The following is a 57,671-nucleotide window of genomic DNA, read 5'->3' on the forward strand; positions in this document are numbered from 1 at the left end:
TGCGTCATTGCGATCGAGCTGTGCCCTAACACTTCCTGCACAACTCGAATATCCGCCCCATTTCTCAACAGAAGCGTGGCAACAGTGTGGCGCACCATGTGTGGCGTCAACCGCACTTTGATGCCGGCTTCGGTGGCAAGACCGGCGAGCACCCGAGCCACGCCTTGGGTGGACAAAGGCCCCCCAGTCGAGTTCACAAAGAGTGAATCGTGCCCGAGACTCATCTTCCGTCGATTCGGTAGATACCTGCCAAGTGCTGCCAAGGATCTTTGATCTGTGAGAAAAGCCATACGATGCCTGCCCCCTTTGCCTTTGACATGGATGCTCCGCTCGTCCTCGTTCCAATCCACAATGCTCAGTGTCGCCAGCTCCCCAACTCGCATTCCCGTCGCAAACAGGACTTCCAGGGCTGCAAGATTCCTGCTGGCAAGGAACTGTGCATCTCTTGGCGCAGAGATGGCAGCTATGGGGCCAGACACCCGCAGCCAGGCTGCCTGAAGGAGGCGCGTGGCATCAGCAATGGGGATATTGCGGGGTAGCTTTTGCTCCTTGGCAAGATCGAGCCGAATCCTCCAGAGCGGTGAGCTGCCTAGTGTTCCCTTTCGGACCCAGTACCCGAAGAAGACCTTCAACGTAGCGAACTTGCGCCGGACGGACTCAGCAGCATACCCGTCAGCCACCAGCAGTCGCGCCCACTCCTCCAGTGCCTCGGCCCGAATCGCTTCGAGGGACGCCTCTTTGTCGAAATGCGACTGGAACTGCCTTAGGTCAGTGGTGTAAGCAACCTTGGTTTTGTCGCTCCGCTTACAGGTCGAAAAATATCCTTCGACAAACTGGATGGCTGCGTCTTTGATTATCATGTCGTCTTTCTCCTTGGTTCTAGTAGGGATGGCCTCGGGTAGTACGCCATGCCAATGGAGCTATCGACGTGTAGGCATGCTTGCATGAGGGGGAGGATGCGCCGAGTTTAGAGTAGTCCCGGGCTCTGGCGAGTGAGTGCCTCGCCGCTCAACTTATAGATTTGCGCGGCGACAATGCGCGGCGACGACCGCTGGCACTTCACACCACACGCTGCTAGAATTTGGCAGTATTGGATGCCGCCCGCGCTTCATTCGGTGGGCGGCTGGTATAGATAACTGAGAATTATCAATGCGGACTACGTCCAGCGGCGTGCCAGAATGGTTCGGAAGGCGAGTACGAGTCGCGGAGGCACTTCAACCGGCTGTCGGCGTCGTACTTGTCGCCAACATCCAGGGAAGAACTGAACCATTTGGTGACTATGAAGGTGACTCGGTCATCTCCGAGTTCTTGACAAATCGCGAGTTGGATCAGTTCATTGGTTCATTCGAGGACGCGGGCATTTACTGCGAGGTTGTGATCGATGAGGAGGGTTTTCTAAACTGGCTCGCCGACGGAGTGTCCTCTTTCCCTCGACGCGTGGCCCTAGTCTACAACCTCGCCCAGAATGGGACAGGTCCGGCAAGATTATCGTTGGTGCCCGGCCTCTGCCGACTTCGTGGCCTTCCACTGATAGATTCCGATGCTTACGCCGTTTCTCTTGCACGACACAAGTTCCATTCCTGTGCCATTCTAAGGCACTTCGGGCTACCAGTGGCCAACTCATGGCTCTTCACGTCCCGCGGTTGGCTGCCCGATAGGCCGCCGCAAGGATTGCGTGTCATCGCTAAGCCGACCTACGAATCAGCAAGCATCGGCATCGATGCGACAAGCACGTTCTCTGTTGATGCCTCATCAGACAAATACCTAGCTGAGCGAGCGCGGATCTATCGGCAACCGCTCACGGTCCAGGAATTCATAAATGGATTTGAGGTTGAAGTTCCCGTGTTTGATGCGGACGGACCGCAATCGATCATGGCGGTCGGAATCGCGGCCAGCGGGATTCGCCGTCTCGACAGTGCCATTCTGAGGTACGACGACGTCAGAGTCGATGGATATACCTTCTACGACTTCGCCGAGCAAGCTCCATCGGCGGCCATCCGTGCCATGGCGATTGCTGGTCAAGCCTTCCATGGTCTCGGTTTGTCCGGTGTTGGAAGGATAGACTTCCGAATCACTGATAACGGTGAGCCTTTCATCATCGAGGTGGCCTGCAAGCCACATCTGACAGACCATAGTAGCTTTATGTGCGCTGTTCACAATGTTCACGGCACACAAGCGGACATGATGAAGTTTATAGTTGGGGCAGCCGCCTTGCGACATGGAATTTGCGGCTAATCTGTTGACCAGAATTGAATGTCGCTGAAAAGCAGGGAACGTCCGTAAAAGCGCCATTGGGGACCGATGGCACTATGATGCGTAAGAAAAGCGTCAAGGTCTTGAAGGTTCGCCCAAGACCATGACTCCACTGCTTTGCGCATCAAAGCGTGGCGCGCCTCAATGGTTCTTTGTAACGCTGGATAAAAATGGCCGAGAGAAGTGGAAAGTTCTATGAATGTTTGTCTGGCATATGCAATATCGCCGGTCAATGCACGACAGATCGCAAGATTGTTACAAATGAAATAGCGATGATAATGGTCTACATCTTCCATAGAGACCACTCGCTGATAGACGGTTTCGAGTGCATCAATGGCCGCGGCAACATGACCAGAGGCCATCAGATAAACACCACGGTTATTCTCCATCAAAAGCTGATCAGCCGACTCCCCTCCGCTGGCTATCTGCTTCATTGTACTCTCTGCTGTCGTTGCATCCATTTCCCCGGTAAGGTAAGCAGCCAAGACGAAGTTGTTTGAAGGAATTTCAAGTACGGGCCAATGAAACTGTGGATAGTCGCGAACTAACACGTCAAGTTCCTGGGACCTGCGACGCGCCTCGTGAAACCGACCATTCGCAAGAAGGTTTGCAACGAGGTTCGAAAGCGCATAATAGTATTGGAGCGGATGTCGCGGTGGGCCGCTTATGTCTGGTCGTCCAAAATACGCCAATGCGCTTTCAATACGAAGTGTCGCCGTTGGCAAGTGATGCAGGCTCTCTGAGCGCAATCGTAGAGCATTGAGCCCAAACAAGGCCCAAGGATCAACATTTCTATGCGACCAATAGTATGACGTCAGATCTGCCTCCAGATTACGCGCGTCTTCGAGACGACCAACTTGCACCAAGGCTATCATTAATGCCTGAGAAATTCGGGACCACAATTCTCCTTCTTGCGACTTCAGAACTTGCCAACGCTGCAGTATCTCGACGGCCCTCAAGTGATCTGCCGAGCGGTGGCTCTTCAGTAGGATTTGGGCTTCGAGGTAGTCACGTTCCGCCACGAGGATGGCTGGGAGGAACGGCTCGACTCCGTCGAGGATCGATAGTGCGGTCGCTAGTTGTCGGGCGTCGTAGGCATCGTACGCATCAAACATTGCCCGAAGAAACAATCGCATTTCGGCCCACCCCGCTAGTCGCGAAATGCTTTCGCAATGCGGTTGAAGACGGCGAGCACGACGAGCCGAGAGTGCTGCCATGGTGTAACATGTTAAGGCGTCTTCGGCCTTGCTAGCGAGCACAAGGTGGTGTAGTCGATACTCGTACTCTCCTGGCCGCATCACCTGAAGACATTGAGCAAACTTACTGTGGTAGCTAGGATGATCTGGCGTGCCGGCCCTATGAAAATACCTGTGAAGTGCGTTACTTCTGAATCTTACGGTGTCTCCAATTGCCTTCAGGAGATGTTGGGAATCAGCGAGCCGGAGTTCGGCGATCAATCGCTCCTGTGGATGGCCGGTCAGGCACCGTAGATCTTCAAACCAGATGGTCTCGCCAACTACAGCGGCAATCATTAGCAATTCGGCGAGATCTGAAGTCGATCCTATCGTTGATTGTACCCGCCGATCCATGATGTGGTCGTATAGGGAGTCAAGGTCTGATGGTAATTCTCCAGGGCCCGTATTGCGAAGATGATCACCAATATCAGCCAAAAGATCGAGGCGTCCATCAGTAATACTGTAGAGTCTGTCCAACTCATCAGATGAGAGGGCCGGCAGGCCGAGAGCATTAGCAGCGAGCGGCAATCGTGCCTTATCAACGGCCTTAATCGGGCACTCTTTGAGTGGCAAACTGCCTGCGAGCGATCTAACTTGCAGAGCATCGCCGGGCTGAACACCTACCAGAAACAATGCACTAGATATGGCTGAATATGTCGCATCAAGTCGCCGGGACATGATGAGCCTGAGCAAACTCATGGAGGAGTCATCCCATGACTCTACATTATCGATTGCCACAAGAAGTCGATCGTTCCGGCCGGCATTCTCAATCACAAACAGAAGATCCTGCTCCTGCTCGCTGAGGACAATCGACTCACGTGCGAGTTTCTTCTTTCTGTAGTTGAGCAGTTCCTCGACGAGGTAGCTGGTGACTGAACCCAACATTGGGACAGCTTTGCTGCTGTGAGCTAATCCGGTCTTCAGCGCAGCTATACGGGCAAGCTGCGGCGCGCCAGGTTCAGCGAGGGAGATCCACGGAAACAGCCTCCGATCCTTGGCGAACGATTCCCCCTTGGCTAAGAGCGCCACACCACCGCAAGCTTGCCATGCCGCTGAGGCCTTTTCAATGCACCAAGAGACCCCTGTACCACGCTCGCCAACGAGAAGTACGACCTCCTTCGTTCTACTCTTGTAGCACTCCCGCACTTGCTCAATGGCCAACTGTTGACCTGTAACCTGGGCTAGGCTCAACGTATTCATTTAGTCACTGCGACGGGGTCTTCGGGACCGATAATTCTCAGTTATCTATACTGGCCGGCGCTCAAGAGGGGGCGGACCATCTTCGCGGGGGTGTAGTCTCTCCTTAGACGAAACGTCAATACGCAAACGCGATGCTTGACAGGACTTATATGCTGCCGTACTGTTTAACAGAGATAGTCCAGTTCATCTACGAAGCGAAAATTATTATGAATACCACTAATGCCAATAGTTGTTCTTTTATCTCTACCAATATTCACCGGTCTTGCCGTGGTACTGTATGAGCGCATTACGCTCAGATCGGGTCTAACCATTGGCCAGTACATCGTGCTTAGCAATCTGATGTACCTAATCCCGGTACTCATCTGGTGCTTTGTAAAGGGCGAACTTACCGCCTCGTCTTTGAGGGTGCCGTGGACTGCATACTGGAAGGAACTGTCTGCCTATTCATTGCTGAGCATTCTGGTTTCCGTCTGCTGGTGGTATAGCAGTCGCTTGGCAGGTGTGACGCTCAGCAGTGCCTTTGAGTCGTCATATCCGATATTCGTCCTCATGTTTTCGGTATTGTGGAACAACCAGCCGGTGACTGTCCGAGAGGTGGCATCCATCCTAGTGATCGCACTCGGCCTGGTCCTCCTGCGAACTGCCTAAGCGAAAAGTGCTATCTGTGCGCGCGTCCATATCAGGTAGCCTTGATCAAGCGGAATGGTGTGGCTCCGAAATCTACATTTGCCCAAGAGAGCTTCGGGATTCACGCCGCGTGGCGACGCTTTCAGCAGGCAACCTAACATCGGCGGTCTCGCGGTGCCCGGCGGGCGCGCAGAGGTTATTCTCATCATAGAATGAGGAGTGCCGGATTGAGACCCGGACGGTCTCTCTCCATCCCCCTAGGCAGTACGCATAGATAAGCGGAGAATTGGCTGTGTCCGAATGCGAGGATGTTCCCACGAGCTGATTGCCTACCCCCCGCGACCACTCGGGTACGCACGAATACAGTCTTAGGGTTGGTTGCCGCTTCGCAATGTTTACTTCTTTTTCGGTGGCTTGTGATCCGGGCTCTGGGTCAATGCTGACCCAGCCAGTTTCTTGATCTCAGCTGTTGTGAGAGTGCTGGGGGCGCGTAGACCCTGAGCGGCGATGATCGCTATCGTCTTGCCAGTTTTCTCGTTCTTGGCCATGTGATGATACCTCAGCCAGATCATAGCGCAATATCTCTCTACTTGTTTACAGCAATTGCGAGGGCAGCAGGTTACTCACCAGCTCGCATCGACGTCTTCGTGAGCTTCTAATTGATGCTCATGGTTGTCTGCCGCTTCAGCCGCAACGCCTTTCCACTCTCGGCCGCGGAGGCGGCCTCCTGAGATGCGCGTTGGCGGGAAAATCCACTTAGCTAGCAGGCCTTGCACAGCCTGTGCGCCAGAAGGGGTATGCTCAGGTTTATTGGTGCTCAACTCTAGCCTTGAGACAATCCTTCAAGCGAACGGGCGCCATTGCGTTGTTGCGCCGCAAACACACGAGTCAAGATAGGACGGATCTGTGAATACAGCAGCTATTCTGATAGAAAATCTCATTCAGGGTTTCCAAACATTCGCATGGATAGCGCTGGTGGCATGTTCATTGTGCGATGTTAGGTTAGACCTCGCTATCTATAAAGAATACTTAACACCCATTTCATTCGTTGCGCTCATTGCATTCTACTGGCTCGGGATCATTGTCGATACCATGTACTATCACCTATTTATCCAGGGACATGAGGCTCGGTGGGCGAAATCCCAGATCAACGAAAATGGACTCACTCTTTCCACGATGGTGTTCAAATGTATTCTTGCCAACAGCGATCTAGCCAGATTGTTGCTAGAGCGACAGGCTCATCTTCGTCTGTTGCGCGTATCGTTGGTGAATTCTGTATTTGTCACTATCTCCATAGTGATGTCTTTAAATGTGGGGCCTTCACGCCATGCATGGTGGGTCACACTCTACGTAGTGATCGGTGGAGCAGTCATTTTTCTATCCCTCTGTTACACGTGGCGCAGCCTCTATAGGTACTACGTTGCGATAGTACAGACTAGTTATGTCTTAATTACAACAGCGCCGCATGCATGAGCCTGAAACCCTAGTGCCCAAACCACATTAAAGCGCTTCACTTTTGGCGCGGTGGGGGTGGAGGAACGCCTCCCTGCCTCAGGCTGGTCGCTGAAGGGGATTGCCCTCCGGAGGCCATGACACCACAACAGTCGAATTCATTGCGACCTCCGGGCGTTCTAGGGCAATTCTCATCTTAATTATGAGGACTACCGGATTGCGACCCTGACGGTCTATCCCCCGGTTCGCATGTCGGTAGCCCGCATAGACAAGACGAAAAACCGCCTCAAATGCCAGGCGGCCATAACATCATGTAGCTGTTGTGGCACGGTCAAGATAGATTCCAGCAGATTGACGATCCCGCAGTGCCCAGCATTGAGGGGTGCGTGGGGTTAATGTTGTCCCTCGATCGGCGGTCGGCCCTCTGTCATTCCGCCATTGTGGCGGAATGACAGAGGCGCGCCCTTGTAGGGGTAGAGATTTTGATCCGCGCTGGAATCTGGAATGGGACTTCGGATTCCGACTGGGTAGGATTCTCGCCGATAGGAATTCGCCCAACGATCTTGGCGTGGGTGCCGCGGAACTCGACTCGCTGGACCACTGTCCTCAGAAACTCCCGCCATTGATCGGTAGTGAATTCTCGGAGGTTCGTTGCCGCCTCCGCACAGTAGTCCACCACGGCTCCTCCCACTTGTTCAGGGGAGATGTTTGGATTTCTGCTCAGTTCGGCTTGCTGGGTGACAAAAGCATCACGCTCGGCTTTGAGTGACTCAAGCTGCTGTCCGAGTTGAGCAGGCGAAATGACTCCCGTTCGGTATGCCTCAAGGATCCGGCCCTCTTCTCGGGTCAAGCGTTCCATTTCTCGACTCGCCTTCGCGGCCATGGCCCGTTGTTGTTCTTGCTCTTCAGCCTTCAGGTCTTCCATCTGGCGAAGCGGTTCCAGGATTGTATCGGGCGAGAGCATTACCTGCGAAACTGCTTTCTGAACTGCAGCATCCAGCAGGGATTCCCGAACGGTCCGAACCAACCCGCAACGTGCGCTACAGCGGTAGTAAAATTTCCCATGGTTTGGATCGCCCACGAACCTCTTTCCGCAGCCGCCACATTGCACGAGGCCCTTGAGTAGGTAGACATGCTTTTCGTTTCGAGGTGAAAAGGTGGCATTGCGGTCAAGCTGTCGCTGGACCCTCTCCCATCGCCCGCGCGGAACGATCCGAAGTGACTCGGACAGTTCAAGCGGTAGCCATTCGGTCCGTGGACGCTGCCGCACGCTAGACTTTGTGCGCTTACGGTAGCGAGCGCTGGACTGCGGATGCTTCGGCTCGCATCCCTGGAACTTGTTGTAATGCCAGACGCCAGCGTACATTTCACTCCGCAGGATGCGCAGCAGGCTGGATTTGGCCCATTTGGCAGCACCCTTCCGCGGCGGGATACCCAGCTCATTGAGGCGCTTCACGACGCGACGGGCGGATAGCCCCTCCCGATCCACCCACTCGAAGATGCGCCGGACTACCGCAGCCTCCATGGAATTGAGTTCCAGGATTCCGGCACTGCCCGTCCTCCTGTTCATAAGGATATAGTGGAAGCCGTAGGCGGTATTCGAACCTAAGTACTGCTTGCGGCCTTCCACCTTGTGTCGGCGCCCTCTGCGAGTTCGATCGGAGATGAGCTCGCGCTCGAACTCGGCGAAACTTCCAAGGATGTTCACCATCAGGTTCGATGTCGGGCTCGTGTCGGTGGGCAGTTTGCGAAAGATGACTTTGCTTCCCTTGCGTTCGAGGTCGCGCTTGATCACACCCAAATGGGCGACATCCCTAGCCAAGCGGTCTACATCATTGATCAGAACCGCGTCGAACAGTCCTTTCTGGGCATCGTCGCGCAGTCGGTCCAATTCGGGCCTCTCCATCACGCCACCGCTCCAGCCGTCGTCCTTGTATGTGCCGATGATCGGCCAGTTCTGCGCGTTGGCGAATCTCTCAAGTTCGGCTACCTGAGAGTCGATAGTCTGCCCCTCGCGCTGCTCCTCCGTGGACACTCGGACATAGAGTGCCGCTCGCATTGTGGGTTTTAGGATGTCTGGCATGTGGGCTATGGATGATGGTTATCTTGGGGTCGTCTACACAATAGCTCTTCGTCGCCCTTTGTCAAATCCGCACCTGTGGATAACGGGACTCGCCGGTTGAACAGCATGGCGACCGCCTTAAGCAAGGCGTGGGGGTCCGGATCGGGAGAGGTTTCCCAGGACACCGTGATTGATTTGGATGCGGGTGGTTTCTTCATAGCAAGAATCTGAGATGTCAGCATAGGAGTTCTGGGGACTGCCGCAAAGACGGGAAAATCTGAATGGTACTCCCGTAATGGCGGTGGACGCCGTCCAGGTTTTCCCGTCTTTCCACTTCGCGGCAGCAGCGCCATCATGCACCGATGATGGCCGATCTCCTACTCCAATTCGTTATTGAAGTGCTTCGTTCTCTTCTGGCTGAGGAGCTTTCCTCGCGTGTCCGCCGGCGTGCAGCCAAGTACATGATGCGTCGGCGCACCCGACATCGTTCCGGACTGGGCTGGCGCGAACAGCTACGGCACCGCCGCCGTCCGCTTCACAGGTTGCGCACAGAGGATCCCGAAAACCTGTAGTTTTCCACAAGTTTTCCCGCCTTTCGCATTTTCTCCAAATTGCTACAGTGACCTCAAAGCAATGCAGTCATGGCATCACAACCACCAAAACCAAATAGCTTAGTGATCTATCGAAGGAGGATGGGTTTCAGTCAGAAGCAGGTTGCCCGGCTCTTGGGGCATCGAGACACATCCATGGTTTCGCACTATGAGCATGGCCGTGCGGCTCCTCCGCTGCGCGTGGCCTTGGCGCTGGAAATCGTCCTCCGGGTGCCGGTCGCATTCTTGTTCCCCGGCATTTACGACGATCTCAAACGCCGCATTCGCAGCATGGAGGACGAACTGGCCGGTCCCGGCCAGGGCCAACTCTTCTGACTATTAGCATCGCCAGCGTATGAATTCTATCCTCGCGAGGTTTGAGGTAACTCCTCGCACTACATTCAGGCCCAAGACAGCAACCGAGCTGTTCGCCCTCCGGCTCGCCAGCCGCCTCAATGACACCGACGCCAGCGGCCACTACCTAGGTCTACTGGAGCGGTTTTCAGAGGCCGAGTTGCTCGCTGCCTACCGCCGCACCACCAAACCCGGTCTCCACGGAGATGTGGGGCGACGATATCAAACGGAACTCAGGCACAGCCAGGGAAGCGGCCCCCTCGACAAGGATTTGAAGCTGATTGCGGTGCGAGTGGAGCGGCGATCGGTGGCTGTGGCCGTGCTCTATGGCGACCGCCTCGAGTACGTGCAGGTGCGCCAGTTATCGTCCGTGAAGGACAAGGCCCTGGGCAGTGCAGTCTCTTTCGTTGAATGGGTATGCGATCAGTTCCGGCTGGATTCGGCGGCCCTTGAATCTATCTCCATTGAAGATGAAATTCAGCGCAAGGCAATATCCACAGCTATCACCCAAGTGTTCCGCGACCGCCTGATACCCATCTGGGAGATTCCCAAGGTCGACTTGTTGACCGCCTATGGCCATCCACGCCTCAAGTCGCGAAAGGAATTACGTGCGGTGATCACCGGCATCTGGCCGTCATTGGAAGGCACGAACAGCAAGGTCTTGATCCAGGATGCGGTGGCCTTGGGCCTCTATGTCCAGACCGAGCGCCTCTTCATCATTAACTAGTCCAAACTCATGATTGGCCCCCTCCCATACATCGGCGGCAAGAACCGCCTTGCGACCAGAATCATTTCGCTCCTGCCTGAGCACACGACGTACGTCGAACCGTTTGCCGGTGGTGCCCAGGTCCTCTTCCACAAGCCACCTTCGAACGTCGAGGTCCTCAATGACCTCGACTTCGATATCGTGAACTTCTTTCGGGTGTGCCAGTGGCATTACGAGGAGTTGGTCCGGTACCTGCGGTACTGCCTGGCCAGCCGAAAGCTACACGAACTGCATTTGACCGCGAATCCCAGTACGCTGACCGATATCCAGCGCGCGGGACGGTTCTTCTACCTTCAGAAGAACTCCTTCGGCGGCTTGGTGGTCAAGCAGAAGTTCCACTATGGAGTGACTCAGCCGTCGAACTACAACCCAGAGCGGATCCCGGAGATCATCGAGCAGGCCCACAGGCGGCTTGCGCGGGTGCAGATCGAGTCATTGCCGTACGAGCAGATTCTCCTGAAGTACGACCGTCCGACGACCTTCTTCTACCTGGACCCGCCGTACTGGGAGCGTCGGCTATATCGGCACAACTTCACCGAGGTCGACTTCATTGGGCTGGAGAGACATCTACACGAGGTCAAGGGCAAGTTCTTGTTGTCGCTGGATGATCATCCCGAGGTTCGGAAGCTATTCCAGCATTGGCACTTGATGCCGGTAGACATCGCCTATACGGCTCAACGCGATGTCGGTAAACGATTCGCCGAATTGTTCATCACGAATTTCGCCGAGTGAAGGCTGCATACTTAAAGGAGAGGTCCACGAACGTGCCCGAGGTTGGCGCCAGGCAAGGCGGTGCTCCGGAGGCCGTCAAGAGTGTGTCCCGTTTCGGAAGCTCTTTTGCCTGGCTGCTCAGGCGGGAAGTTCCAGCCGACCGTATTGCGGCGCTGTTCGCGACCAAACCCGGCACAGTCCGCGTGGCGGCCCATCGCTGGCGTCAACAGTCGTTGACTGGAGAGCTGACGTGGCCAGCAATCCACGAGCGACCAACAGAGACCGAGCGGCGGCGATTGGGCATTCGTCCGGGAATTGATGAGGTCGTACCCACGCGCAGGCGACGAATTGCTTTGGAGGCACTCGAATCCCGCGTCGACAGCATCGATTCACGTCACCGCGCGGACTATCACTTTCTGGACGGTGCCAAGGAGCTTCGGACTCTACTTCCACTGGTCGGATATTCCGCTGACATCAGGCGAATTCACCTCGCCGCGCTCATTCATCAGCACATCGCCTGGTTCTTCGTTCACAGCGGTCGTTGCCGCTCGGCTATGGAACATGCCGGACTGGCCCGAGACCTGTGGCGCGCCGCCTACAATGAATCTCACCATCAACTCTACGCCGACGATTTCGTTCGCAGTGCGTTGATAGCCTCGCAGGCGGCTCTGCTGAGGCGCTGGCCTGAGGATGCACTGAGACTCCTCGATGTAGCCGGGGAAGCCGCTCGACAGAGCGGAGCGTCCATCGGCTCCGATCACTATCGTCAGCGGGGAGTTGCCTACTTTCAGATGCACCTTGACGACCGTGCGCGATCATTCTTCGAGAGTGCCACGGAAGCAATGGACCGCATGCAGGAGGCGACAAAACCAGCCAGCCTCTTGATGACGGGCTCCCGGCACACCAGTTTGCTCGGAACGCCCAATTGGGATTCGGCCCAAGAGACCATTGCTCAAGTCAGAGGTGAGTTTGGAACCACCAGCCTGGAATGCTCAATGAGCTTGCACTGGGCGACTGCTTGCGCCTTCTCCACCGATAGTCGAGCGGTGAAGGCCGCCGCCAACCATATGCTACATGCTCAACTGGCACCCGCGTCGGATTTCGGCCATCAGCAGACAATCTCGAAACTCCTGTCGATCACTCTGGATTTGGGCCTCGATGATCGTTTGCAGAAGGCGTGGGCCCGACGGGCGCTGTACGAAAACACTGCCTGCGAACTTTAGAATATTCTTCTCCCTGATCGTTACAAAAACGCGAGGGGGTGCCTCTCCTCAAGTGCATTCCGCGGCCTCATCCTGGGGCTGCGATGGAAGAGACCAACTTCGACATCCTACGATTCCGGCGCTGTTCGGACCTTTACGGCAATCCGGTCAGTGTGACCATCGGAAGGCGCAACGGCAAGACGGAGGCCTTTCTCAGGCCGCTCTCAGAAGATCCATCTCCAGCGCCGGAGCCGCAGGGGTTCGAAGACAACCCGAAATACTACGTCAACCTCAACCCGGTTGAGCGCCGAACCTTCCGAAAAATCCTGCTTGGTCAGTCCGTGGCCAATATCGCAAAGGAAGAGGGCATCAAGCGCTCATCCGTCTACGCCCGCATTTGCGGCAACAGCAAAGGTCAGGGCGGCATGATCGCCAAGAACTTCTGGGTGCTGCTCTGGTGGCGTCTACGCCAGAAAACATAAAGCAAAGAACTATGAGCAACTTCATCGAACAATCCATTGTCCAGGCTTGGAATCGGCTGCGAGGCTCTGGGCACGACACCGCGTCAGCCGGTCTTCAGGTCGGCCGCATGATCGTCGACGGACAGTTGACTAGTCGGCAATTAGCCATCCCGCACACCAAGCGTGCAGAGCACATCGCCATCCTCGGCAAGACCGGCAGCGGGAAATCCATGTTGCTACGTCACTTTGCCGGTCAGGATATCCGCGCGGGCCGGGGATTCGTGTTCTTTGATTTGCACGGTGACGCGACACCGATTCTCCTTCGGCTGATTGCCGAACAGGAGCGCAAGCAGCACCGGGACCTGAGCGAGAAGCTTATCGTCATTGAACCTGCCGACCGTGAGTACTCGGTTGGGCTCAACGTCATCGACCAGAGTGCGGGACAAAACTCCTTCGTGCAAATCGCTGAGTTTGCGGAGGTTCTCAAACAGCGCTGGCAGCTGGCAGCATTTGGCGCGCGCACGGAGGAGCTTCTCCGCAATGCGCTCCACGTCCTCGCTGACAACCGGATGTCCTTGCTTGAGCTGGCACCGTTGCTCACCAGCGGACCCTTTCGCGCTACCTGCCTGCGGCGAGTACAGAACTCCGAGGTCAAAGACTACTTCGCCCTTCGATACGACCGTGCCAGCGAGGCGATGCAGGCCGCGTGGCGCGACGCGATTCTCAATAAGGTGTCGGCGTTCACCGCCGACCCGCACTTCCGCCACATCCTCGGACAGGTTGGATCCACCTTCTCGCTCGGAGCGGCAATCGATTCCGGGTACTGGATCATCCTCAATTTGGACAAGGGGCGACTCGGAGAACAGGCGGCAACGCTCGGAAGTCTTTTCCTGACCCGCCTGAAGAACGCCCTCTTTGCTCGCCGTTCCCGCAACCTCATTACCCTCTACTGTGACGAGATCCAGAACCTCATCGTTTTCGACAGCGGTCTGGAAGCCCTGCTGTCGGAGGCCAGGAAGTTCGGCGTTTCGATCGTCAGTGCCAATCAGTTCACGGATCAGTACCCGCCCGCCATGCGATCGGCGCTGGCCGCCGTCGGCAGCCATGTCTACTTTCAGCTCTCGTCCAGCGACGCCGAAAAGGTGGCTAGCACGCTCGATGGCGGGCGGACCCTGGCCCAGGAACTGAAGAATCTGTCCCAGCGTCATCTGGTGCTCAAGTCAGGCAGTAGCCGCTTCGTGCGCGCGGCCGTTCCGACCATCGCCCAACCGGAGGACGACGCGAGCGAATTGCTTCAGCGATGCCTGCGGCGCTGGGCTAGAAGCCGCAGAGAAATTGAAGCCGAAATTCGTCGCCGTCACGAGTCGATGCGGCTGACTACTGGGGAGGTGCTCCATGACTGGGAATAGGCGAGTCGGTCTATTGATCCAGGAACGGGACCGGCGCCTACTGCGGGAACTCGGCGTCATGCGCGTCATCGACCGCGAGCAGGCGCAGGTCGTGGCGGGCTTTCATTCCATCAGGCGTGCCAACGACCGGTTGCTTCACCTGACACGTGCCGGCTTTCTGCGGCGAATCTTTGTTGGCAGCGCGGGTCATGGGCAGAAGGCGCTATACACCCTATCGCCCAAAGGCGCGGCCGTTGTCGATGGCAAGCAGTCGGGGTTGCCTCTGAGGCAGAGCCCGTTTGGCACCAGTCCATTCCTACTCCACCGGTTGGCCGTCAACCAGATCTACCTGACAGTGAAGCACCGCCAGATGCCCCGACCGGATGTTCGCTGCCTGCGCTGGATTACTTTCCGGGAGCCGCTCACCCAGGCAGTCCCGTTGATCCCCGACGGCTATTGCGAACTTGCGACGTCGGGTGCGACCCGTCCGATGTTCATTGAGGCGGATCTCGGCACTGAAGCTCTCACCGTATGGCGGAAGAAGACCCAGATGTACCTTCAACTTGCACTCTCCGGGCAGTTCACACAGCTATTCCGTGAGCCGAAGTTTCGGGTGCTGATTGTCGCCACCACAGAGAAGCGTCTTCAGAACATCCGCGCCACCGTCGCCAAGCAGACCGACAAGATTTTCTGGCTTTCCACTTTCGAACAAATTAACGAGCAAGGATTCTGGTCGCCCATCTGGCTTAGGCCCGAGGGAACCGTCAGACTCCCGCTCATTTAGGAGGCCCCATGCGCTACTGCCCGTTGTGTCATCGATTGACGGCTGGCGATCCGCTGTTTTGCAGTCATTGCGGCACGACCTACGATGCAAAGCTCTGCCCTTCGCGGCACATCAATCCACGGCAGGCCGACGTCTGTTCGCAGTGCGGCTCCCGCGATCTCAGCACGCCCGCGCCTCGGATGCCGCTGTGGCTGCGCCCCGTTGTCTTGGCCGTGTCGCTGTTACCGGGCGTCATCCTTGCCCTGCTGCTCGTGTTGGTGGCGATTGCGATGCTGCAGGCCCTGGCCACCAATGGACAAGTTCAGGGGCAGTTGATCGTCCTGTTCCTTATCCTTGCGCTGCTCTGGTGGATCTACATCCACTTGCCCAAGTTCATTCAAAAGGCACTGAGGTCCATATGGCCATCAAAGAAGCAAGACAGACACTAACCGCTCTAGGCGGCCCCTCTCCCGCTGACACTCGCGCCGCTGCCGGTGGGCGGAAATCCGCGCAAACACGGGGCTTATTGCCGCTCCCCCCCGGCCACCGCTGGCCGAGGGCTTGGCCGGGGCAACAGGGGGCCTTTGGTGGCCCACAGCAGGCCACCCTTGAGCCTCCTGCCTCGCCGCTTGGCCGGCCCTTGGGGCTAGGCCAGGTGGCCAGGCTAATCGGCTGCTCGCCTTGGACCGTAAGACAGACCCTCATGCCACGAGGGCTGCCGTTCTTCCGGTCCGGGGCCAGCGGCCGGCTGATCTTCTACCAGGACCAGATCATCCGCTGGATCTGCCAACAACAAGGCAAAGGAGGAAAACAAATCCGTTGAGTCTGCTCAAACGAGGAAACGTTTACTGGTCGTACTTCTACATGGATGGCGTCCGCCATCAGGCCAGTACCGGCACATCCAACCGCAGGCAGGCCGAAATCATTGAATCCAAACTCAAGGAAGAGGCCAATGCCAGGCGGTTTCAGGTCGTGCAAGCCGATCCGCGTATTACTTTTGGGCAACTTGCCGCCCGCTTCATCGCCAGCGGCATCGCCCACAAGCACCACCTCTATCACCTGAAGTTCCTTCTGCCGTTCTTCTCCGACATGCCCGTCCTGCGGCTTACCAAGCCAATGGCCGAGGAGTTCAGGAAAGTACGGCGCTTGAGGAACAAGGCGATCAAGGACGCAACCGTCAACCGTGACCTCAGCGTCCTGCGTCACATCCTTTACTGGGCCGTTGATGAACAACTCATCCAGGCCAATCCGCTCGCACGCCTGAAGATGGCCCGCGAGCGGAAGATCCGAAGAGCCATCCTCAGCGTTGCCGAAGAGGACTTACTGCTCACCGCCGCGCCGCCGCATTTGAAGTTGATGGCGGTGACGGCACTCGATACGGGTCTGCGCCGAGGTGAAATCACCCAGCAACTCTGGGAGGATGTTGATCTTGCGCGCAGGGTACTGTCTGTCACCCGTTCGAAGACACCCGAAGGAGAAGCCCGAGAGATCCCGCTGACCGATCGGCTCTTCGACCTTCTCTCCGAGCATCGTCAGGAGAAGGGCAATGTTGTCGCCTTCCGCGGCGAATCAGTCCGCATCATCAAGCGGTCATGGGCTGGGGCGCTTAGGCGGGCGAACATCCGCCACCTCCGGTTTCACGACCTCCGCCACACCTTCAACACCCGCCTCATGGAAGCCGGCGTCCTGCAGGAAGTCCGCATGGCGCTCATGGGTCACTCCACAGGCAATTCCGTTCACGCAATCTACACCCACATCGAGCTTCCTACAAAGCGCGCTGCGATCAGGAAGCTTGAGGTCTGGGTGAACCAGCAACGACAGGAACTGAAATCCAAGAAGGAGCACGACAATGCCAGCCCCCAAGGCACAGGAACCGAAAGCGGCTCCGGCCAAGCAGCCGGATGCCCGCAGACCATGGAAGAAGAAGACGCCGGTTGAGGTGCTGTTCGAGCAGGCCGATAAGCTGCGCTCGGAGATCGCCGAAGCGGAAGAAGAGCTGAGCGCCAAGAAGCGCCAGCTCCAGAAGTTCGAAGAGGCCAAGAAGTTGTTTGAGGCCATGTAAATGACCCCGCTTCTAGACGACGAGCTTCGCGCCCGGCTGCCGTCGCTCTACTCGCAGGAAGGCGAGGCGGACCCTGTCGTCCACGCTCGCTTCTTCCTGCCCGGCACCCGCTGGACCTGGTGGGTCACGGAGGGAGAAGCACGGGGAGACGACTTCCTTTTCTTCGGCTTCGTCAACGGCCTGGAGGACGAGTTCGGCTACTTCTGTCTGTCCGAACTTGTTTCCGCGAAGACTCAGCTCGGGCTCCACGTGGAGCGCGATATGACGTTTCAATCAGGCAAACTCACGGATGTTGTGCCAGCGCCCGACGTATGAGGGCCATAGGCACCCAAAAGAGACCAAGACTCGTTCCTGGTCTCTTTTTCTTGTGCGTTGGCTACCGACACCCGACCGCTTTAATTGGAGTGAGAAGCAGTTCCGCTTCGCAGTGCAAGCAAACTCCAGACAAAAACGCAAAGGAGACGCGTGTCCATGAAGAAACTCTCAGTTGTCGTGGCCGGAACCGGCCAGATCCGCGACGTCGAGATCCAGCCCGGCACAACCGCCGGGGACATCCTCAACCAGCTCAGCCTTTCGGACTACCTGCTGTCCAAGGGGCCCAATGAACCCTTCTTCGCCTCCGCCGAGTCGGTCTACGACAAGGTCAAGGACGGCGAGAAGATCTTCGCCTCCACCAAGGCTGAGGTCGGAGTGTTGTCGCCGTGCGCGTGAAAGACAACGGCAGCCGGCCTGCCCCCACATCCATGCGCGAGCTCATCTCGCGGATGGTGCGGGGGCACGGCCCCACCGTGAAGGTCGAGCGTCGCGTCATCCCGTACTGGCAAGAGCGAGGCTGGACGCGGGAAGGGAATCGCTACACCGGCTCGTATCGCACCGGAAGAGGCTCGTTCTTCGGCTACGCCGACGAACAAAGCCGTGGCCACTTCCGCTTCTTCATTTTCCAGCCGCCACGAGAGATGGAAGGGCACAGTCACTGGACTTGCTTCCAGAATCGTGGCGACGGCTGGTACGAGGTGCACATGGCCCGCATGCCGCGAGACGTGAGCTCCGGAATCATGAGCATCGAACGAATCCTGCACGAAGCATTGGAGGCCTAGGCAATATGCAGACAAGCAATCCAAGCCGCGAAGTCATTGAGACCAAGCGGGAGAAGTTGGTGCGGCGCCGCGAGGCGCTGATTGACGAGCTGTCGCAAGCCGCTCGGAGTTTTGAGGACGGACTGGCCCGGCAAAAGCTCGAACACATCGAAGGCGCCAATGAGTTCATCACGACGCTTGATAGCCTGGCCAAGGCTGACCTCGAGGCCAGATCTCAGCGGCGCTATGTGGTGAGTTCGTTGTTTCTGCACGAGAGCTTTAAGAAGCTGACCCTGGACGAAGCTGAGCAGTTCTTCTTCATCACAGGCACGGAGCTTGATGGGGCGCTCGTCCTAGATCAATGTGCCGAGTTTGCCCACCAGAAGCGCACCGCGATGGGAGTCACAGCCGAGCCCAGGGCGACGCACAGCCTGCTCATCCGCTTGGAGCAGTTCGGGCACCGGCTACTGGCGCACTTCCATAGCCATCCGGGTAGGGGAGCGGATGCCACCAAGCCATCGGGCATCGACGAGCGGTTTCAGCAGCGGCTGGAGAGTGCCGGTCATGTAGCCGTCATGGCCATCTTCAGTCGCGATGGTTTCATCCGGTTCATCCGGCTCGACCAACATCTCGAAATCGAAATCCACGGACAGGGGGTTGAAAAGCATGCACCCGGCATTTACAGACTCACCGACATCAGTTGAACTCGCGGGCACGGCGATTCCTGGAGCCGAAGACCGCCAGAAGAGAATTGCGGGGTTTGACCAGGCCGTGTTCTCAAAGAGCCGCGTGCTCTGTGTCGGCGCGGGCGGGCTCGTTTCGCAGATTGCGCCAACTCTCTGCCGCAAGGGCATTGGGGAGATTGTGCTGCTTGACGGTGACTGGGTGGAACCCAGCAACCTGAACCGGCAGCGGTTCTACACCAAAGATCTTTGGCGGAACAAGGCTGTCGCTCTGGCCAAAAACCTCCAGCCCGAGTGCATCGCCGCGACCAGGATTCGCGGCCACGCATTGAGCCTGGAGGCGGCGATCGAGCAGGGAATTGATCTCTCCTGCGGTATTGCGATTTGTGGCGTCGACAACAATCCGACCCGAGTCGCAGCCAGCCGCCACTTCCGGGCACAAGGCGTTCCCGTGGTCTTCACCGCAGTTAGCGCTAGTGGTGATCACGGCTATGTGTTCGTGCAGGACAACCAAGGCTCCTGCCTTGGTTGTCTCTACCCAGATATGGGCAACGACAATCGCTATCCCTGCCCGGGCACACCGGCTATCGCCGACATCCTTCAGGTAGTTGGTGGACTGGTGGTGTACGCGGTTGACACTCTGCTCACGCAGAGGAAACGTTCTTGGAACTACCGCAGAATCAGCCTGGCCTCCGGGGAGTTGGATGCCGCAACGATGATTCCGTCTCGGACTACCTGCTCAATCTGCGCGAGTCACACGGTATGACGCCCGTTCGCAGCATTGACGCCATCGACGTCGGGCTCCGCTACAGGCAGGACCTCGGAGATCTGCGGTCCCTCGCACAGAGTATCGGGGAAGTCGGACTTCTTCACCCCATCGTAATAACTCCAGAAGGGCGCTTGATCGCCGGACAACGCCGCGTGGAAGCCTGCCGGCAGCTTGGATGGACAGAAGTGCCAGTGACCGTGGTGGATTTGCTCCAAGCGGCAAGGGGAGAGGCCCACGAGAACTTCGTTCGAAAGGACCTGCTGCCAAGCGAAATCGTGGCGCTCAAACGGGCCATCGAGCCCCTTGAGCGCCGCGAGGCCAGGGCGCGTCAGGGCAGCCGAATGGACCTCGGCACTTCCACCACAACGGCCGAAGGACAGGGAGAGGCTCGGGACAAGATAGCACGATATTTGGGTGTGGGCCGGACCACCATTGATCGGGCCGAGGCGGTACTCGAAGCCGCCGAAGACGACCCGGAAGGATTTGGCCACCTTGTCGAACAAATGGACCGTAGCGGCAAGGTGGCCGGGGCTTTCCGCAGACTCACCGTGATGAAGCAGGCCAGGAAGCTGGAAGTTCAACGACCGGAACTGCCAACTGGCCCATTCCAGGTTGTTGTGGCCGACCCGCCGTGGCGATACGAATCCGGTAGCGACTTGCCGTATCCGACGTTGAGCATTGAAGAGATCAAGGGCCTACCTGTTAGGAATCTTGCTGACGAGAACGCCATTCTTTGGCTGTGGACGACGAACGCCCACCTCCGGGTTGCCTTTGAAGTTGTTGAATCGTGGGGTTTTGAATACAAGACGCTCTTGACTTGGGTCAAGGATCGCATGGGAACGGGCGAGTGGCTCAGGGGCAAAACAGAACACTGCCTTCTCGGAGCACGCGGCAAGCCCGTCTTCCTGCACGGCAGCGATACCACTGCGCTGGAAGCAACCCGGCGAGAACACTCGCGCAAACCGGCGGAGTTTTATGCGCTGGTTGAGAGGATCTGCCCTGGCGGGCGCATCGACTTGTTCTCCCGACAGCAGCGCGAAGGATGGTGTACCTACGGTGACCAGACGAGACAGTTCAACTTGGCTGCAGGTCAGATGGAGAGAACTCCGAGCAGTTGACGAAATGCGGCGACGTAGCGCGCTCGCGGCGCTGCGATTATTCCCGGAAGCCGAAGCGATCTTCAAGTTGTTCGAAAGTGCATGCCTAGGTTGGAGCGTCGAGTCCATTGCTTGGCAGTAACACGAGGGCTTGTGGGCGTTCAGCAACAGCGTGAAGCCGAAGGTTTACCCGTCGTCCGCCGGATGCTCGACTCAGCAATTCTCCTCACTCTCCTCTCTACACGCATCGGGACCCCATTCCGCCGGGGGCTTGCTCCCTGCCCCCAACGCAAATTGCTTGATTGCTTGGTATACAGTTGAGGTTTACTAATTAGCAAATGAGCAAACGACGCTAACAGTTCCTACAGGATGCCTATGGGTATGGCGATCTTCGTGGAGATATATCTCTCCAGACTGCCAGCAGTCTCTTATGGCATGCGTTTCAATGGGTTACGGAGGGAGGCGGGCCATGGGACATAGCCAACTGCGCTACCTGTGAGTCCGTGTCCGCGTATCCGGTCGGACAGAGTTCACGAGGAATGAGGGCGTACTTCTCGGGGCAAGACCAGCGTGAAAGCGCTCTGATTCTCAGGCTGTGTCCATACTCGATGCCTGCGTACGGTTAATGCGTAGAAAAATATCCTTTTATCTCTTGCGTAGACACTGAAAAGCGCTTACGATTGCTGTGTGTGAATCGAAGAGCGGTGCGAAACCGGTCGTGTTGCGTGCAGGTTGCCCGCCACGCTCGCTTCGATTTGCCGAATTAGGAGCCATATCGTCTTCATGATTCTCTAATGCCGTCGGGCTTCTAGTGTGCACCTGCCACTCAATCTCCGCCTTAGTTGAGTTGCCCCCAGACGCTCGTCAGAACCATATATCCTACTGCCCAGATTGGAGATTGATACCGTGAAGGTCATTACACTTGCCCTTGGATTGTTGCTCGGTGCGTGGTCTGTAACCGGACAGACAAAAACGGGTAGCATTTCCGGGTTTGTACTGGAACGATCAACGCTTCAGCCTGTTCCTGCCGCCCTGATTATGGCTTTCCAGGATGGAAGCGCGCCGTCCGCTAAAAACACACAAACGGGTGCCGACGGCGCATTTCTGATCCAGGATCTGTCAGGCGGCACATACACCATTTGCGTGCAAGCAGGCGAGGCATACCTTGACACTTGTCAGTGGACGGATCTGAATACATCGATTGTCTTGGCGCCCGGAGAGACGTCGACTGGAATTTTGGTTAAGCTAGCGGCCGCCTCGATTCTCGCGATCGAGGTGCGAGACGCGCAGAAGTTAACGTCCCAAATCACGAAAGATGGCCGCCGTCCTGAACTTTCCCTTGGCGTGTGGGGGCCGAAGGGGCTCTACCACCCTGCGTACCCCGTGGCGACCGTGCCCGCGCCACATGGCACGCAGAATACAATGGGTGCGAATACTTTCCATATATCTATTCCTCGTGATACGCCGCTCAACTTCTACGCCGGCAGTCGGGATCTTGTGCTTGGTGATGCTAACGGTGCGGTAATCGCGGGAAGTGAGAACCAACAGGCGTTTCAACATAGGACGGGAGATGCCAAGCCGCCGAGCTTCACGTTGACAGTTCTGGGTCAGAAACCGTGAGGTTCAGAAGCAGAAAGCTGACCGGTCCACTTCGAGGAAGCGGTGCGCATCCGGATCTATCATGGCCTCCATCAGTTGGCGGTTGGGCTTCGATCACCTGGAAGCGCGAAAGTTACATTAGCAGGTTGAAGATGGCGGGTAAAGGAACGTTCAGAGAGGACATGAAATGAACAGCGCGTCGGCAATTCCCCAGCGGCATCTCCGCGAACTAGCCGGTCGACTACTGGTGCTAACGATCGCGATCGTATCGCCGACAGTTCGAGGTCAATCAAGCTGGCCTAATTATCCGAGCAACAGTGCGATTCAAATTACATCGCAAGGCCAAGTGGGGCTGGTGGGGTTGGGGACGAATGCGCCGTTCTCGATACTACACCTTAAGGCGGAAGACAGTAGGTCATATATTACAATGTACAATACCATATCTCAAAAATATTGGTATTTGGGATTTCTCAACAATGGTAAGTTCGCACTCACTTATTCACCCGATCTAATTGCATTTTACGATCGTTTCGTTATTGACACGAACGGTAACATCGGCATCGGTACGTCTACTCCGCAGTATAAGCTAGCGGTAAATGGAACTTTGGGCGCGAAGGAAGTCATTGTGACAAACACTGGGTGGCCTGACTACGTGTTCCGGTCCGACTACCAACTGCTCCCATTGAGCGAGGTAGGTGCGTTCATTGATGAACATCATCACTTACCGAATATCCCAACTGAATCAGAAGTGAATGCGAAGGGCGTGGCCCTCGGCGACATGCAGTCGAAACTGCTTGCGAAGATCGAAGAGCTCACTCTATATCTGGTCCGCCAGGACAAGGAGGGGCGAGAGCTCCGTGAGAACTTAGCAAAGGAGAATCGAGAGCTTCGCGGGAGAATTGAGCAATTGGAGCGACGTGCGCCCTCCGTTGACTTCGCGTCCGTCATTGCGAAATAGGTGAACCTCTCATGCGACCGTCGAAATACCGAGGGCTCCTGAGTGCGCTGGTCCAGTCGGCATCTGGGATATGCGCCTGTATCCTTCTGGTACTACCCATGTCGGCCCAGTGCACCAACCCTGAATCCATTGAGAACCAAACCATCAGTTCCGGGCCCCCTCGACTTATTTCAAATCCCAACGCATTGGTGGCTAACGCCGTCATCATCAACGGCAGTGCCGACGTCAAGTTTGTGGCAGGCAACTGTATTAAGTTGGCGCCTGGTTTTACGGCTACGGGTGGCACACAGGCAACCACGTTCCATGCCTGGGTGGAAACCGCGCCCTCCGCGGACTCCGTGTCACCCATTACGGGCGGAAATGCGACGGGCGCATTTACTTGGACTGTATCTAATCCTTCTGGCGCCAGCAACTTGTCGGAAGTGCAGGCGATCTTAAATACGACAAATACTGGCTACGGTGGCTGCTATATCCGGTATATCGTTAGTTCTGGTGTATTCCAAGTCGCCGACGCCCCCGGAAATAACTGGTCCACGGGGGTTACGCCAGGGTCTGGCACTTCGACCGGCACTTTTAACCCCAACTGCTCCCTCAACGGGATAGGCTCAAGCGTCGCATCGTCCGGCACTCAACTCGCAGTAACCGCTTCAATGATATTTCAATCGAGTTTCGCCGGCTCAAAAACGAACTATCTGATCGCCTTCGCCCAGTACGGATTCAACTCGGGATGGCGCCAAGTCGGAACTTGGAATGTTCCCGGCGCAGCGCCAGTTATTACGGCCCTGTCTCCTTCGGCTGGTCCCATCGGCGCTGGCGTTACAATCAGCGGTTCAAATTTCGGTAGTGGCGGTACGATCTCGTTCGGTGGTGTTCCGGCTACCCCGACAAGTTGGACGGCAACGAGCATCACCACCAAGGTGCCTACCGGTGCGGCGACTGGCAACGTGTTCGTTACTGTAGGCGGAGTAAGTAGCAATAGCGTTCCCTTCAGCATCTCCTCTACGCCGGTCATTACAAGTCTGTCCTCTACTTCTGGGCCAGTTGGAGCCTCGATCGTTATTTCTGGCGCTAACTTTGGGTCGAGTCAGGGAACGAACACAGTCAAATTCCATGGACTAATTGCATTGGTCAGCAGTTGGAGTAGCACAAGCATCATCGCAACCGTACCTACTGGGGCCACGAGCGGGAATGTCGTTGTTACGGTTGGAGGCAATTCCAGCAATGGTGTTAACTTTACTGTGAGCTCGGGGCCCGGAATCTCAAGCTTGACACCAAATCTAGCGCCCATCGGTGCAACAGTCATTATCTCAGGCACAAACTTCGGAGCGACACAGGCAACAAGTACTGTCACATTCAATTCCGTTTCCGCGTCGGTTCAGAGCTGGAGCGCCACCAGTATCACCGTTACCGTCCCAACTGGTGCAGTGAGTGGAAATGTGGTTGTGAATGTGGGGGTGGCCAGCAACGGTGTTCCATTCACGGTAGTCCAGGCCCCAAGCATCACATCAGTGGCCCCGAACACTGGCCAGCCTGGAACAACAGTCATCGTGTCTGGCAGTGGCTTCGGTGGTGCACAGGGCATGAGCAGCGTTAAGTTTAGCGGAGTTACCGCGTCTGTGAGTAGTTGGAGCTCATCCAGCATTACCACCGCCGTTCCCGGAGGTGCCAACACCGGTAATGTTACTGTAACCGTCGCGGGTGTGGCGAGCAATGGCGTGTTGTTCACCGTCACCAATGCGCCAACAATCACCGCCATCTCTCCGTCTTCCGGTCCTATCGGAGCCACCGTGTCGATCACAGGGACGAGCTTCGGGACGACGCAATGCCCTACCTGCGTCAAATTCAACGGAACACAAGCTAGCGTTGTTACGGCATGGAACACGACAAACATATCCGTGGTGATTCCAAGCGGTGCGACGAGCGGAAACGTAGTGGTGACGATTGGAGGGATTGCCAGTAACGGATTCGACTTCTCCGTGGCGCCGCCGCCGACGATCAGTGCGATTGCCCCGACGTCTGGGGCAATCGGTACGGCGGTGACTTTGTCCGGCAGCAATTTTGGCGCGACACAAGGGGGCAGCACGGTTAAGTTCAACGGAACCAATGCAGTCGTGATCTCCTGGAGCTCGACGTCTATCATTGCGCAGGTACCGGCCGGAGCTACGAACGGCCTCGTGTCGGTGAGTGTAAATAGCAGCGTCGCCTACTCCCCGCAGACGTTCACAGTAACTGCCACCGCGGCGCCGAATATCACATCAATTACGCCATCCACTGGAGCGATCGGAACATCCGTGGTGATCACCGGGACAAACTTTGGTGCCTCGCAAGGCAGCAGTACGGTTGGTTTCAACGGCACTGCCGCGACAGCCATTTCGTGGAGCAATACTTCGATTGTTGCCGTCGTGCCCGCCGGGACAATTAACGGGACCGTGGTCGTACGGGTGAACGCCGTATCGAGCAACCCAATGCCCTTTTCAGTCGGCGCGGCGCCACCGACAAGGGAGTACATCCGGATGGGTGGCAGGCTGCTCGCAATCGAAAACTCAGCCGCGCAGGTACTGCCGTTTATCAGTAGCCTGTCGGCGACTTCTGGCGGCGCCGGAACTGCCGTGACGATCTCCGGTACCGGCTTTGGCACCTCCGGTACGGTGACGTTCAATGGCACGGCCGTAACAACTATCACAAGCTGGAGCGCGACTAGTATTTCCACCAGCGTCCCTGTCGGAGCGACCCCCGGGAATGTAGTCGTGACTGTCAACGGATACAGCAGTAATGGTGTGCTGTTCAACGTTAGTGCCACAGAGACCGTGTCTGCTCCTACTGTGCCTTCAGGTCCCTCCATCGGATTTACAACTGGTGTCTACTCCTACACGGCCAGTGGTGCTATATCGAGCCTCAGTAATCCGGTGCAGTACATCTTCTATTGGGGCGACGGTACAGACTCAGGCTGGTTGCCGAGTGGAACTACCACGGCTTCTCATACTTGGACCACATCCGGAAACAATGCCGTTACTGTTAAGGCGAGGTCGGCCCCGAACCCAACCGCAATATCCGCAGTTTCTGCATCTCTGACGGTTGTGGTGTCGGTCGGAACCGCAACACTGAACATTGGATCGGGATTCCACACATACGACACCTGGACGATGTGGGTGAGTTCAAACGTCCCCAACGAGTGGTTTACGCTGTGCGCTCGATTCCCTTCCGGAAGTGTATCCTGCACTCCGAACAAAGGCCAGACTGACTCAAGTGGAATCTGGAATTCGGCACCCGGAACGTTCCCGCCAGGAAATATGGGTGTATGGACCGAATGGATAGTATTTCCAGTGTCAGGCGTACGGTCGGCTAATGTCACTTTCACAGTGTTGGACGGCGCGTCCTTGTCGATATCTTCCGGCTTCCACGTTGGAGACGGATGGACCATCTCGCTGGAGAGCACCCTGCCTAACACTTGGTTTACGATTTGCGCATACTTTCCTGATGGCAGTCAGAGCTGCACACCAAATTATGATTACACCGATACCAACGGCAATTGGACTTCGACCGGTTCATTTAGGACGGACGACATCGGGGCATGGAGTGAGTGGATCGTCTTTCCGACAGCGACCTCAAACAGTATTCCGTTTACGGTGATTGAGTGAGAGGAAGCAATACAATGAAGGCGTTTACTTTGATCGTTTGCGCATGCCTGCCATCCGCGTTCGGGCAGACTGGCGGCATCACAGGATCCGTTTTGGATGACACCGGCGCGCCAGTCGAGGGTGCTCGCGTTGTGGCGAGCTTGTGGTCGAGCACGAAGGCGGTGCCATTTGTTGCCGGGCGACCCCCCGCTTTCATGCCAGTACCGGCAAAAGCGACGTCAGGTGCGAAAGGTGAGTTCCAAATAGAAGGGATCTTCGCCGGCAAGTACTACGTGTGCGTCGAGAAACCAGAGGCGGCACTGTTAAATCCATGCCTCTGGGCCGACCAACCCGAGAGCGTCAACGTCGATGAGGGCGTCACGACACGAGGTATTGCGGTCACAGTCACCAAGGGGGTTAGCCTCAATGTTCGCATCCAGGACTCTAAAGGACTCCTAAGGGCCAATCCCGCCGCAGACGACGTCCGTGTAGGGACATTTCACCGCGTTTCGCCATTCATTCCTGGAACCATCAATGGGAGAGATCCGGCGGGTAGATCTATCAGCGTGATTGTGCCACGTGGCAAGGCAGCGAGTATTTCAATCTCCAGTGCAGCTTTTGATCTGGCCGATGAAAAAGGAACACCACTCGTCGATGTCACTATTCCAGTGACTGCAGCTGCTGTCGGCAATGCGGGAGCGACGCCCATAATCACGATTCACGTTGCAAGTGCGAAAGCAAGCAAACCATGACAGCTAGTTGGTCCGTACAGCCTCGTTGAGAATCACCATCGGAGAGCACTATGACGAAAGCGATACGCATCTGCCTTCTATTTATTGTATTAGTTTATCAGCTGCCGGCTCAGGCGGACAAGAAGGCCGACGCCCCTCGTTACTTTCCTGTTTCGGGTGTAGTTTCTTCCGCAAGGCAGATTGTGGCGGCACTTGGCGATCGTGTTCAGAAGCCTGGAAAAGAGCGAGTTGTGATTGACGGAACGCTGAGCCGTTCGGGCCTCGCCTCCACGGCGCAGGTAATTTACGAAATGCCAGGATTGTGGAGAATTGACGAGACCGGGGGCAAGGGCAAGAGTCTGGTGTTTGACCTGACAAGTTTGAAGGGCAACGGTGCCATCGATGACGAGGACGAAGGGCTGGCCGAGAGTATTCAAAGCGACACAACCGAAACGTTCTTGACGGCGTTTGGTCACGGTGCCTCAGTTCGACATATCGGGGACTGTTTCAAGGTGAAGGGAGAGACGGGCTTTGGGGCGGAGGTTGACATCTTTGAGGTCGTTGCTATTGTCAATGTCAAGCGCGCAAAAGAAATCGTCAGCAAACGTTACATGTTTGATTCAAATACGGGCCTTCTTCGAAGGGTGGCCTACTTTGCCACCGTCGGAGGAAAGCAGGTTTCCGTGCAGACAGTTCTTTCCGATTACGCGATCGGCGGCGGGTACATGCTGCCCGGAAAGATCTCTCGTCAAGTTGACGCCACTGTGGCATTCACCTTTACTCGTACAGCCGCTACTGTTCAGGCCGCGGCCAAGGATAACGCATTCACTTCGGCCGGGAGATAAGCGATGCGACCAGAGCAATGTTCGATTATTCACATTCTCCGCTTGACCGCGCTGCTGGCATGTGCTGCGACAACTTCTTTGCCCGCGCTAGGACAAGCAGAGAGCGTTTTCCGGCCTGCACGTGGATTCCAGCCTTCGGGCTCCTATGCCGTGACCGATCTCGACTCTGTCAATAACGTCACGGGCGGTGTTACGGTTCGCATCCCAGTGGCAAAGGTTGCTGGTCGAAACGGATCTGGCTTTTCGCTGGACTTGGTCTACAATTCCGCACTGTTCAATCTCCAGACTCAGTTGGCAGACGTCTACCGCGTGATTGGCTACGATCCCAATATGGGCAACGTGAGCCTCAACATGCTGAATGTTTCGAACGGGGGCGGTTGGCGGTACAACCATCGATACTCTCTGGACATGGATTCCCGTGGTGGGACTATCCCGAGCAATCGAGTCACACTGATAGCCGGTGATGGTGGCAGCCACCAACTCTGGTTGCGTGTCCCGACAGCTGGACAAAATGACAGCGACGGATTTAGCCAGTTCGATATGATGGGTAAGAACATATTGGGGACTGATATTGGTCCCAACTTAACTTACTATACGACTGATGGGTCTTTCATCAGGGTGGAAGTCGTAGTAGGCAATACGTGGACTGCATACTTCCCTAATGGTGATTATGTGACCGGGCCGATTCGGAATAACAATCCGAAAGACGCAGACAAGATATGTGATCGCAATGCCAATTGCAGTCACATTGTGAATCAAGTCGACGGAGTTACCTTATGGATTTCAACGACCGAAATTGCTGATGATTTCGGACGTAAGATTGTCATCTCTTACAGCGGTGACCCGAATGCAGCAGGAGTAGATCATATCCGCGCTTTGCCATTTGGAGCCTCAACAACGGGAACATGGGGAGACCCTCGCAACCAAAGCAGCCCATTGATGACCACTGTCACGTGGAACACTATTTTTTTCGGCCCTGCGGGTGGAGTGACGGCGAACAATGCTACAAGCGGGATCACGTATGAATGCCCTGAGGCAGGTGGCGGGGCGTCCTATACTTGCATCAACAGCTTTTCACTTCGCATGGTTACGGAAGTGGAGCTTCCGAATGCACTCAAGTACAACTTTACCTACGCTGATGACACTGCGGGAAATGAAAAAGGCCAAGGCGAATTACGCGAGATAAAGCTTCCGACAAAGACCGGAGAGACAACGCGTGCTGAAATGCACTACTACTGGTCCCGAAAAGAGCACCCAATCGTCAACTCCGTACCTACAGCGTGGTTGGATGCCAACATCAATCCCGTCAGCAAGAAGGTTGTCACGTTCGAAGAAGAGAATGAAGCCGGAGTGCTAACCTCCAATTGCGGTACAGGTGTTGGTTGTGCAACTTGGACATATGGATTTGGAACTACGGATGTAAATGGGAACTTCAGCGCATACGGCGATCGCTCCGTAATCACTGCACCTGACGGAAGTGTCACCACTCAGTATTTCTACAACCGAACTGACGCGACAACATGGAGCTCTGGCTTAGTCTATAAGGAAACGACTTCCACCGGTAATATGTGGCGATGTTGGGAAAAGAATGAGCCGTGGATTGGTGTGAGCGCGGCGGCCGATCCCAAGAATCCGTTTGTTCGGATGGAGTTTAGGCAACAACTGCCGACGACGTCTGATCTTAGTGAGACCTGGTTCGATTATGATAAAAACGGCAATCTCATCACGAAGCGCGAATACGATTGGATTGCGGCGCCGGCAAATGGTAACGCCCCATCCTGTGAAGTGAGCGGTACGGTGTTGAGGCGAACGGAGAATAAATACTGGAATCCCCCAGGGGGGGCGACTGTAGCAAAAGCCGCCGACCCACCGACAATTGGGCTGACCAGCGCGTACTGGAATACGGCGAACCACAAACGCGATTCGGTCCTGGAAACACGCGTGTACAAAGGCGAATCAACCGTCGCGGCGGTGTCACAGTTCCAGTACGACAACGCTGATACCACCGGGAATCTACGGTACGAGTATCGTTGGGACGACCAGTTGTCGAGCAGTGCTCCAACCGTTGCTCAAACGGGAGTTACACTCAGTGCTAGCAGCGCAGCAGTCAGTGAGCGGCAATATGACTCTGGTTACGGTTTGATCACGAAGGAAATAGATCCGAGCGGCAACATGACGCAGTACACGTATAGCTCGGTTGCAAACTGCCCCACCGAGATCGCCAATATTTATCCGACGCTGATTAGCTCCCCAGAAGGGCAGACTCGAAAGTACAACTATGATTGCGCAACAGGTCTCGTCAAAGACGAAATTGTCACGTCAAACCAAAACCTCACTGCACACAGCGACTACGACCGATATGGGCGGGTGACATCCACTGCTACCGGGTCCGGGCTCGGATCTCCGAACGAGCACACCACCTCGACCGAGTACTATGACGGCGCCCGCCGAGTGCGCGTCGTGACGGACGGGCTACTTGGGCGTGTTTCTTACTTCAATCAGCTTGGTGCCCTCTACCGGGAAAGTGAGAATGCGGATGACGCGGTTTCTGCAATTGGTGTTGGCAGTACTCATGACATTCGGACGGTGAGCGGAGCGCGGATGGTGCCCTCAATCGGCACCTATTCGCTCACTTCCAATCCGTATGTTTCAGACGGCTCTGCGACTGGATGGGCCTTGCGACTTAGCGACGCCGCTGGGCGCACCACGGATGTGTACTACTATCCAGGGGCGACCAAGCCCGCGCCGTTTGGGAATACCTCCGTTTCTCCTACACATGAGACCTACAGATACTCAGGACTAACTACCACGTTCACCGATCCGAGTGGCCGAAGTCGCGAAACCACAGTTGACGCGCTGGGGCGGGTGAAGTCTGCATCAGAAGGCGTGCTGTCTTCAGCGTCTTACGGCTACGATGCCCTAGACAACCTTACTTCGGTCACGATGGTTGATTCCACCTCTTACCCTGTAGAGGTAACGCAGACGCGCACTTTCGGCTACAGTTCACTCGGCCGGCTCGTTTCGGCCACCAACCCGGAGAGCGGAACTACCACCTACACCTACTACCCGAACGGTGCACTACACACGAAGACGGACGCACTCAATCGGACTGTGACTCATATCGTCGACGGCTTAAATCGGATAAAGAAGAAGGACTACACGGTCACCACGCCGGTGACCCCGGCTGTCCGGTACTGCTATGACGGTGACATTTATCAATTAACAGGTGACCAGTGTGTGGTCGATTCCACGCGTGCGGCTGACTATGCCCAAGGGGCACTTACCGATGCTGTCACGCTCAGTGGCAATTCAGTCGTGTCGGAGACGAAGTACGCTGGGATCGACGCACAAGGGCGGGTCACCGATAGCATTCAGAAGACAACTGGCCTCGCCGACATGCCGTTTTCATATCAATATTCGGCTACTGGCGAGCTGAAGGGCGTGCACTATCCGTCCGGACGGTGGGTCACTTATGACTTGAACGGCGCTGCACGCGTTAAGGCTGTGCGGAGCGGGCAATCAGGCGCCAGTTACTATCTGCAGAACGCGAACTACAAGGCGGACGGAAGCTTTTCAACCGCAACCGTTGGGCTGGATTCCGGAAACCAGTGGGCGGAGACATGGTTCTATAACAGTCGCCTGCAGCCGTGCACGATGCAGGTACAAAAAGGAATACAGACTCCACTATTGGCGTTGCAGTGGAAGCACTCGACGGCTGACCTTGATGGCGTCTGTGAAGGAGCTTCGGGCACTGACAACAACGGCAACGTCCAAGCCGAGCGCCTGCAGTATCCGAATAGCGGCGTACCTCAGACGGTCCTGAGGAGCTATGGGTATGACAACGCCAATCGCCTTACTAGCTATAGTGAGCCAAACCCATTCAAAAGTCAGTTGTATGGATACGACGCATTTGGCAATATATGGCAGACCGGCACGCCGGTCGGCGTACCCGACTTGAGGGCAAACGGGCCTTCCTGGTACCTTCAAAATGGTAACTCGGTGAGCAATCGACTGAACAACACGCAGTACGATGCCGCTGGTCATCAACAACAATTGTCCGCATCTCCTGGTACAGTCGCCAGCTACGACGCCGAAGATCGCCTTTCTATGGTGACTTGGACCGGCGGCGGCACGGCCATCTACGACTACGACGCTGAGGGGCGTCGAGTGAGACGGACCGTCAGCGGTGTGACGACGTACTTCGTCTACGACGCGAACGGGCAGTTGATGGCGGAGTACAATGGGACCGGGACGACAACGGGAACACAGTATCCCGTTGCGGACAATCTTGGTTCGATAAGGCTCCTCTTGGATGGGCAGGGGAACTGCGTGCAACGAATGGACTACGCTCCATACGGCGCCCAAGTAAGCCGAAGCGGGGAACCATGCTATTCATCTCCATCGAGTGGATTGCCGCTATTCACCGGCAAGATGCGGGATACCGAAACGGCGGTCATCAGCAACGAGACGGGGTTGGACTACTTCAACGCCCGGTATTATTGGGCAGTGCTTGGACGGTTTACAAGCCCGGACGAGCCGTTCAACGACCAAGACCCCTTGAATCCACAGTCCTGGAACCTCTACAGCTACGTTCTGAACAACCCGCTCCGCTATACGGACCCAGACGGGCAGGCCCATACCGATGACAACGGGTACTACGTCGGCGACACCAACGGCGAATGCCAGAAAATCGGCGGGGGTATGCTTTGCTGGAGCGCAAAGAACAACCAATGGGAAACGCCTCCTCCTCCTCCGCCGATTATCACGATGGCCGATCTTAATCCGCTCGACGATGGGCCACCGCTCGCCTTCCAGGGATTCGTGAATCTGTTCCTGAACGGACAAGTCAAGCGGGGCGGGGCGCAACTCGCGCTCGGGATATTGCCGTCCGCGTTAGTCAGCTTTGGTGCCGCCCGCATGGGAGGACAGCAACTCTTCCAGGGGTTCCAGGCTGCGGAAGCTGCGGCACTTGCGGCTAAGGGGTTAAGTGTATCAACGGCCTTTAACGCCGGTAGGGGCGTGATCAACGGCGAAACCACCGGCATGACGAACCATGCCCTCAGTCAGGCCCTCGCCCGCGGTGTGACCAAACAGGAGATTGCCGAAGCGTTGACCCACGTGGCGAAGAGCACTGGTGGTTCAGTCCTGAAGTTTATCGGGAGCAGGGCGGAAGTCCGCGTGAACCAGATCACGGGCAAGATCGTCACAGTAATCCGGTTCTCCAGCGCGACCGCAAAGTGATCCATATGCGAATTTTTGCTGATGCCGGTGGAACTATACACGTCCAGTTGCGAGAGGGTGAGGTAGCCGTCGAGCGGCGAGGGGAGATAATCGTCGACCTCAATCACGATGGTCACTGGATTCGCGGTTTTGAAGTGATCGGCGGCATGTTGGACTTCTCTCTGGGCGCTGCTACAAAGCCGTTCTTGTCTTCACGCCTGGGCGGCCTCAGGGTGACGTACGACGAGGAAGCCGACGCCGCATACTTTTACCTTCCATACAATCGCCGGTTTATGAAGCTGCGACGGGATGAGCAACAGGCCGCCGAAACCTATTCGCATTCCGTCAATCCGACAGGCCTATATCGATTCGATGCTCAGGGCGGATTGCTGAGCGTGGTCATCCCTACCGCCGACGCAGTGAAGAGCGCCGAGGATTTTCTGTCCTTCTTTGATCACGAATCACTCGCCGAGTGCAGTGCTCGGGTTCCCCGTGCGGAACCCGAGTAGGGTCAGGGCTCCTGCGAGAACGCGCCGCTGAGTGCCAGGGCGGCGGCGCTGCGCTGGCCGCCGGAGCCGTCGCGGGGGATCAGCGCAAAACCGAGGCGGTATCCAAGGTCAGAAGAAAAAGACGTGAGCGCTACGCAAACCCCATCTTGAAGGCGTCCTTCGCCTGCCCCACTGTAAAGTCATGCGTACGCTCCAACTGATTGATTCCAAGCGCCATCTTGCCGGAGCCAAGTTAGGTTGGGGATTCTCCTGAAACCGATCACCGCTCTCATCTGAAAGCGATCAGTGTTCTCCGCGGTGCGATCAGGGTGTTCGGAGCGCAGCGACGCTGGCAGATTCATTGTTGCGAAGGGTGATCGATTTGGCAAGAGAATTTGCGTCTTCCGGAGCGTAGCGAAGGCTCAGCCTAGCGAAGCGAGAAAGGGGTTCGGGGAAAGAGGCGGAGCCTTTTGCCCCGCCTCAGCACACAGAAGCCCCGGCGAGCGTCAGCTCGGCGGTTGTGCGCCCTGTCGCTTGCGCATGGACTCTCCCTTCAGCTCGAGGCGATGGGCGCGATGGATGATGCGATCCAGGATGCCGTCGGCGATGGTGGAATCCCCGATCTGGCCATGCCACTTGGCGATGGGTACTTGCGAGGTGAGGACAAGAGACCGCGTCTGGCAGCGATCCTCACAAATCTCCCAGAAGTCGCGCGCTTCGCTCTCCACCGTAAGCGTCTCACCACCCCACCTTGACAAGCCCGCGGACGCGGGCCTATCTCCGCTTGGCAGCCCAAGCAATCGGTGTCAGTTCCGGCATCTTCTGGATGCTTACGTCGTTCAAGCCCGGTAGTACGGCAGCGAGGTATTCTCGGATCGGCACGCCCAGCCGCCTGCAGGTTTCTACCACCGACAGAATCGCCGCCACCTTCGGCCCCGCCTTTGCGCTTCCCAGGTGGATCCAGTTCTTCCGGCCAAGGGCGATCGGCCGCATCGAATTCTCCGCCAGATTGGTGCTCAATTCCACAACCGGATGCTCCAGGAAACACACCAGTTTCGGCCACAGCCCCAGCGTGTACTTCGCCGCCTGGCCCAACTTGCTGGACGGCAATGCTGCTCCCATCGCCGACTCGACCGCCCCCTTGATCTTGTCCACCTGCGGACGCGCACGCCTCTGCCGCAACTCATTCCGCGCGGCCACGTCCAGGCCCTCGGCCCGCGCTTTCGCGTCAATCCCAAACAGTTCATCCATCAGCCGCACGATGCCCTCGGCGATGTGTTCGTCCGGGCTCAATTTGTGCGCTTCGTAGAATCCACGCCTCGAATGAGCCCAGCAACAGGCATGCACCATTTTCGGCCCGCCCACTTTTTCATAGGCAATGTAGCCGTCGGTTTGCAGAATACCTTCGTATTGCCCAAGGAATTGCTTCGGCCCTTCGCGCCCTCGCCCTAAACGGAAATCGAAGATGACTCCACCGCCCGGTTGACCGTACTGCCAAAGGTAGGCCTGATGGTTGTGCCCCCGGCCATCGTGCATCTGCACACCCACTGTCGTTTCGTCCGCTTGGATATAGCCGCCGGAAAGCACTTCCCGGCCCATTGCACCGACGATGGGAATCAGGGATTCACCGACTCTCATCACCCATCCGTCGAGTGTTGCCCGTGTGAGATCCAGCCCTGTCTCGCGCTCCAGAATCACGCTCTGCCGGTACAAAGGAAGGTGATCACAATATTTTCCGACCACTGTGTCGATCACCACCCGGTCGCTAACCAACCCTTTGTCGATGATCCGCTCCGCCACCGGAGCCATGGCCACTCCGCCCTGTGGGCAGTGGCGGCAGGCGCGCTTTTCGCGCTTCGTCACCGCCACGAAATACTTGGCCGGCTCCACGTCGAGCTGCTCGCTTGCGTCGTATCCGATTACGTCCATCACCTGCCCACAGTGGCCGCAATGACACCGCTCAGGAGCGCACGGAATAACCGTTTCCACTCGTGGCAGGTGGGCGGGCAACTCCTGCCGTCCTGGATGCTTCTTCTGGTAGCGTGGCCTTGCCGGCGCTTGCGGCGGCTGGCGCTGGCTCTCGGCCTGCACCTCCTCGCGGCTGACGCCCGGCTCCAGTTCCAATAGCTTCAACTGCGCATCGCTCAGCTTCTCGCTGGCCGGTCCATATTTCTTCAACCGCTCCAGCCGCAACTGTTCCTCGAGCGACTGAATCCGCAGATTGGCCCACTGCAGCTTGCGCTTCAATTCGGCGACTTCGGGAGAGTCGGGAGCAGTGGGTGGGATGAATTCAATGCTCACGGGGAATAAACCAATTATACCTGCTTATGGTTGATTGTGTCGTAATTGCTGTCAATATTGCGTGGGTTCTGCCGCTCAACGCCGTCATCCGGGACCATCTTTCGGAACCAGGCGCGGCGGCGGCTGCCGGCCAGGTCGATCCCACCCAGCAAGAGGGCCAGTTCCTCGGAGCTCAACACCACCTTGACCTCATTGCCATCGGCGGCGGGCCACCAAAACCGACCTTTCTCCAGGCGTTTCGTGCAAACCCAAAGCCCGCTGCCGTCCCAGATGAGAAGCTTCAGGCGGTTCCGTTGCGCATTCGAGAACAGGAAGACGTGGCCGCTCAAGGGCTCCAACTGGAGCCGGTCGCGCACGAGTCCGAAGAGTCCTTCGAAGCCCTTGCGCATATCGGTCGCGCCGGCGGCAAGATAGATGCGGGTGGCCGGACCCCAGGAAAACATGCTCAATTGAGCTCCAGTGCCTGCAGTAATTGGCGCAGGGTCTGAGCATCGAAGCCGATGCCAATCTCGATGCGCCGGCCCGCGGCCAGGGCGATCGCCAGGCCGCTGCCGTTGCGCTGGCAGCGAGACTGGCTAGGCTCGGCGACTTCCACAGCGACCAAGCGGCAGTTGGGTGCCGATGAGGAACGAGGATCATTGCGTTGCCGCTCGCGATACCGGCCGAACGTCGACAGACTCATGTGATGGAGTTGGCAGAACTCCCGTTGAGTAAGCCCACTGGATTCAAACTCGGCCAGTAACTGATCCGCCTCCGCCCGCGTCCGGCGACGCCGCAACTTTCCATTCCATCGCTGTTCATGCATGAGCCCACTGAATCATGCTCAGCAACTTGGGGATAGATGGGATGCTGAGACGCTTACTCTCCACCAGTGGGCTCATGGCCCAGTCGTCGACCACCAGCACGTCGATCTTGCCCAGGCGCAGCAGCAGACTGCGCAGGCTGCCGTCGGCGCGGGCGAGCGCCAGATCGCGAAACAGGGCGGCGGCGCGCGTGTAGAAGACCGAGTAGCCATCGCGGCAGGCCTTGTGCGCGAGCGCGCAGGCCAGGTAGCTTTTGCCGACACCGGTGGGGCCGCAGACGAAGATGTTTTCGTGTTGTGCGACCCAGGCCGACTCCTGGATCAGCGCGCGCACCAGCGATTTGTCCAGTCCGCGCGCCGCGCGGTAGTCGATCTCCTCCACGCAGGCGTTGGCTTTCAGTTTGGCGCGGCGCAAGCGGGCCTGGAGCGCCTCGTTCTGCCGCCAGGTCAGTTGCCGGTCGACCAGCAAGGCCAGTCGCTCTTCGAAGCTGAGATCGAGCGCCTGCTCGGAGCCGGCCTGCTCGCGCAGTGCGTGGGCCATGCCGTGCAGCCGCATGGCTTCGAGTTTCTCGAGTGCGGGTTGTTTGAGCATGGCGGGACTCCTTATTGGAAGTACTCCGAGCCCCGCAGGTTTTCGTGCTCCGGGCCGGGCCGGGCCGGCGGCGGCGTGCGGAGAGCCTCGGCGTCGAGGCCGCGGCGCAGCATCGACTTCACACGCTGGTAGCCAATGGCGCCAGTCAGCAGCGCGCGCTCAGCGGCGGCCTCCAGGCGCTGTGGCGTGTACTCGTCGGCCAAGCGGATCAGCCCGAGACAGGCGCGGTAGCCCATCTCCGGATGGGGCTTGTCTGCGAGGATGCGCTCGACCATCTGAGCGGTGTGACGCCCAATCTTGGCCGCCCAATTCACGATCCGCGAGGGCGTCCATTCCAGATGCGCCTGATGGCTCTTGGGCCGATGCTCGGCCTGCGCCACGCTCTGGTACCGTCCGCGGCTGCGCAGATGCGATGCCACCCGCCGACCGCGGTGGAAGATCTCCACTGTGGCAGGCGTCGCGCGAAGCTCGACCACCTGGCCGGCTAGCGTATATGGCACGCTATCCCAATTGGCGTCGAAGGCGACGTGGTAATCGATATTGACGCGAGCCCGCGACCAGTGGCTCAGATCGTAGCGCTCGGCCGGCAGCGGTTGCAGCGCGGGCCGGTCGATTCGCTCAAACAGACTCGCCCGGCTGTCCTCGCGGCGCTTGCGAAAGGGCCGCTGATTCAGCTCGGTCAGCAGTTCGCGCACCGCTTCGTTGGCCTCCACGAGCGAGAAGAATCGACGGTGGCGCAGCCGCATCACGATCCAGCGCTGCACGATCTGCACCGCGCACTCGGCCTTGGCCTTGTCTCGCGGCTTGTACGGCCTCGCCGGCATCACCGCCACACCGTAATGCGCCGCGAATTCCTGATACGTCGGATTCAGCTCCGGCTCGTAACGGCAGGCCTTGATCACCCCGGTCTTGGTGTTGTCGGGAATCAGCAGCGCCGGACACCCGCCGTAGTACTCGAAGGCATGCATCTGGACCTTCAACCAGCTCTCCATTTGTTGGTTCGGCGCGACTTCGGCGTAGGTATAGCTGGAGACGCCCAGCGCACTCACGAACAGCGGTGCCTGGCGCACCGAGCCGTCCTGCAAATGCAGATTGATCGTAGCCCCCGCCCAATCCACGAACAGCTTCTCGCCCGCCCTGTGCTCCTGGCGCAGCACCACGTCCCGCCGCTTGCGCCATCGCCGGTACAACTTGCAGAACTGGCTGTAGGAGAAACCGTCCGGTTGCTGCTGTCGGTACTCTTCCCACAGCAATTCCAGCGTCAGGTCGCGATGCCGCTGGCGCTGCCGCTCCAACTCCGCGAAGTCCGGCAGCGGACGCGACGGGAGCTTCTCCGCCGTCGGACCCGGAGGGAATAGTGCCTCCTCCAGCCGCTCTTCATCCCAGCCTTCTCCCAGCGGCCATTTCAGACCGGCCGCCTCCATCCGTGCCAGATACTCATGCACGGTGCTCTGACTGACGTTGGCACTGCGGGCAATTTGCCGCTGGCCGAGCTTCTGCTCGAAATGGAGCCGAAGAATCTCTCTGATCTTGCGCATGGACTTCCTCTTTCTGGGCAACCTGATTTCGCCCTCCCGGGCGGCTCATGGTAGCCCTCGCGGTTCGTCCAGCGCCGCTTTCGCGCCGTACCAACATTCTCCTCAACAACCGATCAGCATTCTCACGCGCCGATCACCTCTGGCCACGAGTGCCAGAAAGTGATCGCTTTGCCAGGAGAACACTGATCGCTTTCGCAGGAGAACGCTGATCGCTTTCAGCCGAGAATGCTGATCGGAATCAGTTGAGAACGGTGATCGGTTACGAGGAGAATCCCCATTAGGTAGCACACCTGCAGTTGAGGCAGGTGGTCGTCCAGAGAATGCTTCGCAAGAACTCCCAGTCTGTGGGTTGCCGACGATCCGTCCGAACCCGTCAAGACGACACTTCCACGAGGAGGGCGTTCCCGTTCCTAATGCCACACGACTTCCTGGCCGCCGAGCAACGTAGCAGGGGCTGCAGCCACTGAACAATTGGGGTTAGAGAGTCCCGGTGTAGGACCTGGACCGCTCACGGGGAATCCTACGAGGTTCAATCCTAACTGGGTACATTCGCACGGGCACGCCCGAGCAAAAGACCCGAGCAAAAGACAAGCTCACTGTCTTGCCAGATGAGCCGCACAGCTATATGCTGGAATGCTAAGCGGAGGGAGTTGGGCATTCAAAATCATCGAGGATAGGATGGCCCTGCAGCCCAGAGAGTTCGGCGGCACGCTGGTCATGAAGGACTCGATTTCTAAGGATCCGCCGGAAAGGGTCAGGACCTGAGCGTTGTGCAAGCGGCTAAACTTTTCGATGGCGACGAAGCGCACCGCGCTCGCTCGGCAAAAGAGCCTTTGTGCAACCTGCGGCACCGAAATCCAGACGCTCGCCACATCTGGTCGCGAAATGCACAAGTTCGGTGAGGCCGCCCACGCGCATCACATCAAACATGCTAAGTTTGGTGGCGATGCATCTGTGAATAACTGTGTTATCGTTTGTGATTCGTGTCATTACTGCATCCATGAGGGCGGGCGCTATCGGCACGGCACGGTGGTAGGAGAAATCAGCGACTTTCCTTACTACTACGGCGACCCCGATCAGATGTAAAGCAATTCGCCTTAGCGATCTCGCCAACGAGGCCGCACCCACCCAGCACAGTGCCTCTTTGGCGGCAGACCAGAGCGCAAACACCGAGGCGTGGAGCAACGCGTCGGCGCGCCAGTCACGTTGAAGCCAAGGTGCTCAAGCCGCTGATAACCGAGCTGTTGCGAGCTATTTGCTCACGTTAGAATACGGCAAATCTGCGCTGAGCGCATTTGTCGTTACTAACCATGCTCACCTTTCTTCTGCCACGGGATCGTGGGTCGCGCTGACTCTTGGAGTGTGCCGTCGCGCGAGCTTCCGTGCGGAACATGGTTGACGAGGCGCGGATCACGAACAGTGTGTCCAAGACAGACAGATGACGCGAGCCTGGCGCCTGTTAACTCCTACGATCGTGAGTTAACGGAGGGGGATGGCATTTCAGACAATCGTCAGACACCACGGCTGGCGGCGCGTATCGGCGTCGGGTCGCAAGAATCCGAAACCGTTGGCTTAATGGCTTTTAACTTGTAATGAGTTATCTAAAGGGATATGCTTAACCTTCACAAAACGGAGTAGGAGATGTCTGAAGTTCCGAAACTTCCAAAAGATGTGCGGATGCATGCGCCCAAGCGCATGGCGCTAGTGGGAGGCATAGTACTCCTCTGTGGCACCGCACTGGCATCAATGGGTGCCATGACTTCGCCTACGCCGACCTCGGATCCGTCGAATTCCAGGACAATTGTTCGAATTTCGACACCAACGACGTCTCTTTCGCCGACAGCAACTCCCCTTGTGCTTGCGCCCCCAGACGGATTCGATGGTGTTGCCCAACACCGTTCTCATTCATCGCATCGCTCGCATTCGTCGCACGCAAGCCACTATTCAAGCAGTGGCCGCTCACTACCACGGAGCACGGCACCGACGACACCTCCTGCGAGCAGTCCGGCACCGGACAGCTCAAAGGGCGCGGAGAAATCCACGGCGCCGCAGGCCCGCGAAGAGACGCCAGCAAAGTCCGTCACCAACTCCCCAAATCGCGCCGGCACCCCCGAGAAGGTCGTGACACCAGAGCGCGCGGCTGTGCTGGTAACCTCTGTTCCGACGTTTGCCGAGATCGAGATAGATGGCAAGTACATGGGCCATACTCGCTCGAGTCTGCAGCTTACTGCTGGACCCCATCAAATCACTGTTAAGAAGTCGGGCTATGAACCCTGGACGAAGTCGATCGAGGTTACAGCGGGCAGTGAGCTATCGGTCCATGCCGACCTTTCCAGCACTCAGCCGCCAGTCACCAAGAAATCTCCGCCAGACAAGAACTAGACCATTAGCTAGTATGCCATTCGAGATGAGCGATACGACTCCAACGCGTGTTTTACACATCGACGAGCACCTGTATCATAAGTCTGCGGTTTTGAGAACGTGCTACTGGTTCACGGATCGTTGTTACATCTTTGTTTCTCGACCGTCCCCGGGTGCACTTGATGTGGAGATTCGAGCTAAGCCCGATCAGCCCCCCGCCATGCTGGACGTCGTCGCAGGGGAATTTGCGAACGCGCTCCTCGACTACGAGCTCCGGCGGCAAATCGACGAACAAACTGGATCGATCCGGGAGTTGCTCATTGCAAAGGCGGTTGCACAAGCCGGTACGCTCGACGATCCGCCGCCAGGCGACGCGAGCGATTCAGTCGAACTACGGCAGGCGACACACGAAGGGCTTGTTCATATCAGTACGAGGAGATCCTAGTGGTCTACCGACTATCAACAGAAGTCTACACCCGTGACGCCGTCGCCAACGGAGTTGCCGCGTTCGCACATCTGTGCACAGCACAGATGTGCGACGAGATCGACTACACCTTACTCACACTCGATGGTGGCGAACAGTGGCTTCATGCCGAACTGCTTAACTACATCCTTGGCCTTTCTGCCAAGGATCTCCTCCAGTGATGCCGCGCCTGTTCTATACTCCACCAACCTACGGCGGCCACTCCCCGAAATACCAACTGCTCCCATTCCGCTACACCCGGATGGACGGCGAAGAGCTATTGGTAAACGAGGCGGGCGAGTATCAGTTCGTCCCGAATGGAGTCGTCGACCAACTCGTTAGGCACCAACTGTCAACGACGACCGGTCTCTACCAGACGCTCAAGGCCAAACACTTTGTTCATGACGGAGATTCGTCACCTCTACTTGATATCCTTGCAACGAAGATTCGGACGAAGAAGGCCTTTCTGGAGCAGGGGGTCACCTTGCACATCATGGTTTTGACCCTCAGGTGTGAACACTCTTGCCAGTACTGTCAAGTGAGCCGCCAGACGGCGGATCGCACGACCTACGACATGAGCACCGCAAGCATCGAACGTTCGCTGAGCTTCATGATGCGATTCCCGGGCAAGCACCTTACGCTTGAATTCCAGGGCGGTGAGCCGCTCCTGGCTTTTGAAAGTCTTCGGTACGCCGTCGGAGTAGCAAAGGAACTGGCAGCAAAGCACGGCAAAACAATCAGCTTCGTTGTGTGTACCAATCTTGCGGTCAGCACGGATCACATCTTCCGCTATTTGCGGGACGAGAACATCAAGATCAGTACCTCGCTCGATGGCCCGGCAATCGTGCACAATGCCAACCGGTTACGATCCGGTGGCAGTAGTTACGACGTGACCATCGCGAATATCAGGCGGGCACGGGAATGGATCGGGCACGAAAACGTAGGCGCGCTTATGACGACCAGCCGATTCTCGCTCGCATATCCGAGAGAGATCGTGGACGAATATGTGGCCCAGGGCTTCGGCAGTATCTTCTTGAGGGCAATCAACCCCTACGGCTTTGCAGTCAAGACCGTAGAGCGTACCGGATACGACTCATCCGAGTTCTTGAGCTTCTACGGTGCGGCGCTTGACCACATAATCACGCTCAACCGGAACGGCACCAATCTCATGGAGGTGTACGCGACCCTCATTCTCGCCAAAATACTCACTCCCTACACGACCGGCTACGTAGACCTCCAGTCGCCGACCGGAGCTGGCATCAGTGTCCTCGTCTATAACTACGACGGGAAGATCTATGCGAGCGACGAAAGTAGAATGCTCGCCGAGATGAACGACCAGACATTTCGGCTAGGCAATGTTCACGAGGATACATACCTAAGCATGGTCCAAAGTCCCGCATTCCAGTACCTGTTGAGCGCAAGCTGCAACGAGGCGCTTCCAGGATGCGCCGAATGCGCATACCAGCCGTATTGCGGCGCTGATCCCGTCCGCCACCACGCCACCCAGCGTGATGCGATCGGCCACCGGCCAACAGGCACATTCTGCCAAAAGAATCTCGGCATCATCACGGATCTCTTTCGCCGAATTCGTACGGCCGATCCTGCTCTCCAACGGATATTCTTCGCTTGGATTCGAAACAAGCCTCACGGTTCATTGATCTCATGCGACTGACCACTCAAGGGAATCCGTTTCACATCCGCGAACCGATTGTGGGACGAGCCTCCACTTCGCCTTGTCCTGAGTTCTCAGATCCGATATTGTTGACTGACGCGACCGGCTTCGCGCCGCCTCAGCTGCAACATTGCCGGGCTCTGCTGACGACGGCTATTCTCGACCCCGCAACCCTAGCAAGCATTACCATTCCAATCGTGCATGGGCTGCGAGATATCGACCATCTCGATCACGGGGACATCGTTTTGCTGGATGGCCGTGGCGAGGTCCGCACGTTGTTCCGCCCTGCGAGCATTCACAACACGCTATTCCTTACAGAGCGATGCAACAGCAACTGCCTGATGTGCTCGCAACCGCCCAAAGACACTGATGACACCGCCCATTTTCTGAGGGTCAACAAGGAACTCGTGCAGTTGATCCCTCCGGACACGGATGTACTCGGGATAACGGGAGGGGAGCCGACGCTGCTCCGCGATGGGCTCATCGAGCTACTTAGTCTATTGAAGGAACGTCTCCCCAACACACATCTACATCTCCTAACAAATGGTCGGCTGTTTGCTTGGCCCCTCTTTACTGAACGCTTGGCCGCAGTCGACCATCAAAAACTAGTTCTTGGCATCCCGCTGTATGGCGACGTGGCGACTATCCACGACTACATCGTCCAGGCGCGGGGCGCGTTCGATCAAACCATAACCGGGCTCCATCATCTTGCCCGTTTCCGGAGGTCAATAGAGCTCCGCGTCGTACTTCATAAGTTGACAGTGCCCCGTTTGAGGGAGCTTGTCGAGTTCGTGTATCGAAACCTCCCATTCGTCGAGCACGTCGCACTGATGGGTCTCGAGCCGATCGGCCATGCCACCCACCACAGGGACAAACTCTGGATCGACCCGTTTGACTATCGCGATGCTCTAGCGTGGGCAGTGGAGTACCTTACCATTCGGGGAATGCGAGTGAGCATCTACAACCTCCAGCGTTGCGTATTGCCGGAGGTAGTATGGCCCTTCGCCAGAAAGTCGATAAGCGACTGGAAAAACATGTACCTTCCGGAATGCACGGCATGCGGCGACCGGGACTCGTGCGGCGGTTTCTTCGCGTCTGCTCAGATACTCCATAGCGAACACATCAGGCCCCTCTCGATCAGATGACTGGCCCGGACTTGCATTTTCTTCGTTTCGTATCCCGTAGACTATTTTGTAGCTGCTCGGTGCTTCCGAGTTCAACTGGCCTCCACAGACTTCAACGGGTTGGCCGTATCTGCTTGAAACGTAAGTAGATGAAAACAGGGCACTTCGTTGGAAGGCCGAGAACCGACTTGGGCACAGTGGGTCCTCCCGAAATTGTGTCTTTGTTTTCAACAGGTTGCAGAACCACCCTGTTGGACCTTGAGGAACCTTTAGCTACAAAACCGCGTTCGGACCCGTTTCCCCGGCTGCCAGGCCGTTCCCGAGCGGTTCCAACTTATTGATTCTAGGCGCCGTCTTGCTGACACCATGCGAAGTAGCGCACCTGCGATTGAGGCAGGTGGTCGTCCACTGAATGCTGCGGAAGAACACCCAGTCTGCGGGTGGCCGACCATCCGTCCGCGCCCGTCAAGACGACACTCCCACGAGTAGTACGTTTCCGGTCAACTTGCCGCGAGGCGGAGTGCACGGAGTGGTTTGACGCGATGTCGCCCCACGCCGGCCGGGCGGGGTCGTGGGCAGCCGGCGATGAGCCCTAAACTCTGGGCTTCCAGATAGCTTCGTCGAGACTTCGGCTCGACAGGTAGACAGGTCCGCCATCAGTCTGGTGGAGAACGAAATTCAGGCGTCCAGGCGACGGGGATTGACGAATGGGACCAGTGAGCCGCCAATGAACTGGCTCGGCTTCCAACCCGAAACCAACTTGTCAAACAGGAATGAGTCCACAGCGTTCAAGCTGAACCCCGCCAACGCACCGGGAAGACCAGCTACGGTGAGACCGATACCAAGGCCGATCGAGCTAAACAATAGGTACTTGAGCATCCTGTTTGGGAGCTTATCTAGCCACGACAAGCTACTACAGGCCGCGACATACTCGCGCAAGATATCCGCGTCGTCCGACATCTTGTGCGTCCACTCTCGAAACTCTGCAGCCTTATTGATTAGATGTCGCAAATCCTCGAAGTTCCGCTCACCGGACGCGATGACTTGACCTACCGATCTCGTGGGCAGAACGAACTCCTGAAATCTCTCGATGTTTCCCGTACTGCGAGTTGCGTTGTCGATTATGCGGCCAATTTTATGCGTCGACAGCAGTGCCTCGAATGGCTCAGTAACCAGCTCGGAGGCATGCTCGGCACCAGTAACAACATTTGCGATACCCTCATAGAGGTAGCTTAAGATCAGAGCCGGCGTAAGCGTAGAATCCGGATTCGCTCGACGATAGATTTCGTTGGCAGCAGCGAAATCTATGTTTGTCGCAACGACGTATGACCCACTCTCCGAATGAACTCGAAACTCCACAGCCTTCGGAGTTCTGTAACTAGGAGCCAGCGTTTCCAGGAGCGCGGACGCGACCTGATCTGTGTATGTCGTGCCCTCAATGTCCGCCAGCCATTCATGGCTCCGGGATGGATCGTACTTCCGTACTGTTAGTCGCTGGAGAATCCGGCTCCCTATGCGTCGAGCCTTACCCGGCTTACCAAGTAGCTCTTCGAGCACAGCCGGAACGTGGTTTTGAGCCGCGTATCGCGGTGCCTCGAACGCAATGAAGCTGTGCTGATCAACGTTGGCGATCGTCTTGGTCGCCACTCCTAGCCGATTCTCCTGGTAAATTACGTCGAGGTGGCCGTCTAGAACGAGCCCGAGTAAGGTATCTGGACCGCACAGGCGGACGAGGCTCTTGAACCCTTGATGATCCAGCACGAGATGTACTTGTCGGTAATACAGTAAGCATTCTGCCAGCAATCCAAGACCAGCCGTCGTGAACTGGCCTGGCCTGCCCAGACATATCGATTCAAACATGAATTTGGTAGCGGCTCCTTTTGATGGTATACCCTCGCCCTGTTGGAAGCATACGCTCCCGCCAAGCCGCCCAGAAGCCCCGTCGTGTGAAGCTGCGACTTGGGATACGTCCAGGTGAGCCGCCTCACCGCATCCAATTGAGCGAGAAGTCGCCCGGGCATGTGGGTGCGATCAAACCCGAATCGTGGTTGGCTGACTCGATTCGAAGACCGCCTTGCTCGGGTGCCGCCATCGCGCCTATTGCGAAGGCTGGTTGACACTCGCGTTGCTGGGAAATGCAATGGTGCGAGGCGGGCACGCAATTTCAATCCAAAATCAGGTACTGTAGATCTTTCTGTAGCTGCTCAGTCCTTCCTGCTTCAACCGGCTTCCACGGAGCTCAACGGATTGGCCGTATCTACTTGAAACGTAAGCAGATGGAAACAGGGCACTTCATCGGGAGGCCGAAAACCGACTTGGGCGCAGTGGATCCTCCCGAAATTGTGTCTTTGTTTTCAATAGGTTGCAAGACCGCCCTGTTGAGCCTTGAGGAACCTTTAGCTACAAAACCGCAGTCGAGCCTGTTCTCCCTACCGCCGGGGCGTTTCCGAGCGGCTCCTACTGATTGATTCCAAGCGCCATCTTGCCGGAGCCAAGTTAGGTAGCGCACCTGCAATTGAGGCAGGTGGTCGTCCAGAGAATGCTTCGCAATAATACCCAGTCCGTGGGTTGCCGACTATCCGTCCGCACCCGTCAATACAGCACTTCCACGGGTCATGCGTTCACGTCAACTCGTCGCCGAACGTCCCAACTCCCGGATGGTACTCGGTCAGCGCCGGCGGCCTGATCCATGCCTACCTGCTGTCCACACTCCTTCAGACGGCACTTCCAATTGCTGGACGGTTCCCGTCAACCTTGCACTGGACATGCCAGCGCCCGAGCGGCGCAGACAATTCGCCTGGCGTCCTCCTTCTCAGAACGCCGGATCTCGGGAGCGATACTTCGCAGCGTCTGAATCCAGCCCATTCTCCAAGTGGTGCGCCATCCACTCACGCACGGGGCGAGCGAACTTGCGAGTCACATCGGCGCGTCGGCGATCATACGACCAAGTGGATCGTTTCCGGCTGGCCAAACTACTCGGTCAGATATAGACCGTGGCGGCCCCAAGCGACGGCTTCCTGGAGCGGCAGCTACGCGTCGGAGGTCGGGGCTTTGGGGGCCATTTGTCAAGCGGTTCAGCGGCCAGCCCGGGTCGGAGTTCGGCATCAGCTGCACGCGTGCCATGAATGGAACAGCCGAATCTCCCCCGCACTTCCTTGATTTCCCCACAATGGAAATCGCCGTCGATGAGTAGTGACATGTAGAGGCTCGTTCTGCGCTGACAAAATCGGTGAAAGGAGCTTATGTGGTGGGCTCGGGAACCCCAACTGCTCTCGACGACTTGGGTCGGCTAGAACCGGCGAAAGATCCTTGGTAATCGTGCGCCCGCCCCGCACATATCCCACCATCAGACCGTCCTGCATTGCCCATGCATACTCGCCGTCCACAAAACGGCGAATGCCTCGATCGCAATAGTGCGCACCGACGGCATGCTTGCCGTCCACGGGCTTACACTCCACGAATAGGCCATCCTGGGAGGGAAGAACCGGCAGCCGATCCCTTCTGAGTACAACTAGGACTAAGTCTGGCACCACTCTTCGGCTTAGATCGTGAGTCCACACTTCAGGACTACATTGAATACGCCCGAACCGACGCGAGTCAAAGCCGTGCACTTCACCCGTTGCCAGCAATCTGTCTTGCAGAACGGCAAAAACTTCATGAGTCAGGTCCTCTTCCAAGGCCGTCGCCAGTTGGATGCGCTTTTCCTCGCGCAGAATCTGAATCGCGCGAGCGACCGCATGATGTGCCGCAACAATCAATCGCTCTGGCACCCTAGGATGGGGAAGCCTGCGAACGGGAAGTTCGGTGAAAAACCCAGAGGCGCTCAAACTCTTAGCCATCCAAGGCCTCAAGATGATGTTCCTCGACGTAAAGCGAGCAGAGCCGCGCTCGGCTTCGAGTCCAGAAACGCCGTTGATTTAGAATCCCGATCAGAAGCCCGCCTGGAACGCGGAGAGTGACACGGCTCGCGCCGGTAGCGCTCGCCTCTTTCATTAGGCGGGACAACCATGGTCTGGCGATTGTTGCCGGCGAACTTTGAGTTGTGACGGAGACAAACTGCCACGCCGCGAAACCAAACTCGGGTTTGTGCGGCAACGGACGCACGTGGATTCTCTCGTCGGGCAGCCGGAACAAAGCCTGGAGCATCTCTTGCAGATACGCGCAAAAGACATGCAGATCGACTGGCGTTATGGGCGACTCAGCCGGTTCGCGGACAGATCGGTATGGGCCGCAGAAGGTGACCGTGTCGCGGACCACGGTGGCGTCGTGCTCGTCCAGTCCGTAGAGTTCGAAGATCAACTGGTCGATCTGTTCCCAGGGCTGCTTCTCTTTGCTAGCTTTTAGCTCCCGCGCCAGAGTCTCGATTCGAATGCGCTGGCTGGCGGAAAGCGCCCGCATCTCAGGAAGAGGGAATGATTCGATATCCTCCTTTACGATTGTGCGATAACTGCTTCCGCCCTGGCGAGAACTTCTCATGAGGCAGTAATGGCCGAAGAGCTGGCTGTGAATGATGAGATAGAGAGTGCTGGCCAGCACGGCACCGTCCTCGGCCTGTGCCGCGGAAAACCCGTAATTGCTTTGTGAAAAGGCGAGAGGTGATTCGAGGCGAAGGAATGCCTTGGCGTCAGATCGACCCTCCCGCGGGGACTGTGGCACCACGACAAGCGGCGGTTGATACAACCGCTCGGACCTAGGCATGTGAGCCGTTGTTCGGCCGTGGCGGTCATGCCACTTGGAGACCCCGCGGCTAATTTCGAAACTGCCTTCCGGTCGCTCAAAGTCATCTAGGTCAAGCAAATGCGCCGCTGGACTTTGCTTGAGACTTGGGGAGAGATTGTAGCCAAGGCCAGAATGCAACCCAAGGCGCTCCCAGAAAGCTCCAACGGTCTCTCCAGCGAGTTTGTCCGTCACCTCAACATCAAGGACAGTTCCGACCGCGAGCGCCTTCAGTAGCCAAGGTTTTTCGACGACAGCGGAACTAGATAACGTGTGGGCAGACTTGTAATCGATCCGAAACTGCCCGATCGAACTCCTTTGGTTCTCCCGCAGTGGCGTTATGAAGTGGAATTGATGGTCTGGACCCGGTATCGCGTTTCTGCAGAAAAGGATCATGAACGGCATTTTCATGCCAGGCCAGACCTTCGTCTCCTCAAGGTCCGAACCGTTCAGGATCCCAGTTACGGCAAAGCCGCACAGAATCGCATTGCGGGCGGTCCTGCCGGGTGGGCTCTGTCTTAGTACGATACGTGCTGGAAGGGCCATCGCAATGATCCCACCTGTACGAGCCCACTCGGCGGCACGCCACACAAATGGCAGATCCGGATCATTGTCCGGATTCTCGTACATCGTAGCTAGGTCCGTCAATCCACGGGAAATGAGCACCCTGCGGCTGATTTCCGTGAACACCTTGTTGGCCTTTACGATGGCTTTTGATTCAGCTGCCTTCCGCGCGGGGTCCTTTGCAGAAGGGCGCAGCCGCGTCCAGGGTGGATTCGTCACAACAACATCAAAAGAACCGTTGAAAGACTCTGGGACTGTATGCGCAAGGCTGCCCAATCCGAATCGGCAGGCCAAGTCGTTCCCATGCTCGCCGAAGTCGAACAAGACCTCACCGCGCAGAGGCCGAGGAAACTTCAGGCTCGCCGGAGGGCGTGGGCTACTGTTCACCTCGATCGCCGTAATGTAGAGCGCCAAAGCCGCCAGACGCAAGGCGGACTCGCTCACCTCAAATCCCCGCAGTTGGGTATATAGAATCCGCTGGATCGCCCGCGTGTTTGGTCGCGTACCATACTGTTTCCAATACTCAGCCACCAAGCGGCGAAACGCGAGCACCAGGAACACTCCTGCGCCACAAGCCGGATCCAAGACTACAGCGCCTGAAGGATTCTTCACATTTGCGAACGCCTCATCCACCATGAACTTTGCTATGTGACGAGGCGTGTAATGCACGCTCGTGCTCCGGGCGAGTTCCTCATCCCACTGATGGCTGAAGCTCTGATATACCTGGCTGAGCACCCCAATTGGAATGTGTGCAAAATCAAACTGATCCCAATCGAGTGTAGTTTGAAAGGAGCCCGACCCTGCATTCTCCCATCTCTTAAGAATGGCTTGCAGGTGGAGGAAAACTCGCCGGTTGGTCTTGTTGCCCGCGCGCTCATAGTAAGTCTGGTAAGCCCGAAGTCGGCTGGCGCGGGTTCCATGGAGGCCCTGTGGTAGGCCCAGCGGCAAAAGGTCTCCATTGAACGTTTCGTCCAGCCAGCACGATGTCTCCGCGGCGGCTTGCGCGGTGGAGAAGGCATCGCGAAGTGCTTTCGCTGACGGGCAGACCTCAGTCAAATCCGTTTCTCGCACGATGTGGCGGTCTATCAGAAAGCGGAAGAAGAGAGCCCGTCCAGTTGTCGATAATACATCAAGCCCTAGGAGTGGTCCCGGTTTGTCGCCGGTGCCCGCAAGTTCCTCAGACGTTGTGGCGAGCAACCGGTGGATCGTGTCATATACGTAATCCGCTTCCGCCGGCTGGCCCGGGAGTTCAAAATTACGCGTCGCTAAGCTTTGAAAGAAACCTGCGGCTCCGTCGTCGGTCAGAAGGACTGTTTTTAGGTCAGCCTGGGCCAGCGCTTGTGGATTCAAGTTGATGGGGTATACGTCCAGGGTCCCTGGTTTCACCACACCGAGGCAAGCGTGGTCCCCGCGATTTGCGAGCATACGCTGAAGGCCGAGTATCGCTTGCCTGTCCAGCGTCCCACCGTTGACCATGTACAGCAACGGACGGCCTTGAAACTCCGCGACCGCGTCCGGCAGCACCAGCGAGTTTCGACGGCGAAAGAGATCCAGGTAGTCAAGGTGGGCAGCGGTCGGGTCCTGGTTGAGGAACAGCAAGTCGGGACATCCGAGCGCGCGTGCATGCCCGCTAAGAAGCCTGATTGCATCCGCGTTTTGAGCTGCTGGCATGGATCTAGTGGCGTTGGCGAAGACGACCAGAAATCGAAGTATAGCGATGGAAGTGCCTCAGATGCAATGGGTTGGGCGGACCGCGGCCATTCTTCCGCGTTAGAGCAGAGCCGCATCTCCGCCAACTCAAAGCCGACGGCGGGGCGTATGTCGGCGTGGTTTGACGATTCACCGCCCCATCGCGCTTCAACCGGAAGTTGGGCGAGCCAGACCTGTTCTCCCTACCGCCGGGTCGTTCGCCAGCGGTTGCAACTGATTGATTCCAGGTGCCGTCTTGCCGGCACCATGTAAAGTAGCGCACCTGCGATTGAGGCAGGTGATCGCCCTACGAATACCTTGGAGAAAGCTCAAATCACGGGTTCTGACCATACTCTCGATCTCCTCCGCCTTCGGTGGTCGCCCAGGCCGTCGTTTCTTGCCACCATCGTACTTCTGCGCGATCAGGCGGCGGTGCCAGGCCAACTACGTCTCACGCGTGACGATCGTATTCAATTCGAGGAACATTTTGTGCCCGATCCCGTTGGTCTTCGCTGCCAATCGCTGGCGCTGGTCGTCGGTGAAGCGCAGTCGCTTGCCCCCCAACTGCGCCCGTAGCACTCGATTCTCTTCCCGCAGGTATTCGATCAACTACGACTGTCGGCGGTCTAACCAGCCGGATAGGGCGAGCAGGACGAATCGAAAAGGGTCAAGGCGTCAACTCATAGCGGCAGTAAGATTATCGCCCCCCAAGGATGGCGGGCGCTTCGATCTGCTTTCGAATCAGCCGGATCGAGTTTGCGGACACACCGCGCGGTTCACTCAACATGCGCCCGCCTGCGTTTCCCCCAGAACAACAGACCGCCTTCTCCACCCTTATTGGTCGAAGCCGTCGGTAGTCTAGCGGATCACATTCTGCAACAGCTCACCCCGTCTGTGCACTCGGCCGCCGCATCGTGCGCTCGACCCATCCGCGCCGATGCCGATCGCCTCGGTTTGCCGGGGAGTCGGACTGAGCTCCCTACAGGACGCATTGGAGGCGGTTGGTATGATCGGCACAGAAAAGCAGCGGGTTGGAATCGTGGGACATGCGGCGGTGGACGCCAAGTTTCCCCATCTCCGATTTGAATTGATCGACGGGACACTGGTGCGCGTCGCCGCAAACGGGCAATGGATAGACGTGCGCACTTTGGAGCCCGTCCAGTATTCCAAGACGAGAGCAGTCATTCCCGCCGGCCTGTGGGCGTATGCGGCGGACTGGAGTTGCGGGGGTGGCGGTCCGAATTCGGTGATGGGCGCTATGCGGGCCGTGCCCGATCTCAAGGTTCGTTACCTGGAATCGACGCGGCCTGACGAGGTAGTGACCCGCGCTCTCTCGTTTCCGACAGTCGATATGGAGGCGCTCAACCTCCGGGCGACGCCGCGGAACGCCATTCTCGGCGGGGCGGACAAGCTGATCCTCAAGTCGGCGCTGGAGGAGGGACAGCGGTTGGGGGATGGCCACTTCGCTCGCGTGGATTGGGTCGCCGACTGCTCATGGGTCCTGGCGAATTCCCTGAAGGACCGGGAGATCCTTGTCCGGCTGGCGGAAAAGGCGCGGGCCGGCGCGACCCGCCTGTGCATAGTCTTCACCGGGTCGCCTTCGCCCGAGTTCACATGGCGGCACGTTTTGCCCTGCGCGAGCGCAGTTGTCGGCGCGTCGGACGAAGTCCCGGCAGTGATGTTCTGGCGGGTTCGGGCCGGCCTGCCGGGGGCGATCCGGACGTTTCGGCGGTTGCAGGCTGGTGCCCGCGCGGCGATGATTTTCGTCACGATGGGGGCGGACGGGGTCCTGGCCGGCGGGCCCTATCGCGGATGTGCGTATCACGTCCGGCTCTCCCCGGTTGTATGGGAACGGCTGCAGTCCTTGGTCGCGTCCGATCCGACGCGCCTCTCAGGCGTCGGCGACGCATTTGCGGGCGGCCTTGCCGCCTACCTGGTTTCGGGGCGGTCGACGGCCGGATGCTTTACGGCGCTCCCGGCTCCGGCGGCAGCAGCGGCTGCGGGCACTTCGGCGGCCGCGCGCTGGCTCGGCTTCGGCGGCCCGCTGCGGGCCTCGGACTTCCTGTGCACGCCGGCGGCGGTCGTCGCTGTTGTGGCCTGAGGCCGCCGCAGCGCTATTGAGCAATCACCGGGACGGATGTGAACGTGCCGAACGGGCTAAAACGCAATCCGAGGCCACTCACGCCTCCGCTGCTCTGGAACTGCACAATCCCTCGCTTGCCGGCCGTGGCCGGCACTTGGTTCGACAGGGCGAAGGAGGTGTGCCCGTTCCCGGCAAGCGCGATCGGTTGCGAGTCGAGCGAATTGCCGCTATCGTCCCAGGCCGTGGCGGTGACGGTGGCGCTCGAGGTCGAAAGGTTCGCGAGCGCGACGCCCGTGACAAACCCGCCGGTGTTGTCGTACGGCAGGATAACTGCCGAAGAACCTGCTTGAAGTGTGACCGTTCCCTCCGAAGGTGATGCGCTCAAGGAACGGAAAACAGCGAAGCCATTCACTAGACTCGAGCTCTGCACGTCGGCCCAACCTACCACAGACTGTACGGACGGGTCGCCAATCGCGATGAAGATGGACGAGCTTGGGCTCAAGACGGCGCTGACGGTTCCGCCCGTGACGGTCTGGGCCGCTCCATGCTGAGTGACCGTAAGCGGGACCGCACCGAGGGCGGCGCCGTCGTCACCGCGAAAGGCTACATTCACCGTGGCCGGAGAGGCCGATGGGTTGAACAGCGTGACCACAGTGGACCACTGACCGCCGCCGGCGGCGATGTGGGCGAGCACCCCGGTTCGACCCGAGGGAGGAGTGCCTGCGGTGTACTTGATGCTGCGCACACGAACCGTCTGAGGCTGCGGACCGCCGAATACGACCTCGGCGGGGACGTAAACGTGTGTGAAGTCCGTTCGCGCGAAGCGACTCAACGGAATGGTCACGGTCTGCCATTGACTGGAAACCTGTATAGTGACCTTCGATTCGGAGCCATCCGGCCGCTGAAGCCAGTCCTGAACGCCAATATCTACGGACCCAGGGTCGCCGCTGACTTCGAGCACGAGGTTTCCACATCCCGACAGGTCACGGGACTGCCGGCTGCCGACGCTGCCCGCCGCTCCAAAGCTGAAGAAGACCGAGCCCCATGACTGGAGGGACGGGTATTGCATGATCAGTGAAGCCCCGTCGTTCGAGAGCCAATCGGTGCGGCCCCCCGATGTGTTGAGGCCGACGGCGACACCGTTTCCGAGCGAAGCACCGTTCAGGACCACCTGATCCGGTGGGCACTGGCCCGCAACGGAGAGCACAAAGGCCAGCGTGCAATAAACTACGTGGAGCAATCTGGCTACGCGCATATTCGAAACACTCCTTTTCAAAGGAAGCGCCGGGCGCCCCCTCCCTTCTTTCAGGCCGAATTCCGCACAACCAAAGACCGCTGTGACCGCGAAAGCGCCAGCGGGGCGAAATCCCGGCGTTTACTGGTTATGCAGGAACCGGCGCTTTTCTTTCACTCACAGTGCATGGGCGTCGTGCGACGTCCATGCGGGCGGCCGGCAGGATTGGAGGCTCGGAGAGGGGAGAGACAGCCCCCTACATTCGCTAAGCGCTACACACATTGTCCCGTTGCCCGTTCAAACTGGTCGATTCTGGATCCGGTTGCTGCGAAAAGATGATGAGACGCGGTGATTGCTCCGCTTGTTCGCTTTTGCGTGCGTTTCTCTGCCTGCTGCGCCGGGCGCTTTCGCGGAGTGGAAGCTCCCTTGGGCGGTCGAGTTCAACGGGCCCGCCGGGAGCCCACCGAATCCCGAGGAATGAACCTACGACGTCGGCAGGAACAGCGGTCGGGGCAATAACGAAAAGGAGACATTTACCGATTCGCGCGAGAACTCCTAAATCGACAGCAATGGCCGCCTTGTCATTCGCGTGCTTGCGGCGGATGGTGGCTACACCTGATCTATGTCTCCCAGCTGCAAATCAACTTCCAGATTCCCTGGCGGACGTTGCGGCTCGGCAGGATCCGGGTGGAGGTCGAGCACGGCGTCTTCGGCCTTGCGGGTGCGATCGAGGCGGTGGTGGTTTCGCCCGCGATTTTCGCCTCGCCGCTGGGCGTCGCTTTTATGGTCTGCAGCGCGGGCGTCCCTGCGCCCGGCGCGACTTGCAGTGTGTGGGGCAATGGGTTCGGGCCTACCGACCCTCCGCAAGTCGATGGTGCCCCTACCCGGCCCGAGGTCCTGGCGTCGACCGAGTCGCGCTGCGCCGTCGTCACCTTCTGCGGTCTTGCCCCGGCGACACTCATGTATGAGCTCGATTTCGTCTTTCTGGACGTCGGGCGGGCACCCTCCGGGAATTGGTGCGCGGTCTTGAACTCCGCCGGGACGAGCGTCGAGTTTGTGCTGCCTTCGATTTGAAGCGGATCGCCGACTTCTATTCTCCAGGGGAAACGCTGGGCAGCACCTCGAAGGAAAAGGTCATTTGTGCGGCTTCGGTGGTGCGGTCAGCCGGTGGACTCTCCGATTGCTTGAAATCCAATTGGCTGGCCGCCCAGAAAGCAACGATTTGAGCTGGGTTGGCCTCATCCGGCCAGAGTTGTCGCTCGCCGGGGAGTGTGGCGCCGGCGCCGGTGCGGAATGCAAAGCGAATCACGGCACCCTTCAGCTGCGGATCCTCCGTCACGAAACGGACGGTGAGATCGCCGCCGCGGCCAGTCACGATGGCATGCACGCGTCGATCCTTGGACCAGCATTCGAACGCGAAATCGTTGTGCGCATCACCGACGTCCAATGGCTCCATCCGCCCGCGACCAATCGTGGCGCTCGTGGGAAGCAGAAAGGCTTCCCGGCTGAACAGCGGAGGAGAGGAGGGCGTCGCCCCTCGATCCTGCCATTTGTGGACCGTTCCGGAGCGCTCCCCGGGCATATCCCAATGCGCGCCGCCTACGACGAAGATCGCGTCGGCGCGATCCTGCCACTCGCGGATGGCGTCCTGCTGCTGCTCACCGGCCGGGAGAAACACGACTCTCGCATTCAGCATGGTCAGCAGGGGGTGATCCGCTGGGATCCAGACGACGCGGCTGTCGGCCGCTTCGCCGGCGCCGACACGCCACAAGGAGTCGAGAGGCTCAAGAGAAACAAACGCCGCCTCTGCGAATTCCTCCGCCTCCCGGCTTTGCCCTCCATACACGACCACGTTGGCAGCGCAGCGGCGCGCGTCGCCCTCGCCGGGCGTGAGGGCCGCTTTCAACAGATCGGCGCTCCCGACCGGCAGCAGGGTCGGCTCTGATCGGAAGCGCTGGAGTGAGCGGATCGGCCGGACCAGACTCATCAAATTCATAGGCTTGCTCCTGAGACGCAGTCACAGACTCCCGTGCCCCGTGGGACGCGATCGAAGTTCCGGTTCTGCTTGATCCACTGAGTGCTCCGCCACATGGCATCCAGGAAACCGACGACCTGCTCGCCGTCCGCCACATTCAGGCAACTGCTCAGGATCGTGTTTAGGCCCCCGTACAGGTCTGACATCAGCGCGCGATATGCCACATCCCTCTCCAAGATCGGCTCACTGAAGTTCACACCTGGACATTTTACGGTATTTCCGGCGAAATCAATCAGCAGCTCGTTCTGGTTTCTACCCTTAACACGAAGGCTTTTGAATGAAGGGTCA

At 57.7% G+C, this 57,671-nt stretch carries 48 protein-coding genes (2 of these 48 only partly in view); 33 read left to right on the plus strand and 15 right to left on the minus strand.

Going from position 1 to position 57,671, the window contains the following annotated elements; translation table 11 throughout:
• Positions 1-860, minus strand: the 5' portion of a protein-coding gene (locus ACR9Y2_RS07260; RefSeq protein ID WP_435040398.1) for a tyrosine-type recombinase/integrase. Its footprint begins 91 nt before the window's first position; the window shows 860 of its 951 coding nt (coding positions 1-860); it begins with the start codon at positions 858-860; the stop codon falls past the left edge of the window.
• 289 nt (positions 861-1,149) lie between these two features.
• Between ACR9Y2_RS07260 and ACR9Y2_RS07265 the strand changes: the two genes are divergently transcribed.
• Positions 1,150-2,235, plus strand: a complete 1,086-nt coding sequence (locus tag ACR9Y2_RS07265) for a hypothetical protein (protein ID WP_435040399.1) — start codon at positions 1,150-1,152, stop codon at positions 2,233-2,235.
• Here ACR9Y2_RS07265 and ACR9Y2_RS07270 read toward each other — a convergent pair.
• Positions 2,232-4,688 carry a hypothetical protein gene (locus ACR9Y2_RS07270; protein WP_435040400.1) on the minus strand — a complete coding sequence of 819 codons (2,457 nt, stop codon included), beginning with the start codon at positions 4,686-4,688 and terminating at the stop codon, positions 2,232-2,234. The two genes, ACR9Y2_RS07265 and ACR9Y2_RS07270, sit on opposite strands and share 4 nt — an antisense overlap.
• 219 nt (positions 4,689-4,907) lie before the next feature.
• Between ACR9Y2_RS07270 and ACR9Y2_RS07275 the strand changes: the two genes are divergently transcribed.
• Entirely contained in the window at positions 4,908-5,336 is a 429-nt protein-coding gene (locus tag ACR9Y2_RS07275) for a hypothetical protein (protein ID WP_435040402.1), read from the plus strand.
• Between the two features lie 1,858 nt (positions 5,337-7,194).
• Here ACR9Y2_RS07275 and ACR9Y2_RS07280 read toward each other — a convergent pair.
• Entirely contained in the window at positions 7,195-8,826 is a 1,632-nt protein-coding gene (locus ACR9Y2_RS07280) for a recombinase family protein (RefSeq protein ID WP_435040404.1), read from the minus strand.
• Between the two features lie 695 nt (positions 8,827-9,521).
• Here ACR9Y2_RS07280 and ACR9Y2_RS07285 point away from each other — a divergent pair.
• From ACR9Y2_RS07285 to ACR9Y2_RS07395, 23 genes are all read left to right on the plus strand, one after another.
• A complete protein-coding gene (locus ACR9Y2_RS07285) occupies positions 9,522-9,755 on the plus strand; it encodes a helix-turn-helix domain-containing protein (RefSeq protein WP_435040405.1) in 234 nt (77 codons plus the stop codon).
• Between the two features lie 19 nt (positions 9,756-9,774).
• Complete coding sequence (locus ACR9Y2_RS07290; protein WP_435040407.1) at positions 9,775-10,500, plus strand: hypothetical protein; 726 nt, start codon at positions 9,775-9,777, stop codon at positions 10,498-10,500.
• Between the two features lie 9 nt (positions 10,501-10,509).
• On the plus strand, positions 10,510-11,271 hold the full coding sequence (locus ACR9Y2_RS07295) for a DNA adenine methylase (protein WP_435040408.1): 762 nt from the start codon (positions 10,510-10,512) through the stop codon (positions 11,269-11,271).
• A gap of 32 nt (positions 11,272-11,303) precedes the next feature.
• Positions 11,304-12,473: a hypothetical protein gene (locus ACR9Y2_RS07300; RefSeq protein ID WP_435040409.1), complete on the plus strand. Its 1,170-nt coding sequence runs from the start codon at positions 11,304-11,306 to the stop codon at positions 12,471-12,473.
• Positions 12,474-12,556: 83 nt separating this feature from the next.
• Positions 12,557-12,934, plus strand: a complete 378-nt coding sequence (locus ACR9Y2_RS07305) for a hypothetical protein (RefSeq protein ID WP_435040410.1) — start codon at positions 12,557-12,559, stop codon at positions 12,932-12,934.
• Between the two features lie 11 nt (positions 12,935-12,945).
• The gene (locus ACR9Y2_RS07310; protein WP_435040411.1) at positions 12,946-14,322 is read left to right on the plus strand and encodes a type IV secretory system conjugative DNA transfer family protein; all 1,377 of its coding nucleotides are present in this window, start codon (positions 12,946-12,948) and stop codon (positions 14,320-14,322) included.
• Positions 14,309-15,085 (plus strand): replication-relaxation family protein, encoded by a 777-nt coding sequence (locus ACR9Y2_RS07315; protein ID WP_435040412.1) that lies wholly within the window; start codon positions 14,309-14,311, stop codon positions 15,083-15,085. Before ACR9Y2_RS07310 ends, ACR9Y2_RS07315 begins: the two co-directional genes overlap by 14 nt.
• A gap of 8 nt (positions 15,086-15,093) precedes the next feature.
• Positions 15,094-15,513: a hypothetical protein gene (locus ACR9Y2_RS07320; RefSeq protein WP_435040413.1), complete on the plus strand. Its 420-nt coding sequence runs from the start codon at positions 15,094-15,096 to the stop codon at positions 15,511-15,513.
• Positions 15,514-15,883: 370 nt separating this feature from the next.
• Positions 15,884-17,002 carry a tyrosine-type recombinase/integrase gene (locus ACR9Y2_RS07325; protein WP_435040414.1) on the plus strand — a complete coding sequence of 373 codons (1,119 nt, stop codon included), beginning with the start codon at positions 15,884-15,886 and terminating at the stop codon, positions 17,000-17,002.
• Between the two features lies 1 nt (position 17,003).
• Positions 17,004-17,126, plus strand: coding sequence for a hypothetical protein (locus ACR9Y2_RS07330; RefSeq protein ID WP_435040415.1), 123 nt, complete (start codon positions 17,004-17,006; stop codon positions 17,124-17,126).
• On the plus strand, positions 17,127-17,441 hold the full coding sequence (locus ACR9Y2_RS07335; protein WP_435040416.1) for a DUF2958 domain-containing protein: 315 nt from the start codon (positions 17,127-17,129) through the stop codon (positions 17,439-17,441).
• Positions 17,442-17,597: 156 nt separating this feature from the next.
• Positions 17,598-17,837, plus strand: a complete 240-nt coding sequence (locus ACR9Y2_RS07340) for a hypothetical protein (RefSeq protein ID WP_435040417.1) — start codon at positions 17,598-17,600, stop codon at positions 17,835-17,837.
• Positions 17,828-18,223, plus strand: coding sequence for a hypothetical protein (locus ACR9Y2_RS07345; RefSeq protein WP_435040418.1), 396 nt, complete (start codon positions 17,828-17,830; stop codon positions 18,221-18,223). Before ACR9Y2_RS07340 ends, ACR9Y2_RS07345 begins: the two co-directional genes overlap by 10 nt.
• Before the next feature lie 59 nt (positions 18,224-18,282).
• Positions 18,283-18,906 carry a hypothetical protein gene (locus tag ACR9Y2_RS07350; protein ID WP_435040419.1) on the plus strand — a complete coding sequence of 208 codons (624 nt, stop codon included), beginning with the start codon at positions 18,283-18,285 and terminating at the stop codon, positions 18,904-18,906.
• Positions 18,869-19,651: a HesA/MoeB/ThiF family protein gene (locus tag ACR9Y2_RS07355; RefSeq protein WP_435040420.1), complete on the plus strand. Its 783-nt coding sequence runs from the start codon at positions 18,869-18,871 to the stop codon at positions 19,649-19,651. The genes ACR9Y2_RS07350 and ACR9Y2_RS07355 overlap by 38 nt, the downstream gene beginning before the upstream one ends.
• Positions 19,648-20,772, plus strand: a complete 1,125-nt coding sequence (locus ACR9Y2_RS07360) for an MT-A70 family methyltransferase (protein WP_435040421.1) — start codon at positions 19,648-19,650, stop codon at positions 20,770-20,772. The genes ACR9Y2_RS07355 and ACR9Y2_RS07360 overlap by 4 nt, the downstream gene beginning before the upstream one ends.
• 885 nt (positions 20,773-21,657) lie before the next feature.
• Positions 21,658-22,371: a carboxypeptidase-like regulatory domain-containing protein gene (locus tag ACR9Y2_RS07365; protein WP_435040422.1), complete on the plus strand. Its 714-nt coding sequence runs from the start codon at positions 21,658-21,660 to the stop codon at positions 22,369-22,371.
• Positions 22,372-22,777: 406 nt separating this feature from the next.
• A complete protein-coding gene (locus ACR9Y2_RS07370) occupies positions 22,778-23,308 on the plus strand; it encodes a hypothetical protein (protein WP_435040423.1) in 531 nt (176 codons plus the stop codon).
• 650 nt (positions 23,309-23,958) lie between these two features.
• Positions 23,959-26,946, plus strand: coding sequence for a beta strand repeat-containing protein (locus ACR9Y2_RS07375; RefSeq protein ID WP_435044828.1), 2,988 nt, complete (start codon positions 23,959-23,961; stop codon positions 26,944-26,946).
• Between the two features lie 14 nt (positions 26,947-26,960).
• Complete coding sequence (locus ACR9Y2_RS07380) at positions 26,961-27,677, plus strand: carboxypeptidase-like regulatory domain-containing protein (RefSeq protein WP_435040424.1); 717 nt, start codon at positions 26,961-26,963, stop codon at positions 27,675-27,677.
• A gap of 50 nt (positions 27,678-27,727) precedes the next feature.
• A complete protein-coding gene (locus ACR9Y2_RS07385; RefSeq protein ID WP_435040425.1) occupies positions 27,728-28,501 on the plus strand; it encodes a hypothetical protein in 774 nt (257 codons plus the stop codon).
• A 3-nt stretch (positions 28,502-28,504) separates the two neighbouring features.
• On the plus strand, positions 28,505-33,742 hold the full coding sequence (locus ACR9Y2_RS07390) for an RHS repeat domain-containing protein (RefSeq protein WP_435040426.1): 5,238 nt from the start codon (positions 28,505-28,507) through the stop codon (positions 33,740-33,742).
• Between the two features lie 5 nt (positions 33,743-33,747).
• Entirely contained in the window at positions 33,748-34,230 is a 483-nt protein-coding gene (locus ACR9Y2_RS07395) for a DUF2283 domain-containing protein (RefSeq protein WP_435040427.1), read from the plus strand.
• A gap of 485 nt (positions 34,231-34,715) precedes the next feature.
• Here ACR9Y2_RS07395 and ACR9Y2_RS07400 read toward each other — a convergent pair whose 3' ends face one another.
• From ACR9Y2_RS07400 to istA, 6 genes are read right to left on the minus strand one after another with little or no spacing between them, the layout of a single operon-like run.
• Positions 34,716-34,937, minus strand: coding sequence for an ATP-binding protein (locus ACR9Y2_RS07400; RefSeq protein ID WP_435040428.1), 222 nt, complete (start codon positions 34,935-34,937; stop codon positions 34,716-34,718).
• Between the two features lie 46 nt (positions 34,938-34,983).
• Positions 34,984-36,510, minus strand: coding sequence for an IS66 family transposase (gene tnpC, locus ACR9Y2_RS07405; RefSeq protein WP_435040429.1), 1,527 nt, complete (start codon positions 36,508-36,510; stop codon positions 34,984-34,986).
• Between the two features lie 14 nt (positions 36,511-36,524).
• Positions 36,525-36,953 (minus strand): IS66 family insertion sequence element accessory protein TnpB, encoded by a 429-nt coding sequence (tnpB, locus tag ACR9Y2_RS07410; protein WP_435044829.1) that lies wholly within the window; start codon positions 36,951-36,953, stop codon positions 36,525-36,527.
• 2 nt (positions 36,954-36,955) lie between these two features.
• Positions 36,956-37,315 (minus strand): IS66 family insertion sequence element accessory protein TnpA, encoded by a 360-nt coding sequence (gene tnpA, locus ACR9Y2_RS07415; RefSeq protein ID WP_435040430.1) that lies wholly within the window; start codon positions 37,313-37,315, stop codon positions 36,956-36,958.
• On the minus strand, positions 37,308-37,904 hold the full coding sequence (locus ACR9Y2_RS07420; RefSeq protein WP_435040431.1) for an ATP-binding protein: 597 nt from the start codon (positions 37,902-37,904) through the stop codon (positions 37,308-37,310). Before ACR9Y2_RS07420 ends, tnpA begins: the two co-directional genes overlap by 8 nt.
• Positions 37,905-37,915: 11 nt before the next feature.
• Positions 37,916-39,442: an IS21 family transposase gene (istA, locus tag ACR9Y2_RS07425; RefSeq protein ID WP_435040432.1), complete on the minus strand. Its 1,527-nt coding sequence runs from the start codon at positions 39,440-39,442 to the stop codon at positions 37,916-37,918.
• Between the two features lie 792 nt (positions 39,443-40,234).
• On the opposite strand from istA, the gene ACR9Y2_RS07430 reads away from it, so the two are divergent.
• The 6 genes from ACR9Y2_RS07430 (at position 40,235) to hxsC (ending at position 45,083) form a co-directional block, all read left to right on the plus strand.
• Complete coding sequence (locus ACR9Y2_RS07430) at positions 40,235-40,528, plus strand: HNH endonuclease (protein ID WP_435040433.1); 294 nt, start codon at positions 40,235-40,237, stop codon at positions 40,526-40,528.
• A gap of 669 nt (positions 40,529-41,197) precedes the next feature.
• Positions 41,198-41,824 carry a PEGA domain-containing protein gene (locus ACR9Y2_RS07435; protein WP_435044830.1) on the plus strand — a complete coding sequence of 209 codons (627 nt, stop codon included), beginning with the start codon at positions 41,198-41,200 and terminating at the stop codon, positions 41,822-41,824.
• A gap of 25 nt (positions 41,825-41,849) precedes the next feature.
• Entirely contained in the window at positions 41,850-42,248 is a 399-nt protein-coding gene (gene hxsD / locus ACR9Y2_RS07440; protein ID WP_435040434.1) for a His-Xaa-Ser system protein HxsD, read from the plus strand.
• Positions 42,248-42,448, plus strand: coding sequence for a hypothetical protein (locus ACR9Y2_RS07445; RefSeq protein WP_435040435.1), 201 nt, complete (start codon positions 42,248-42,250; stop codon positions 42,446-42,448). Before hxsD ends, ACR9Y2_RS07445 begins: the two co-directional genes overlap by 1 nt.
• Complete coding sequence (gene hxsB / locus ACR9Y2_RS07450; RefSeq protein ID WP_435040436.1) at positions 42,448-43,938, plus strand: His-Xaa-Ser system radical SAM maturase HxsB; 1,491 nt, start codon at positions 42,448-42,450, stop codon at positions 43,936-43,938. The genes ACR9Y2_RS07445 and hxsB overlap by 1 nt, the downstream gene beginning before the upstream one ends.
• Complete coding sequence (gene hxsC / locus ACR9Y2_RS07455) at positions 43,929-45,083, plus strand: His-Xaa-Ser system radical SAM maturase HxsC (protein WP_435040437.1); 1,155 nt, start codon at positions 43,929-43,931, stop codon at positions 45,081-45,083. Before hxsB ends, hxsC begins: the two co-directional genes overlap by 10 nt.
• Positions 45,084-45,740: 657 nt before the next feature.
• Here hxsC and ACR9Y2_RS07460 read toward each other — a convergent pair.
• The 3 genes from ACR9Y2_RS07460 to ACR9Y2_RS07470 form a co-directional block, all read right to left on the minus strand.
• On the minus strand, positions 45,741-46,922 hold the full coding sequence (locus tag ACR9Y2_RS07460) for a hypothetical protein (RefSeq protein ID WP_435040438.1): 1,182 nt from the start codon (positions 46,920-46,922) through the stop codon (positions 45,741-45,743).
• Positions 46,923-48,893: 1,971 nt separating this feature from the next.
• A complete protein-coding gene (locus ACR9Y2_RS07465) occupies positions 48,894-51,941 on the minus strand; it encodes an N-6 DNA methylase (RefSeq protein WP_435040440.1) in 3,048 nt (1,015 codons plus the stop codon).
• Between the two features lie 534 nt (positions 51,942-52,475).
• Positions 52,476-52,640, minus strand: a complete 165-nt coding sequence (locus ACR9Y2_RS07470; RefSeq protein ID WP_435040442.1) for a hypothetical protein — start codon at positions 52,638-52,640, stop codon at positions 52,476-52,478.
• Between the two features lie 397 nt (positions 52,641-53,037).
• Between ACR9Y2_RS07470 and ACR9Y2_RS07475 the strand changes: the two genes are divergently transcribed.
• Complete coding sequence (locus ACR9Y2_RS07475; RefSeq protein ID WP_435040444.1) at positions 53,038-54,132, plus strand: hypothetical protein; 1,095 nt, start codon at positions 53,038-53,040, stop codon at positions 54,130-54,132.
• A 13-nt stretch (positions 54,133-54,145) separates the two neighbouring features.
• Here ACR9Y2_RS07475 and ACR9Y2_RS07480 read toward each other — a convergent pair whose 3' ends face one another.
• Positions 54,146-55,369 carry a hypothetical protein gene (locus ACR9Y2_RS07480; RefSeq protein WP_435040445.1) on the minus strand — a complete coding sequence of 408 codons (1,224 nt, stop codon included), beginning with the start codon at positions 55,367-55,369 and terminating at the stop codon, positions 54,146-54,148.
• Positions 55,370-55,966: 597 nt separating this feature from the next.
• Here ACR9Y2_RS07480 and ACR9Y2_RS07485 point away from each other — a divergent pair.
• Positions 55,967-56,422 (plus strand): hypothetical protein, encoded by a 456-nt coding sequence (locus ACR9Y2_RS07485; protein WP_435044832.1) that lies wholly within the window; start codon positions 55,967-55,969, stop codon positions 56,420-56,422.
• Between the two features lie 16 nt (positions 56,423-56,438).
• Here the strand turns inward: ACR9Y2_RS07485 and ACR9Y2_RS07490 are convergent, their stop codons facing one another.
• Positions 56,439-57,344: a hypothetical protein gene (locus ACR9Y2_RS07490; RefSeq protein WP_435040447.1), complete on the minus strand. Its 906-nt coding sequence runs from the start codon at positions 57,342-57,344 to the stop codon at positions 56,439-56,441.
• Positions 57,341-57,671, minus strand: the 3' portion of a protein-coding gene (locus ACR9Y2_RS07495) for a Gfo/Idh/MocA family oxidoreductase (protein WP_435040448.1). The gene runs 1,850 nt beyond the window's last position; only the last 331 of its 2,181 coding nucleotides appear in the window; the start codon falls outside the window, past its right edge — the gene reads right to left on this strand; its stop codon occupies positions 57,341-57,343. The genes ACR9Y2_RS07490 and ACR9Y2_RS07495 overlap by 4 nt, the downstream gene beginning before the upstream one ends.

This window comes from Paludibaculum fermentans, assembly GCF_051172195.1.
Classification (GTDB): Bacteria; Acidobacteriota; Terriglobia; order Bryobacterales; family Bryobacteraceae; genus Paludibaculum; species Paludibaculum fermentans_A.

Coding starts and splice junctions, on each gene's coding strand:
- ACR9Y2_RS07265 (WP_435040399.1), top strand. CDS start 1,150: ATGCGGACTACGTCCAGCGGCGTGCCAGAATGGTTCGGAAGGCGAGTA.
- ACR9Y2_RS07270 (WP_435040400.1), bottom strand. CDS start 4,688: ATGAATACGTTGAGCCTAGCCCAGGTTACAGGTCAACAGTTGGCCATT.
- ACR9Y2_RS07275 (WP_435040402.1), top strand. CDS start 4,908: ATGCCAATAGTTGTTCTTTTATCTCTACCAATATTCACCGGTCTTGCC.
- ACR9Y2_RS07280 (WP_435040404.1), bottom strand. CDS start 8,826: ATGCGAGCGGCACTCTATGTCCGAGTGTCCACGGAGGAGCAGCGCGAG.
- ACR9Y2_RS07285 (WP_435040405.1), top strand. CDS start 9,522: ATGGGTTTCAGTCAGAAGCAGGTTGCCCGGCTCTTGGGGCATCGAGAC.
- ACR9Y2_RS07290 (WP_435040407.1), top strand. CDS start 9,775: ATGAATTCTATCCTCGCGAGGTTTGAGGTAACTCCTCGCACTACATTC.
- ACR9Y2_RS07295 (WP_435040408.1), top strand. CDS start 10,510: ATGATTGGCCCCCTCCCATACATCGGCGGCAAGAACCGCCTTGCGACC.
- ACR9Y2_RS07305 (WP_435040410.1), top strand. CDS start 12,557: ATGGAAGAGACCAACTTCGACATCCTACGATTCCGGCGCTGTTCGGAC.
- ACR9Y2_RS07310 (WP_435040411.1), top strand. CDS start 12,946: ATGAGCAACTTCATCGAACAATCCATTGTCCAGGCTTGGAATCGGCTG.
- ACR9Y2_RS07315 (WP_435040412.1), top strand. CDS start 14,309: ATGACTGGGAATAGGCGAGTCGGTCTATTGATCCAGGAACGGGACCGG.
- ACR9Y2_RS07320 (WP_435040413.1), top strand. CDS start 15,094: ATGCGCTACTGCCCGTTGTGTCATCGATTGACGGCTGGCGATCCGCTG.
- ACR9Y2_RS07335 (WP_435040416.1), top strand. CDS start 17,127: ATGACCCCGCTTCTAGACGACGAGCTTCGCGCCCGGCTGCCGTCGCTC.
- ACR9Y2_RS07340 (WP_435040417.1), top strand. CDS start 17,598: ATGAAGAAACTCTCAGTTGTCGTGGCCGGAACCGGCCAGATCCGCGAC.
- ACR9Y2_RS07355 (WP_435040420.1), top strand. CDS start 18,869: ATGCACCCGGCATTTACAGACTCACCGACATCAGTTGAACTCGCGGGC.
- ACR9Y2_RS07360 (WP_435040421.1), top strand. CDS start 19,648: ATGACGCCCGTTCGCAGCATTGACGCCATCGACGTCGGGCTCCGCTAC.
- ACR9Y2_RS07370 (WP_435040423.1), top strand. CDS start 22,778: ATGTACAATACCATATCTCAAAAATATTGGTATTTGGGATTTCTCAAC.
- ACR9Y2_RS07375 (WP_435044828.1), top strand. CDS start 23,959: ATGATATTTCAATCGAGTTTCGCCGGCTCAAAAACGAACTATCTGATC.
- ACR9Y2_RS07380 (WP_435040424.1), top strand. CDS start 26,961: ATGAAGGCGTTTACTTTGATCGTTTGCGCATGCCTGCCATCCGCGTTC.
- ACR9Y2_RS07385 (WP_435040425.1), top strand. CDS start 27,728: ATGACGAAAGCGATACGCATCTGCCTTCTATTTATTGTATTAGTTTAT.
- ACR9Y2_RS07390 (WP_435040426.1), top strand. CDS start 28,505: ATGCGACCAGAGCAATGTTCGATTATTCACATTCTCCGCTTGACCGCG.
- ACR9Y2_RS07395 (WP_435040427.1), top strand. CDS start 33,748: ATGCGAATTTTTGCTGATGCCGGTGGAACTATACACGTCCAGTTGCGA.
- tnpB (WP_435044829.1), bottom strand. CDS start 36,953: ATGTTTTCCTGGGGTCCGGCCACCCGCATCTATCTTGCCGCCGGCGCG.
- tnpA (WP_435040430.1), bottom strand. CDS start 37,315: ATGCATGAACAGCGATGGAATGGAAAGTTGCGGCGTCGCCGGACGCGG.
- ACR9Y2_RS07420 (WP_435040431.1), bottom strand. CDS start 37,904: ATGCTCAAACAACCCGCACTCGAGAAACTCGAAGCCATGCGGCTGCAC.
- istA (WP_435040432.1), bottom strand. CDS start 39,442: ATGCGCAAGATCAGAGAGATTCTTCGGCTCCATTTCGAGCAGAAGCTC.
- ACR9Y2_RS07430 (WP_435040433.1), top strand. CDS start 40,235: ATGGCGACGAAGCGCACCGCGCTCGCTCGGCAAAAGAGCCTTTGTGCA.
- ACR9Y2_RS07435 (WP_435044830.1), top strand. CDS start 41,198: ATGACTTCGCCTACGCCGACCTCGGATCCGTCGAATTCCAGGACAATT.
- hxsD (WP_435040434.1), top strand. CDS start 41,850: ATGAGCGATACGACTCCAACGCGTGTTTTACACATCGACGAGCACCTG.
- hxsB (WP_435040436.1), top strand. CDS start 42,448: ATGCCGCGCCTGTTCTATACTCCACCAACCTACGGCGGCCACTCCCCG.
- hxsC (WP_435040437.1), top strand. CDS start 43,929: ATGCGACTGACCACTCAAGGGAATCCGTTTCACATCCGCGAACCGATT.
- ACR9Y2_RS07460 (WP_435040438.1), bottom strand. CDS start 46,922: ATGTTTGAATCGATATGTCTGGGCAGGCCAGGCCAGTTCACGACGGCT.
- ACR9Y2_RS07475 (WP_435040444.1), top strand. CDS start 53,038: ATGATCGGCACAGAAAAGCAGCGGGTTGGAATCGTGGGACATGCGGCG.
- ACR9Y2_RS07480 (WP_435040445.1), bottom strand. CDS start 55,369: ATGCGCGTAGCCAGATTGCTCCACGTAGTTTATTGCACGCTGGCCTTT.
- ACR9Y2_RS07490 (WP_435040447.1), bottom strand. CDS start 57,344: ATGAATTTGATGAGTCTGGTCCGGCCGATCCGCTCACTCCAGCGCTTC.